The sequence below is a fragment of the Streptomyces sp. NPDC001617 genome (assembly GCF_053596855.1).
This window is the reverse complement of the sequence record NZ_JBSFHA010000079.1, coordinates 1-52,907: the sequence shown is the minus strand read 5'-3', so window position 1 is coordinate 52,907 and position 52,907 is coordinate 1. Positions and strand designations below refer to the sequence as shown.

The following is a 52,907-nucleotide window of genomic DNA, read 5'->3' as shown; positions in this document are numbered from 1 at the left end:
GCCGGGTGGCGGGGGCGGCCGCGACGGCGCGCAGGGTGTCGCCGAGCGCCGCCTCGGCCAGGGCCGCGGCCTCGGCGGGGCTGAACGGCGGGGTGAGCCGGGTCTTGACCCGCCCCGGCAGCGGTTCCTTGGCGATGACGAGCAGCGTGGTCACCGTACGGCCCTCCCGACGGCCGGGGGCTCCGCCAGAACGCGGCTCATGTCCCGTACCGCCCGCCAGGTGCCGCGCCAGGTGCCCGTCACCTTGGAGGCGCCGGTCCGGGGCAGATACGGCACGTCGTGCTCGCCGATCCGCCAGCCCGCGTCGGCCGCGCGCACCACCATCTGGAGCGGGTAGCCGCTGCGCCGGTCGTCGAGGCCGAGGGAGAGCAGTGCCTCACGGCGGGCGGCGCGCAGCGGACCGAGGTCGTGCAGACGCAGTCCGGTACGGCGGCGCAGCAGTCGCGCGAGCGCCAGGTTGCCGGCCCGGGCGTGCGCGGGCCAGGCACCCCGGCCCTGGGCCCGACGCCGCCCGAGCACCAAGTCGGCCTCTCCGGCCCGGACTTCGCGCACGAAGGGCACGAGCAGCGCCGGGTCGAGGGAGGCGTCGCAGTCGCAGAAGCAGACGATGTCGGCGGTGGCGGCGGTCAGCCCGGCGTGGCAGGCGGCACCGAAACCGCGGCGCGGCTCGTGGACGACGGTCGCGCCGAGCGAGCGGGCGATGTCCGCCGACCCGTCGGAGGAGCCGTTGTCGACGACCAGGGCCCGCCAGCCCACCGGGATCCGTTCCAGTACCCAGGGGAGGGCCCCGGCCTCGTCGAGACAGGGAAGCACCACGTCCACGCCGGTCGGTGCTGAGGGTGATGAGGTGGTCACGAGGATCACCCTACGAACGGGAAGCGGGCATATCGGACGAGCGCTCCTTACGAAACACGGACGTCGGGGCCCGCGCGCGGTCTCGGGAGCGACGCCCGCGACGCCCCGGTGCGAGGCTGGGGACATGCAGCAGCCGTACGCACCCACGGGGGCGAAAGCCATGGACGGGACCGCCGGACCGCAGCGGCAGGGCACCGCCGAGGAGGCGCCGGCGGCGTCGGCCGCTCCCGGTGCCGCCCGTGTCCTGGTGGTCGACGACGACCCGACCGTCGCGGAGGTCGTCGCCGGCTACCTCGGCCGCGCCGGTTTCCTCGTCGACCGCGCCGACGACGGCCCCGCCGCCCTCACCCGGGCCGCCGCCCACTGGCCCGACCTGGTCGTCCTCGACCTGATGCTGCCCGGCATGGAGGGTCTGGAGGTCTGCCGGCGGCTGCGGGAACGCGCCCCCGTACCGGTCGTGATACTCACCGCCCGCGGCGACGAGGACGACCGCATCCTGGGTCTGGAGGTCGGCGCCGACGACTACGTGACCAAGCCCTTCAGCCCCCGCGAACTGGTCCTGCGGGTGGCGTCGGTGCTGCGCCGCACCCGCCCCGCCCCGGTCACCCGTCCGCTCGCCGCGGCCGGTCTCACCGTCGACCCCGCCGCTCGCCGCGCCACCAGGAACGGTACCGAACTCGCCCTCACCCTCCGGGAGTTCGACCTCCTCGCCTTCTTCCTGCGCAACCCGGGGCGGGCGTACAGCCGGGAGGACCTGATGCGTGAGGTGTGGGGCTGGGACTTCGGCGACCTGTCCACCGTGACCGTCCATGTCCGACGGCTGCGCGGCAAGGTCGAGGACGACCCGGCCCGGCCGCGTCTGATCCAGACCGTCTGGGGTGTGGGCTACCGCTTCGAACCGGAGGGGGAGTGACCGTGCGGGACACCGTTCTCATCGCCGGGTACGCCTTCGCCGGCGCCGCCGCCACGGGCCTCGCCGGAGCGGCCGCACTGCGCCTCGTCCGGCGCCGCTCGCTCACCCTGTCCGTCACGGTGGTCGCCGCGGTCGGCGTGGGCGGTGTGCTGGCCGGCACCCTAGCGGTCGCCTGGGCGATGTTCCTGTCCTCGCACGACCTCACGGTCGTGACCACGGTCGTCGCCATGGCGGCCGTCGTCTCCCTGGTGACCGCGCTGCTGCTGGGCCGCTGGGTGGTCGCCCGCAGCCACGAACTCGCCGTGGCCGCACGCTCGTTCGGCGAGGCCGGGGACTTCGCCGCACCCGGCGTGCCCGCGACCGCCGAACTGGTGGCGGTCAGCCGCGAGTTGGCCGCCACCAGCGCCCGGCTCGCCGAATCCCGGGACCGCGAACGCGCGTTGGAGTCCTCCCGGCGCGACCTCGTGGCCTGGATCTCCCACGACCTGCGTACCCCGCTCGCCGGACTGCGCGCCATGTCGGAGGCCCTGGAGGACGGGGTCGCCGCCGACCCCGACCGCTATCTCCGGCAGATCCGCACCGAGGTCGACCGCCTCAACGACATGGTCGGCGACCTCTTCGAACTCTCCCGCATCCACGCGGGGACGCTGCCGCTGAGCCGGAGCCGGGTCTCCCTGTACGACCTGGTGGGCGATGCGCTCGCGGGCGCCGATCCACTGGCGCGGGAGTACGGGGTACGGCTGGTCGGTGACGGCGTGGAGCCGGTGCCGGTCGAGGTGGACGGCAAGGAGATGAGCCGCGTCCTGGGCAACCTGCTGGTCAACGCCATCCGCCGGACACCCGCCGACGGCACGGTCGCGGTCGCCGCCGCGTCCGGCCCCGACGGGGTCGTCCTGTCCGTCACGGACGGCTGCGGGGGAATCCCCGAGGAGGATCTGCCGCGCGTCTTCGACACCGGCTGGCGCGGCACCCACGCCCGCACCCCGCCGGCCGGCGCGGGTCTGGGCCTCGCCATCGTGCGTGGGATCGTCGAGGCCCACCAGGGCCGGGCCACCGTACGCAACATCCCCGGCGGCTGCCGCTTCGAGGTCACGCTGCCCGTGGCACCGTGAGGTCGGGCCGCCGGGCCCGAGGCCGGCTCACCCGGCGGCCGCGAACTCCCGCATCCCCTCCGCGAACCCGACCTCCGGCTTCCAGCCCAGCTCGGCCCGCAGCCGGGCGGAGTCGGCCGTGACATGCCGTACGTCCCCCAGGCGGTACTCCCCGGTGACGACGGGCTCGGGCCCGCCGTGGGCGTCGGCCAGGGCACGCGCCATCTCGCCCACCGTGCGGGGCTCACCGCTGCCGGTGTTGTACGCGGTCAGTGTGCCCGGCGCCGAACTCGCCTCCAGCGCCACGACATTGGCCGTGGCCACATCCCGTACGTGCACGAAGTCCCGGCGCTGGCGGCCGTCCTCGAACACGCGGGGCGCCTCGCCCCGGGCCAGCGCGGACCGGAAGAAGGAGGCGACGCCGGCGTACGGGGTGTCGCGGGGCATCCGGGGCCCGTACACGTTGTGGTACCGCAGCGAGACCGCCGACCCGCCCGTCGACCGGGCCCAGGCGGCCGTCAGATGCTCCTGGGCCAGCTTCGTCGTGGCGTACACGTTGCGCGGATCGACGGGCGCGTCCTCACCGACCAGCCCCGGCCGCACCTCGGCGCCGCACACCGGGCACCTCGGCTCGAACCGCCCCGCCGCCAGATCGGCGACGGCCCGCGGCCCCGGCCGTACGACCCCGTCGCGCGGGCACGTGTACCGCCCTTCCCCGTACACGACCATCGACCCGGCCAGCACGAGGTGCCGTACGCCCGCCTCGGCCATGGCGGTGAGCAGCACGGCGGTGCCGAGATCGTTGCGGGAGACGTACTCCGCCGCGTCCCCGAACCCCACGCCCAGCCCCACCATCGCGGCCTGATGGCACACGGCGTCCACCCCCGCCAGCGCCCGCCCGACCGCCGCCGGATTCCGCACGTCGGCGCCAGGACCCTCCCGCACGTCGAACACGACGGGCTCGTGCCCGCGCCCCTCCAACGCCTCCACGACATGGGACCCGATGAACCCGGCACCGCCGGTGACCAGTACACGCATACGCCCACGCTAGGCCGGAGAGCCCGCCCACCCGGACGCCAGCGCAGGCACGTCACGACTCCGTAAGACACGTGGTGGGATCACACTCTGTGAATTGAGTGGGGGCACCTGTGGATTTCCGTACCCCCGCATGACGACCGGTGGCCGGATGCCAGGATGGGGCGCCATGACAGCAGGGTGGTGTTCTCGCACGGTTCGGGCCGCGGTGTTCGCGGTCGTCTGTGTGCTGCTCGCCGCTCTGGGGCACGTGCTGATGTCCGGTGGTCATGTGCCCGCCTGGGCGTTGGTCGCCGGTGTGGTCGGGACGGGTGGCGTCGGCTGGGGGCTGGCGGGGCGGGAGCGTGGAGCGGCGCTGATCGTAACCGGCGTGGTCGTCGTCCAGGCCGTGCTGCACGAGGTCTTCTCGCTCGCGCAGCCGTCGTCGGGCGCGTCGGCCGCCATGGACATGGGCTCGATGGACATGGGCTCCATGCCGATGGGTTCCGTGGAACACGGTCCCAGGGATCACATGGGACACGTCGGGGAAGCGACGGTCGGCGATGGTTCGTCGTCCGGCATGCTCGCCGCCCATCTGCTCGCCGCGCTCCTGACCGGTCTGTGGCTGGCGTACGGCGAGAGGGCCGCCTTCCGGATCCTGCGGGCCGTGGCCGGGTGGCTGGCCGCGCCGCTGCGGCTGCTGCTGGCGCTGCCCGTCCCCCCGGACCGCCCGCGCGTCCGCCCGCGCCGCCCCCGCTCGGACCGGGCGCCGCGCCTTCGTCATCTCGTTCATGCGATCACCTCTCGGGGACCCCCTGCGGCGACGGCTGTCGTCTGAGGACAGCCGGCTTCCCGGGGCCGCCCCTGCGCGCCTCGGGCCCCGGCCGTACGCCCGCCCCCGCGCCGTAGCGTCAGCACGCCGCCGCGCCCGAGCGTCGTAGGGCCGTCTCCCCTTCACCGGACCGCCCGCGCCCTCGCGCGCCCCGGTCCGGATCACGGATCCCGAGAAGGACACCAGGTGATCACCTCCGCATCCGCCGACGAGTCGACAACCTCCTGGGCGCTGGCCGCCCGGGGCGGCGACACGGACGCCGTCGAGCACTTCGTCACCGCTCTGCACCGCGACGTCCGGCGTTACGTCGCCCATCTGTGCGGCGACCCGCAGGCCGTCGACGACCTCGCCCAGGACACCTTCCTGCGCGCGCTCGGCAGCCTGCACCGCTTCGAGGGCCGTTCCTCGGCGCGCGCCTGGCTGCTGGCCATCGCCCGGCGGGCGGTCGTCGACAGCTATCGGTACGCCGCCGCCCGCCCCCGCCTGTCCGACGTACCGGACTGGCAGCTGGCCGTGGAGCTGTCCCAGCCGTGCGACCTGCCCGGCTTCGACGACGGCATCGCGCTGTTGGACCTGCTGGCCGCACTCCCCGACGAGCGTCGGCAGGCGTTCGTCCTGACCCAGCTGGTCGGCCTCCCGTACGAGGAGGCGGCCGAGGTCAGCGACTGCCCGATCGGCACGGTCCGCTCCCGCGTGGCCCGCGCCCGGGCGACCCTGCTGGATCTGCTGGCCGACACGGAGGAGCCGGTCGTAGTGGCGGCGGTCTGAGCCGTGTGCGGGCATGCTGGTGTCCGTACACACGGGCGACCGGGAGGTGCCGGGATGCGGCGGTGGGCCGGAGTCTGGACGGTCGCCGGGGCGGCGGTCCTGGTGGCGTGCGGTACGTCGGCGGGAGGGCCGTCGGGGAGGAGCGGCAGTCCGGCGGTGCCGTCCGGCGGGGCGCCGACCCGGACGTCCGCCGTCCCGTCACCGTCCACGAGCCCGTCCGGATCGGCCACCGCACCGCCCCCTTCGGCGGCGAGCTGTGTCTCCGGGCATGCGGAGGTCACCGTCGGCCCGGGTGGCGCGGTCGTGCGGCGGCTGTGCGTGCGGCCGGGGACCGTGGTGTCCCTCGTCCTGGAGCCCCGCGTCGACGACAAGCGCTGGACGGCCGTACTGAGCTCCGCACCGGCCCTCGTCGTGGCCTCCGGATGGCGGCTGGACACGGACGGCACCGCCCACGCCTCACTGCGGTGCGCCGGTACCCGGGGCGGTACGGCCGTGGTCACGGCGCAGGCGAAGGCACTGGACGTGGCGGGTGCGGCGCGGACCGCCTTCACGCTGCACGTGGACGTGGTCTCGTACACGACACAGGGGTGACCCCGGCCCAGCAGCGGGCCGGAGTCACCCCTGTCGTGCCGCCGCGTCAGCCGCAGTCGCGCACCTTGATCGTGTAGATGCCGCGGCCGTGGGTGGCCGCGTACAGGGTGCTGCCGTCGGGGCTCAGCTTCAGCTGGAGCACGGCGACGGCCGGGAGGCTGCCGACGCGCTGCCAGGTCGTGCGGCCCGGCGCCCGGTAGACGACACCGAGGTCGGTGGCGACGGCGAGGCCGCCGTTCGGCGTGACGACGGCGGAGTTCGTCGGCACGTCGGGGAGGTTCTTGGAGATGTCCTTCCAGGTGGTGCCGCCGTCGGTGGACTCGAAGACATGGCCGACGCCGGCGCCGGGACCCTCGGTCCAGTGCCGGGAGAAGCCGTTGACCGCGAGGTAGACGTGGTCGGCGTTCTTCGGGTCGACGGCGAAACCGCTCAGGTAGCGGTTGGGTACGGTGCCGTCCGCGCCGGTGGCGGGGAGGGTGATGTCGTGCCAGCCGGTGCCGTCCGCGTTGCCGACGGAGATGCCGCGGGCGAAGCCCTGGTTGTTGCAGGGGCCGCACCAGGCCGCGTACACCTTGCCGCCCGAGGCCGCGACGGCGGTCGCGGTATGGCCCGCGCCGAGGTCGTAGACGCTCTTCCACTCGTCGCCGCTGCGGATGGCGTACCCGTGGGTCTGCACCCACACATGCCGGCCGCCCGCGATCCACGTCGAGCTGCTCTTCAGGTCGGCCGCGAGCGGGGCGATGAAGCGGGCCTCGCCGGTGGCGTTGTCGGCCGGGGCGACGTTGTAGGAGGTGGCCTTGCTGGAGTCGGTGATCCAACTGCCGTCGTTCACGGCGCAGTTCTGCGTCACCTGGATCGCGAGGTACACGTACTCCTCGGCGATGTCGCACCCGTTGGCCGGGTCGGTGAGCGTGTCACCGCCGTCGCCGCCGAAGTTGGAGCCCATCACCTTGTCGTTGCTGCGCAGGACGGACTGGCCGTTGTCCTGCAGACCGCCGGTGACCGAAACCCCGCCGTACGTCAGGTCCTTGCCGACGCCCACCGAGTAGTACTGCAGGGTGTCGATCGTGCCGTCGTTCAGTGAGGTCCAGTCGGTGGCATGGCCGGAGGCGTCCTGGGAGCCGTTGACCGGGCGCTTGTAGACACCGCCGTCGTTGCCGACGTACACGAAGCTCTTGCCGTGGTAGCTGCCGATCGCGACGCCGTGCTGGTCGGAGTGGGTGGTCGGGTTGCAGTCGCCGGTCTGCTTGGCCGGGTCGATGGACCAGCAGGGGAAGGAGAAGTTCCAGTACGGGCCCACGGCGGACCAGGTGGAGCCGCCGTCCTTGGTCTCGTAGACCTCCTCCAGGCCCGCGTAGACGTGGTCCGCGTTCTTCGGGTCGACGGTGAGGAACTGGTTGTACCAGGCCTGTACGCCCGGCATGTAGCCGCTGGTGGTCAGCGCCGAACCGTCGGCCGCCAGGCCCTGGTAGTCGGCGATCTTCGTCCAGGGGCCGGTGGGGGAGCCGGACTTGGAGACGTAGACGCCCTCCAGGCCGCTGTCCGGGTTGGTGTTCAGCTGCTCGGGCGACTGGTCGATGGCGTAGTAGCGGGAGCCGTCGGCGGAGCGGGCGAAGGTGACGTTGCCGACGTTGTCCGCGTCGGCCGGCAGGTCACCCAGGCCGCTGGTGATCCGCGTCCAGGTGCCGTCCGTGCTCTTGGTGTAGAAGCCGTTGTAGTCGTCACCGCTGCGCCAGCCGACCGCGAGGACGACCTTGCTCGGGTCCTTGGGGTCGATGGCGATGTCGTTGGCGATGTTCTTGTACGCGGCCGACGGGTCGCTCGCGAGTGAACCGCCCGGCAGATAGTCGGGGTTGGGCGCGAACTCCAGCTTCCAGGCGCCCTTCAGCGTCTTGACGGAGTGGCTCCACACACCTTCGCTGGTCGCCGCCCACACCTTGCCGCCGCCGAAGCGCAGTTCATGGATGGTGGTGGACTCCAGCTGGTCGCCGCCGACCCGGCTGCGGGCGGAGAAGGTGCCGTGGTGCGGGTGGGACAGGACGTAGACGCCGCTGCCGAGGTAGGCGTCGGCGTTGGTGGTCGCCTCGCCGGTGCCCAGCCACAGCCGTCCGCCGCCGTCCAGCGCGAGCGCGCCGGTGGACTGCGAGGACAGCTTGTCGCTGATCGGCTGCCAGTGCCCGCCGCCCGACCGGGACCGCCACACACCGCCGCCCGCGCTGCCCGCGTAGACGTAGCCGTCGTCGTCGGCGGCGATCGCGGCCATCCGGCCGGTCACGTTGCCCGAGCCGCCGCTGGAGTTGGAGTCGATGTCGCGGTAGCGCGCGTCGTCGGAGTTGTACGGCAGATCGGTGACGTTGCGCCAACTGCCGCCGGTGCTGGGCAGGTTGGTGAGGTCGCCCCAGGCGGCACCGTAGGCGCCGGGTGCGACGATGCCGGGCGAGGTGCGGGCCTCGGCGTACTGGTCGGCGCCCTCGGCTATCTCGTCGGCCTCGTTGCCGTCGTCACCGTCCTCGCCCTTCAGGCTGGGGCTCATGGCGCCCACCGACTGCTCGCGCTGGGCGGCGAGTCGAGCCAGTGCGCGGGCGCCGAAGGGGCTGTTGTGGCCGCCGGGCGCGGCGCTTGCGGGTACCGCGACGAGTGCGGCGGTTGCGGCGATGGCGCAGGTCGTGAGCCAACGTCTTCTTCGGGTTGATACTGACACCGGGTCCTCCCAAACGGGCTTGCGTACGGCCGTCGCTGGGACCTGATCACAGGCGGAAAGGGGTGTCCGGAACTTGGACAGTCTTTGACTGGAACCTGTCACTTCATGTGCCGGGTGTCGGCGTCGACAAGGAAGGTGCGACCCTATGCGCCCCTGGCGGTTCGTGGTGTGGTTCGGCACGGTGAGTCTGCTCGCGGACTTCGTCTACGAGGGCGCTCGCTCGATCACCGGGCCGCTGCTGGCCTCGCTCGGTGCGTCGGCTCTCGTGGTGGGCGTGGTGACCGGGGCGGGCGAGGCGGCGGCGCTCGGACTGCGCCTGGTCTCGGGCCCGCTGGCGGACCGCACAGGCCGCTTCTGGGGCCTGGCGATCGCCGGTTACGCGCTGACGGTGGTCTCCGTGCCGCTGCTGGGGGTCGTGGGAGTGCTGTGGGCGGCCTGCGCGCTGGTGATCGCCGAACGTGTGGGCAAGGCGGTGCGCTCACCGGCCAAGGACACCCTGCTGTCGCACGCCACCGCCGCCACCGGGCGCGGGCGCGGATTCGCCGTCCACGAGGCGATGGACCAGGTCGGCGCGCTGATCGGGCCCCTGGTCGTGGCCGGCGTGCTCGCCCTCACCGGCGGCGACTACGGACCGGCGCTCGGTGTGCTCGCCGTCCCGGGAGTCGCCGTGCTGGGCCTGCTGGTGTGGCTGCGGGCGCGGGTGCCCGACCCGGCGGCGTACGAACGGGAGGCCGCGCCCACCTCCGAGCCCACGCCGACGGGTCGCCTGCCGCGCGCGTTCTGGACGTACGCGGCCTTCACCGCGGCCACCACCGCCGGCTTCACCACGTTCGGTGTGCTCTCCTACCACCTCGTCGAGCGGCACCTGATGACGACCGCGTGGGTGCCGGTGCTGTATGCCGCCGCCATGGCCGTCGACGCCCTCGCGGCCCTGGCGACGGGCTGGCTGTACGACCGTTTCGGGGCGCGGGTGCTGGCGGCCCTGCCGGCACTGACCGCCGCCGTCCCGATGCTGGCGTTCACGAACACGGTGACGGTGGCCGTGCTCGGCTCCCTGGTGTGGGGCGCGGCCATGGGCATCCAGGAGTCCACGCTGCGGGCCACGGTCGCCGACCTGGTGCCACCGGGGCGACGGGCGACGGCCTACGGCGTCTTCGCGGGGGTGGTCGGCGGGGCGAGCCTGGTGGGCGGGGCGCTGACCGGCGCCCTGTACGGGGTGTCGATCCCGGCCCTGATCGCGGTGGTCGTGGTCGTGCAGGTACTGGCCCTCGTTCTGCTGGTGACCGGCGCTGCGGGGCCTGAGCCGCGCGGAGGTCACTGAGGGCGGCGACCCCTGGCTTACCAGAGCGGGCTCGTCAAACCCCGTCCCCCAGAGGGGATTTCAACCGGGCGGCTGGGACGGGGACGCCGGAACTCGGCCGTTCGGAGGCTTAAGTTGTGCATCTTATTGACGGCTGCAAGAAAATAGCCCTAAGTTCGCTGGCGCTCGTTCAGTGCACTGAGCCTCCGCTCCCCCCTCCCCACAGGAGCCGCCCCCATGCCTGCCAGCACCCGCACCCGCACCCGCCGCACCCGTCTGCGCATCGCCCTGGCCGCCCTGGCCACGCTGACGTCCGCGGCCCTCACCACCCTCCCCTCGGCCGCCCGGACGGACACGGCCGTTTCCGGTCAGCTCACCGGTACCCTCACCGACGGCGCCACCTGGGTCGCGGACGTCCCGGAGCACTGGAACGGCACCCTGCTGATCTTCAGCCACGGCTTCGGCCCCACCGTCGCCAGGGACGCCCCCACCGACGCCGTACGCACACAGCTGCTGGCCGAGGGCTACGCGATGGCCGGGTCGTCCTACGACCCCCATGGCTCGATGTGGGCCCTGAACAGCGCCGAACGCGACCAGTTCGCCACCCTCGACGCCGTCACCGCGAAGATCGGCAGGCCGCACCGCACCCTCGCCATCGGCCAGTCCATGGGCGGACTCGTCAACGCCCAGCTCGCCCGTGACGGCGCCGGCCGCATCGACGGCGCGCTCGGTGTGTGCGGCCTGGTCGCGGGCGGCACCGACCTGGACAACTACCAGCTGGACGCCGAGTACACGATCGCCCGGCTGTTCCTGTCCGAGCAGGACGTCAAGCTGGTCCGCTTCGGCTCCTCCGACGAGGCGGCCGGCACCGCCAAGAAGCTCACCGACGCCGTCACGGCCGCGCAGGCCACCCCGCAGGGCCGCGCCCGGGTCGCGCTCGCCGCGGCCTTCCTCAACCTGCCCGGCTGGTCGCCCGGCAGGACCAAGCCCGCGCCGACCGACTGGGCGGGTCAGGAGGCACAGCAGTACGACTGGTTCGCGCAGGGCATCCTGTCGTTCGTCGAGGGCGGCCGGTACGCGATCGAGCAGTCCGTCGGCGGCAACAACTCCTGGAACAAGGGCATCGACTACGGCCGTCTGCTCGCCGGTTCCGCACACGCACCCCAGGTCCGTGCCCTCTACCAGGCAGCCGGTCTCGACCTGCGAGCCGACCTGAAGTCCCTGACCAAGGGCGCGTCGGTCACCGCCGACCCCGCCGCGGTCCGTACCGCCCAGCGCACCTCCTCCGCCGGTCAGGGCCTCGGTGTACCGCTGCTGGACATCCACACCACCGCCGACAACCTGGTTCCGGTGCAGCAGGAGAACCGCTTCGCCGCCCGGGTACGTGCCTCGGGCGACGGAGCACTGCTCCGCCAGGCCTTCGTCGAGCGGCAGGGCCACTGCGCCTTCACCACCGCCGAGACCGTCGCCGCCCTCCACGCCCTGGAACACCGCGTCGACACCGGCCGCTGGGACGACGTGGCGACGCCGACCGCGCTCCAGAAGTCCGCCACCGCACTCGGCCTGGATGGCGCGGCGTATGTCCCGTACTACCCGGCCCGTCTCACGGTCGGCCGCGAGGATCGGTGAAGGGTCCGGGCGGGGCGGTCTTGAGGCGGCCTCGTCTCCACCGCGTACACCCTGAGAACAGAACGAACCGGCCGACCTGGCCGATATGCCGTCTTTCCGGCCGCCCGGTCCCTGTTCACACTGCCCATGAGGGGATCGGGGGGTGGTACGGATGGCCGCGCAGCGCAGAGGACGGAAGCAGCGCAGAGGGCGGAAGAGGCAGCGGTCGGCGGGACGGGACGCGCTCTCGCGCCGGGCCGGTGCCGGGCTCGCGGGCTTGCTGGCGCTGGCCGTGTTCTGGTCGGCGATCTGGATGTACGTCGTCGGGGCCGTCGTAGCGGCTGCTGTCGGTGGGGCGGTCTGGTGGCTCTGGCGTACCGACCGGATTCTGCGCGGGCGGGATCGGGACTGGCGGGAGCAGGACGCGGTCGCGGCCGGGCGTCGGTCGCTGGCCGAGGTGGACGCCATGACCGGCACGGAGTTCGAGGAGTTGGTGGCCGCGCTGTGCCGGCGGGACGGGTGCCGTGAGGTGCGGCGCGTCGGCGGGTCCGGGGACCAGGGGGCCGATGTCGTCGGGCGGTTGCCGGACGGGCGGGCGATGGTCGTGCAGTGCAAGCGGTATGCGCCGAGTGCGGTCATCGCCAGCCGGGAGGTGCGGGATCTGCTCGGGTCCAAGGTGCACTTCGGGGCGGATGTCGCGGTGTTCGTGACGACGACCCGGTTCAGCCGTCAGGCCATGGACGTCGTGCTGAAGAACGGCATCATCGCCGTCAACCGCGACCTGTTGGGACTGTGGAACAGCGGCGCCTCGCTGCCGTCCCTTTTCGGCGTCAACGGTTCCGGGCAGGGCGACGCCCGTCACCAGGCGCGCTGGCGGACGACGTACGGGCGCAAATGGCGACGTCCGGGCCGCCCCCTGCGGGACGGCCCGGACGTCAGCGGTCTGGCTCAGTGACCGTGGCCCTGCTCAGTGACCTCGCGGATCAGGCGATGTCGAAGCGGTCCGCGTTCGAGACCTTGACCCAGGCCGCGACGAACTCCTTGACGAACTTCTCCTTGGCGTCGTCGGAGGCGTAGACCTCGGCGAGCGCGCGCAGCTCGGAGTTGGAGCCGAAGACCAGGTCGGCACGGGTGCCGGTCCACTTGACCTCGCCGGTCGCGTCGTCGCGGCCCTCGAAGGTCGTCTGGTCCTCGGACGTCGACTTCCAGGTCGTGCCCAGGTCGAGCAGGTTGACGAAGAAGTCGTTCGTGAGCTTGCCCGGGGTCTCGGTGAAGACGCCGTACGCGGTGTCCTGGTAGTTGGCGCCCAGGACACGCAGGCCGCCGACCAGGACGGTCAGCTCGGGGGCGCTCAGGCCGAGCAGGTTCGCCTTGTCGAGCAGCAGGTACTCGGCCGGCAGGCGGTTGCCCTTGCCCTGGAAGTTGCGGAAGCCGTCGGCGGTGGGCTCGAGGGCTGCGAAGGACTCCGCGTCCGTGTGCTCCTCCGTGGCGTCCACGCGGCCCGGCGTGAAGGGCACCTCGACGTCGAAGCCGGCGTCCTTGGCGGCCTTCTCCACGGCGGCCGCGCCACCGAGGATGATCAGGTCGGCCAGGGAGACCTTCTTGGCGCCGGTGTTGAAGCCGGCCTGGATGCCCTCCAGGACACGCAGGACCTGGGCGAGCTTGTCGGGCTCGTTGACCTCCCAGCCGGCCTGCGGCTGGAGGCGGATACGGGCGCCGTTGGCACCGCCGCGCTTGTCACTGGTGCGGTGGGTCGACGCGGACGCCCAGGCGGTGGAGACCAGCTGGGAGACCGTCAGGCCCGAGTCGAGCAGCTGGGCCTTCAGGGCCGCCACGTCGGCTGCGTCGATGGCCTCGCCCTCGGCCGCCGGCAGCGGGTCCTGCCACAGCAGCGTCTCCTCCGGGACCTCCGGGCCGAGGTACAGGGACTTCGGGCCCAGGTCACGGTGGGTCAGCTTGTACCAGGCGCGGGCGAAGGCGTCCGCGAACTGGTCGGGGTTCTCGTAGAAGCGCTGCGAGATCTCCTTGTAGACCGGGTCGAACTTCAGCGACAGGTCGGTCGTGAGCATCGTCGGGAGCTTCTTCTTCGACGCGTCGTGCGCGTCCGGGATGATCGCCTCGGCGTTCTTCGCGACCCACTGGTGGGCGCCGGCCGGGCTGGCGCTCAGCTCGTACTCGTACTCGAAGAGGTTCTTGAAGAAGCCGTTGCTCCACTGGGTCGGCGTGGCGGTCCAGGTGACCTCCAGGCCGGAGGTGATCGCGTCGCCGCCCTTGCCGGAGGCGTAGGTGGACGCCCAGCCCAGGCCCTGCGCCTCGATCGGGGCGGCCTCGGGCTCGGGGCCGACGTTCTCCGCGGGGCCGGCGCCGTGGGTCTTGCCGAAGGTGTGGCCACCGGCGATGAGGGCGACGGTCTCCTCGTCGTTCATCGCCATCCGGCGGAAGGTCTCACGGATGTCGCGGGCCGCGGCGATCGGGTCCGGGTTGCCGTTCGGGCCCTCCGGGTTGACGTAGATCAGACCCATCTGGACCGCGCCGAGCGGGCTCTCCAGGTCACGGTCGCCCGTGTAGCGCTGGTCGTCCAGCCAGACCTTCTCGGGGCCCCAGTAGACGTCCTCCTCCGACTCCCAGACGTCCTCACGGCCGCCGCCGAAGCCGAAGGTCGTGAAGCCCATGGTCTCCAGCGCCACGTTGCCGGCGAGGATCATCAGGTCGGCCCAGGACAGCGCCTGGCCGTACTTCTTCTTGACCGGCCACAGCAGCCGGCGGGCCTTGTCCAGGTTGCCGTTGTCCGGCCAGCTGTTCAGCGGGGCGAAGCGCTGCTGACCGGCGCCGGCGCCGCCGCGGCCGTCGCTGATGCGGTAGGTGCCCGCGCTGTGCCAGGCCATACGGATCATCAGCGGGCCGTAGTTGCCGAAGTCGGCCGGCCACCAGTCCTTGGAGTCCGTCAGCACCTCGGCGATGTCCTGTTTCACCGTCGGGAGGTCGAGGCCGTTGAACGCCTCGGCGTAGTCGAACTCCTCACCCAGCGGGTTCGCCACGGCCGGGTTCTTGGCAAGGATCTTCAGGTTGAGCCGCTCCGGCCACCACTGGCGGTTGCCGCCGCCCTGGGTCGGGTGCAGGGCGCGCGCGTCGTGTGCCACCGGGCACTTCGCCTCTACGGCGTCGTTGTTCTCAGTCATGGGAATCCTTCCGGGGGTTGGTGCTCAGGCCGTGCGTGCGGAGGAACAGTCGGGGCACAGGCCCCAGTAGATGACCTCGGCCTCGTCGATCGCGAAGCCTCGGTCGTCCGAAGCGGTGAGACAGGGGGCATGACCGACCGCGCAGTCGACGTCGAAGACGGCGCCGCACGACCGGCACACGAGGTGGTGGTGGTTGTCACCGACCCTTCCCTCGAACCGGGCCGGGCTGCCGGGCGGCTCGATGCGCCGTACCAGGCCCGCGCCGGTCAGGGCGTGGAGCGCCTCGTACACCGCTTGAAGGGATATGTGGCCGACCCGGCCGCGCACGCCCGTGGCGATCGCGTCGACGTCGAGGTGGTCACCCTCGCGGACGGTCTCGAGCAGTGCGACGCGGGCGGCGGTCACCCGCAGGCCGGCACCGCGCAGCTCATCGGCGGTGGTCGGGGGCTGGGGTGCAGTCATGGCGCCCAACCTACATCCATAAACACGAACGATTCAAGAAAACGAACCGTACAGGTTTGGTGTCCGGCCGATTGCCTCACGGTGGATCCCCGCAGATCAAGGGGTTCGCACCACTGTTCACGCATACGGGCGAACCCGTGGAGGGATGTCCGACATGTCCCTTCCTCCTGCGCTCTGCCGGAGAGCGTGGGTGTCCCCCTGACAGCGGTCGTCGCCCACGGCAGGTGTGCCGGGGCGACGGTGCTGTTGGTCGTGCTGGTGGTGCTGGGGCAGACGTGATGTCAGTCGCCGCTCCGGGACGCGGCGGCCGACCGTGAGCCGACCAGCAGCAGACACAGGACCGCGACGCCCGCGACCACGCCGGTCAGGAGCAGCAGTGGCTCCAGGGGGCGGGTGTCGGAGGCCGCGCCGGTGGTGTCGAGGGCGGGCTGGGCCGCGCCGGCAGCGGCGGAAGGGGTGGGGGACGGCGCGTCCGACGCGGGGGCGGCGGCCGACTTCGTGGCCTTCCCGGGGCTTGCTGTGCCCATGCCCGGCATGTCCGCCATGGCGGTCGACGCGGACCGTGTGGCGGGTACGGCGGCGGGTGCCGAGGTGTGGTGCTCGTGGACCGGCGCCCGCGTGGTCGGGGCGGCGGCGGGCCTGACCACCAGCTGGGCCGTCATACCCGGGTGGACGGTACAGACGTAGCCGTACGTCCCCGCCGCGGTGAAGGTGTGGCTCCAGCTGCCGCCCTTGTTCAGCATCGAGGAGTGGACCGACGCGGGGCCGGAGGTGGTCTTCACGTCATGGGGTGCCTGGTCCTGGTTGGTCCAGGTGACCGTGTCCCCGGCCGTGATGGTGAGGGCGCGGGGGCTGAACGCGTAGCCGGACATGACGACTTGGTGCGCGGTGGCGGCCTGCGCCGGGGAGGCGGGCAGCACGGTGACGGGTGCGGCCACGAGGAACGCGGCGAGCAGGGTGCGCGGGACGGTCAGGCGGGGCATGTGAACTCCGCGGCGACGAGCAGCCGGACACGGGCTGCGGGGCGGGTGCGGGGGAGGGTGAGGCCGGTCCTGCTGCGCAGCGGGCGGTACGGCATCCCGAGCGTGCCGAGGACCAGAAGCCGCTCGGCGGTGCGCTCGACGACGCGGAAGCCGAAGACGGCCTCGGCCGGGTCGCCGGACAGGGCGAGCTCGCCGGGGACATGCAGCCGGGTGGCCTCGTCCGTGGGCGTGAGGCTCGTACTGACGAACGTCAGCACCCTGCCGCCCAGCGGCCGGCCCGCGAGCTCCAGGCTCAGCACACAGTCGTCGGAGTCGGGCGCCACGGTGAGGGTCGCGTCCAGGGCGGTGAGCCGGCGGCGCAGGGTGGTCAACGGGCCGAAACGCGCGGTCAGTTCGACGATGCAGCGGTCCGGGGCGGCGGTGTAGGTGCCGGGGTCGGGCAGCCAGTCCGGTCCGGGGACGGGCGGCGGAAGGGGTGCTGTGGGAAGGGTCTCGGTGGTCATCTCGGCACCTCGGTGGGCGAGCGGAGTGACGGGCGGGGAGAATGAGGAGTGCGGCGGGCCGGCCGACTGCGACTCGGCCGGCCCGCCGCGTCCTGCTGAAGCGGGGGAAGGTCAGCAGGACTTGGTGAGGTAGTTCTGGGTCGGGGCGAGCAGGTGCTCGGCCCAGACGGTGTGCATCTTGACGTAGGCGTCCGGGTTCAGAAGGTCCGAGACCTGCTGGCCGAGGGACTCCTCCAGATGCGCCGAGTTGATGTGCTGCAGCAGCACGCTGAGGGTGTCGTCGGAGACGCTGCCGGCGCCGTTGACGGCGGGCGTGAGGATCGACTCGATCCAGACGGTGTGCATCTTGATGTAGCTGTCGAGCTTCAGCGCGTCCTGGACCTGCTGGCCCGGGGACTCCTCCAGGTGCGCCTTGTCGATGTGCTGGAGGATCGGCAGCAGCACCTGCTGGACGCTGACGCACTGCTCGTCACCGCCGTCGCCCCCGCCGCTCGTACCGCCGGAACTGCTGCCCCCGCCGGTCGAACCGCCCGTGGAGCCACCGGTGGAACCGCCGGTGCCGCCGCCGGTCGAGCCACCCGTGGAGCCACCGGTCGAACCTCCCGTCGAACCACCCGTGCTGCCCCCGGTGCTACCGCCGGAGGAGCCCGAGTCGTCGGCGACCACGGTGATCGAGGCCGTCATGTCCGGGTGGACCGCGCAGTAGTAGTCGTACGTCCCCGCCTTGGTGAAGGTGTACGACCAGCTGTCGCCCTTCTGCAGGGACCCGGAGTCGAACTTGGCCGGGCCGCTGGTGGTGGTGACGGTGTGCGGAGCGCTGTCCTCGTTGATCCACTTCACCGTGTCGCCGACCTTCACCGTCAGCTTCGGCTGGGCGAACTTGTAGTTCGTGATCTTGATGGTGTAGTCGGCGGCCGAGGTATCGGAGGCCGAGTGGTCCATGTCCGTCATCGACTGGGCGGCGGCGGCCGGCGCGGCCTGCTGCGGGGTCGCGGCCCCGGCGGACGCCTGCAGCAGACCCAGCCCGGCGACGGCCGCGATGCCCGCGCCCACGCCGGTGGCCAGCAGCACCCGGTTGCCCACCCGGGAGCGCCGGGGGCGCGGGGGAGCGGTGGTTTCTTCAGTGTGCATGGTGGTGCGTCTCCCTTGTGAGATTCCCCTGACCCTTGTGCGGGGAGGGGATGGGGCGGATGCCGGTCAGCGGCCGGGGGCGGACGTGACCAGCAGACTCGTCGCGGCGAGCACGACGAGGACGAGCCCCGTCTCCGCCGCGACCGAGTGGACGAAGGGCCGTACGGTGGCGCGGTCGCCGCGCAGCAGTACGGCGATGTCGAGCCGGGTCCTCACCCAGCCGCGGCTGCGCTGCGCGATCACCAACACCAGGGCCAGTACGGCGAGTTTGAGCAGGAGCAGCCGCCCGTAGCCGGTGTGGAAGAGGGCGTCGAAGGAGCCGACGATCTGCCAGGTCAGCACGGTTCCGGCGGCCGCGATCGCGGTGACGGAGACCGCGGCCAGGGTGGAGTAGCCGGACACGACGGCCGACAGCTCCTCGGGCCGGCGCCGGGGCAGCACCCCCAGCAGGAGGAGTGTCAGCCCGCCGAGCCACAGCGAGACGCCGAGCAGATGCACCAGGTCGGCCACCGCGCCCCAACCCGGGTGCGTGCCCTCGGAGTTGTGCCCGGTCATGCTCGTCGTCCGCAGCAGCCCGAGGGCCACCGCCAGGGCACCGACGCGCCAGCCGGGAGAGCGGGCCGCCCGGTCACCGCCCTGCAGGACGGCGGCCAGGACGATGGCCGCGAGCACCCACATCAGCACCCGGCAGGCGGCGACGATGCCGACCTCGGTGTTCAACAGGTCGGTGTAGGTGGCCCGTTGGAACACGTCACCGAGGGGGCCCATCGCGCCGTACGCGCCCTGGAGGCCCGGCGCGAGCAGGCTCGCGGCGAGACCGGCGGTCCAGGAGAGGGTGAGGATGCGGCGGGAACGGCGGTCTCGGGCGCCGTCCGGCCAGAGCAGCGCGACGAAGGCGAGGCCGCCGACGTAGAGGGCGAGCGAGAGGTAGCCGATCCAGCGGACGGCGGCCCAGGCCTTGCGGACCGTCTCGCTGGGCTGGGGGGCGGCTTGGGCCGGGGACTCGGATGCGGCGGCACCGGCGGACGCGGCCTTCGCTGCCAGGCGGAAGGCGAGCGTGCCGGAGGTGGGATGCCCGTCCTCCATGTCAAGTACCTGCCAGACCAGGGTGAGGCGGTCCTCGCCGGTGGTCCTCGGGACGGTGACCTGGACGGAGTTGCCGCCCTGCCCGGTCCTCGACAGCTTCAGCTGCTTGCCGGCCGCCCTGATGTGGACGTCGTCGAGTTCGACCGGCTCGCTGAACGTCAGACGGACGGTGGCCGGGGTGTGGGTGAGGCGGGCGCCGGCCTTGGGGCTGGAGGAGTCCAGCTCCGTGTGGGCCGAGGCCGGGGGCGCGGCGAGGAGGAGGGCGGTGAGGGCGGCGAGGAGGACGAACAGCAGGGACGGGGTGCGGGGCCTCATGGGAGGAGCTCCGGCAGGACGGAGGGGGAGGCCACGCCGACACAGAGGGAGGAGAGGGTGTCGGTGCCGGCCGAGGCGGAGGGCGAGGGGGACGGGGAGGCCGATGGGGCCAGGAGGCCGTCGAGGAGGCCGGTGACCGGGGTGGCCACGCCGTTCAACAGGGGCTTCACAAGGCTGACTTCGCCTTCCTGGCAGCTGTCCGAAGGGGTGGGAGACGGGGGCGGGGTGGGTGCCGGCGAGGGGGAGGTCGATCCGGTCCCGCCGCCCTCGCCGCCGGTGCCGTGATCGTGGCCGCCTGCTCCGCCCGTGGGTGACGTACCGCCGGCCACGGGGATTCCGGCGTCGCCGCCTCCCGCCCAGTAACCGCCTGCCGTGCCCGACCCCGTGGTTCCGGCGGAGGTGTCGGGCGGGCCGGTCTCGGAGCGGGCCGTGGGCTGGTGGGTCGCGGACGGGGCGGGGGAGGCCGGCGGGGCCGCGGTGTCGACGGTCGGTGGCGTGGAGACACCGATGCCCGAGGCGTATCCGAGGACGACGACGACGGCCGCGACGAGCGCGCCCGCGACGACCTCGTCGCGATGGTCTCCTGGCCAGGAAGCCCTGGCGAAGAAGGACATGGTCCCTCCTGACGCTGTGCGTGAACGGCGGTGACCAGGAGTGCACAGCTGGGACGATTCCCACCCGCTACGCGTCCGTTAATCGATCGTTTCGTTGCCTCTTAATCGACCTGGGGTGCTCTGTGAGAACGGACCTCACCGCCCCAATGGGCGTATTGCATTTCGTGAAGAAATCGGAGGGAACGTGAATTCGAACGCGCAGGGTATTTCTTTCTTCACCGAATCACCGTGAATGCATATGCCTTATGTGTCGGTGTGCAACTCGACGCAGCACGCGCCTTGTCGAGGCGTCAGTACCGCGGTGGTCTCGCGATGGCCGGAGGCGGCGAGGCAGCCGGAGAGGAACGCGTGGTTCATGCCGCAGATCAGATCCGGGGCCTGTGCGGCGACCGGATGGAAAGGGCAGTTGCGCAGCACCGTGCGGCCGGCGCCCGCGTCCTCCGGCTCGAATCCGAGGGATTCCAGGACGGCCTTGACATCCCCGGCACCGGCCCCGGCGCCGAGCGCTTCGCCCTGTTCCCCGGCGACCCGGAAAGCGGCCTCCTGTGCGCCCTCGCCGGGCTGCTGCGCGGTCAGGGCCTCGGTGAGGAGGGAGGCCAGCAGATCGTGGCGGCGTGGGGGGAGGCTCAGGGAGAGGGTGTGCGGACTGGGCTCGTAGACCTTGGGGGCACGGCCGACGCGGCGGGGGGCGCGACCGCCGTGCCGTGCTTCCAGCAGCCCGGACGCGACGAGTTTGTCCAGGTGGAACGCGGCGAGCTTCCGGGAGATCCCGACGGCCGCGGAGGCCTCTTCCCGGGTCACCGGGCGGTTGGCCCGCCGTACGAAGTCGAGCAGCCGCCGACGTGACTCGTCGCCGAGAACGGCGAGTGCGGCGAACGGTTCCGAGCCGGAGGACACGGAGCCAAGGTAACTCCGGACGAGCCCGATGGGCTCCCCCTCTCCTCGCCCCGACCCTTGACCCCGACCCGAATAAGACCAACACTTGTTGGTGAAATGCCTCGCAGGTGAGGTGATCCCATGACCGTCGACAGTGGTCTGCGTCAGGCGAAGCGACCGGTCAGCGGTGCGCTGGCCGGGCCGTACGGGCATCCCTTCCATCCGATCCTCGTCACCGTGCCGATCGGGGCCTGGGTGTCCAGCCTGGTCTTCGACATCGCGTCCAAGATCGTCGGCCGGCCGGGGTTCCTGACCCACGGGTCGGCCTGGCTGATCGCCATCGGTGTGGTCGGTGCCCTCGTCGCGGCCTGCGTCGGGTTTCTCGATCTGTTCGGGATTCCCGGCGGGACGCCGGCCTTCCGCACCGCGCTGGTGCACATGTCCCTCAACCTCACCGTGACCGCCGCGTACGCGGTCGGTTTCCTCTGGCGGCAGGGCGGCGGCTATGCGGGAGGGCAGAGCGTCGGCAACGGGCAGCTGACGCTCTCCGCCGCCGCCCTCGCCCTCCTCGCCGTCTCCGGCTACCTCGGCGGCAAGCTCGCCTACCACTACGGCGTCCGCGTCGCCGCCGAGTCCGTGCAGGCGGAGGGGTTCCGCCGCGGCCGTACGCCCGCCTGAGCCGCACTCCCGACCACGGGAACCGGCCCCGAGGCGGTCCGCGCCGGCAGCAGGGTGGGTCCCCCAGTTCGAGCGCGGCCGAGAGTGGGGAGGGCGGCCTTGCTTCCCTTTTCCGCTCCCCTCGCCGCCAGTAAGGGCGCCCCGGCGTGGACCGGCTTCGGCCTGCTCGTCGCCGTCGCCGTCGCCCTGCTCGGCTTCACCCTGCTCGCCCGCTGGATTCCCGTGTACCGCACGGTCCCCGCCGGCGGCGAGGAGAGCACCTTCGCCGAACGGCACCTCCCCGTCCCCGTCGTGGCCGCCAACGGGCTCCTCGGCGCCACCACCCTCGTCCTCGTGCCGCTCGCGGCCCTCGGTGTCGGCGGCAGCCGAACAGCGGCTGACATCCGGCCCGTTCCCCGTCGCAAGATCTCTCACAGCGCCCTCCCCGCCCCTGTGCGCCCGGTGTAACCCCTGATGACCGGCTCAGGAGACACCCGTGTAATGGGCATTTCGTACCGTCACGGAAGCTCCACCCGTACGGGACGATCATGAGAGGCAGGGGTGCCCGTGGCCGCGCCGGACTCGCGGAACGCCGACACGAGGAAGGTGCGGACGGTCTGCTCCTACTGCGGTGTGGGCTGCGGCATCGTCCTCGACGTCGGGATGGGGCCCGACGGGCGTCGTACGGTCCTCAAGGCCACCGGCGACAAGGAGCACCCCGCGAACTTCGGCCGTCTGTGCACCAAGGGCGCGACCACCGCCGACATGCTCTCCGCACCGGGACGGCTGGCCACCGCGCTCGTCCGCCCCGACCGGGGTGAGGAGCCGGTGCCGAGCGGGGTGGGGGCGGCGATCAGCGAGACGGCTCGGCGGCTGCGAGCCATCCTCGACCGGCACGGGCCGGACGCCCTCGCCTTCTATGTCTCCGGGCAGATGAGCCTGGAGGCCCAGTACCTGGCGAACAAGCTCGCCAAGGGGTTCGTGCGGACCAACCAGATCGAGTCCAACTCGCGGTTGTGCATGGCCAGCGCGGGCACGGGTTACAAGCTGTCCCTCGGCGCGGACGGGCCTCCGGGCTCGTACCAGGACTTCGACCGCGCCGATCTCTTCCTCGTCATCGGCTCCAACATGGCCGACTGCCACCCCATCCTCTTCCTGCGGATGATGGAGCGGGTGAAGTCGGCGGGCGCCAAGGTCGTCGTCGTCGACCCCCGGCGCACCGCGACCGCCGAGAAGGCCGATCTGTTCCTGCAGATCAAGCCGGGAACCGATCTCGCCCTGCTGAACGGGTTGTTGCACCTCCTTCACGAGAACGGGCACACCGACCCCGAGTTCATCGCGCGCCACACGGACGGCTGGGACGACATGCCCGCCTTCCTCGCCGACTACCCGCCCGCCGCCGTCGCCGAGATCACCGGTCTCGCCGAGGACGACATCCGCGCGGCGGCCCGGCTGATCGGCGAGGCGGGGGAGTGGACGAGCTGCTGGACCATGGGGCTCAACCAGTCCACGCACGGCACCTGGAACACCAACGCGCTGGTCAATCTGCATCTGGCGACGGGGGCCATCTGCCGCCCCGGCAGCGGTCCCTTCTCCCTCACCGGGCAGCCCAACGCCATGGGCGGGCGGGAGATGGGGTACATGGGGCCCGGACTGCCCGGCCAGCGGTCCGTGCTCGTCGCCGAAGAGCGGGCGTTCGTCGAGGAGTTGTGGGGCCTTACGCCGGGGAGCATGCGGGCCGACGGGGTCGGCAAGGGCACCGTCGAGATGTTCCAGAAGATGGCCGACGGGGAGATCAAGGCCTGTTGGATCATCTGCACCAACCCCGTCGCCTCCGTCGGCAACCGCAAGACCGTCATCGAAGGCCTGGAGGCCGCCGAATTCGTCGTCACCCAGGACGTGTTCGCCGAGACCGAGACCAACGCCTACGCCGACGTCGTCCTGCCCGGCGCCCTGTGGACCGAGACCGAGGGCGTTCTCATCAACAGCGAGCGCAACCTCACCCTCGCCCGGCCCGCCGCCGACGCGCCCGGCGAGGCGATGGCCGACTGGCGGATCATCGCGGGTGTCGCACGGGAGATGGGCTTCGAGGACGGCTTCTCGTACGACAGCGCCGAGGAGGTCTTCGAGGAGATCAAGCGGTGCCGGAACCCGAGGACGGGGTGGGACCTGCGCGGGGTGACCTACGAGCGGTTGCGGGAGACGCCCGTGCAGTGGCCGGCGGCGAGCGAGGAGGGGAGCGACCGCAATCCCATCCGGTACGTCGACGGCGAGGACGGCTCGCTCACCTTCCCCACCGCGAGCGGACGCGCCGCGTTCTTCGCCCGGCCGCACATTCCGGCCGCCGAAATGCCGGACGACGACTATCCGTTCGTCCTCAACACCGGGCGGTTGCAGCACCAGTGGCACACGCTCACCAAGACCGCGAAGGTGGCCAAGCTCAACAAGCTCAACCCCGGGCCGTTCGTGGAGCTGCATCCGGAGGACGCCGCCGACCTCGGTGTCACCGACGGTGATTCGGTGGAGGTCGCGTCGAGGCGCGGGCGAGCTGTGCTGCCGGCGGTGGTCACTGACCGCGTACGGGCCGGGAGTTGCTTCGCCCCCTTCCACTGGAACGACCTGTTCGGCGAGTACCTCAGCGTCAACGCCGTGACCAGCGACGCCGTCGATCCGCTGTCCTTCCAGCCCGAGTTGAAGGTGTGCGCGGTGTCGCTGACCAAGGTCTCGACGCCGGTGACGGTCCGAACTCCGGGGCAGGAAACGGAAGTCGAGATCGTGCGGGCAGCGGCCGTGGTGCCCACCCCCTCCGACCCCTTCGGGCTCGAACCCGCACCGCCGCCGGTCCTGTCCGCGCAGGAACGGCAGTACCTGGTCGGCTTCCTCGCCGGCATCCCCTCCGGCGCGCCCGGCGTGCCGGTGCTCCCGCCGGACGCGCCCTTCAGCCCCGAGCACGCCCTGTGGGTGAACGGCGTGCTCGCCGGGATGTACTCCCGGACGGCCCCGGTCCCGGCGGTACCGGTACAGACCCTGCCCGCCGCCTCCGAGACCGTCGTCCGCCGCGAGGTCGTCATCCTGTGGGCCTCGCAGACCGGTAACGCCGAGGACTTCGCCGCCGCCACCGCCGAACGGCTCAAGACGGTCGGGCACGCGGCGTCCCTGCGCGGCATGGACGAGGTCGACCCGGCCACGCTCCCGGCCGAGGCCGATCTGCTGCTGATCACCAGCACCTTCGGCGACGGCGACGCCCCCGACAACGGCAGCGGCTTCTGGGAGACCCTGGTCGACCCGGACACCCCGCGTCTGGACGGCCGACGCTATGCCGTTCTCGCCTTCGGCGACTCCTCGTACGACGACTTCTGCGGTCACGGCCGCCGCCTCGACCAACGCCTCGACGAACTCGGCGCGCTACGACTGACCCCGCGCACGGACTGCGAACCGGACTACGAGGACGCGGCGCACGGGTGGCTGGACCAGGTCCTCACGGCACTCACGGGCGCGCCGGAGGGGCCTGGTGGCGGCCCGGGGACTTCGGCGGGCGGCCCGCAGGCCCTCTCCGACCGCCCGAACGGCTTCTCCCGCACACCGGAGCCGGGCCCCGCGGCGGCCCCCTCCACCGCCCCGACCGCCGTCAGCGCCCCGCCCCGCGCCAGGAAACCCGCCCCCGTCCTTGCCCGCCTCACCGGCAACCGTCTCCTCAGCCTCCCCGGCGCGGGCAAGGAAGTCCGGCGGTTCACCTTCGACACCCGTGACAGCGAGACACCCCTCCTCTACGACGCCGGTGACGCGCTCGGCGTGCGGCCGCTCAACTCCCGTGAGCTGGTGGGGGAGTGGCTCGCGGTCACCGGCCTCGACGCGGACACCGCCGTGGAGCTCAACGCCGTGGGCGAAGTCCCGCTCCACGAAGCCCTGTTGCGGCATCTCGACATCACCCGGATCACCCCCGGCCTGCTCCGCTTCGTCACCGAACGGGCCCGTGACCCACGGGAGTTGAAGAAGCTGATGCGTCCCGACAACAAGGGCGAGCTGGCCAAGTGGTCGTGGGGCCGGCAGGCCGTGGACGTCGTCGCCGAGCACGGTGTGCGGGCCGACGCGCAGGAGTGGGCCGACACGCTGGGGCGGCTGCAGCCGCGGCTGTACTCCATATCGTCCAGCCCGCTGACCGACCCGCACCTGGTCTCGCTCACCGTCTCCGTCGTCCGCTACGAGAACCTGGCCGGCCGCCCGCGCCAGGGCGTCTGCTCCCCGTTCCTGGCCGACGCCGAACCCGACACCCCGGTGCCGGTCCACGTCCAGCGCTCCGCCCACTTCCGCCCGCCCGCCGACCCGGCCACACCGATGGTGATGGTCGGGCCCGGTACCGGGGTCGCGCCCTTCATGGGCTTCCTCGAGCAGCGCCGCGCCCTCGGCCACCGCGGCCCCAACTGGCTCTTCTTCGGCGAGCAGCACAAGGCGACCGACTTCTACTACGAGGAGGAGCTCGCCGGCCTCCTCGCCGACGGCACCCTCGACCGCCTGGACACCGCGTTCTCCCGCGACCAGCGGGCCAAGGTCTACGTCCAGGACCGTATGCGCGAACACGGCACCCAGCTGTGGTCCTGGCTCCAGGACGGCGCCCACTTCTATGTGTGCGGCGACGCGTCCCGTATGGCCAAGGACGTCGACCAGGCGCTGAAGGACATCGCCGTGGTGCACGGCGGGCTGGACGAGACGGGCGCGGCGGCGTACGTGAAGCAGCTGGCGACCGACAAGCGATATGTCAGGGACGTCTACTGAAACTAGGCTTTCCTCCATGAGGGAACTTGCGGACACAGCACGGCAGTGGGCGGCCCAGCACCGTACGGCGGTCCTCGCGCGGCCCCTCACCGAGCGTGGCTTCGGGCCACGGCATCCCGCCGACGCGATCTTGATCGACGCCGAGGGGAACTGTCACGGCACGCTCTACCGCGGCGCCTTCGACCGGCAGCTGGTCGACGAGGCCGCCTCGCTGCTGCCCGGGCACACCTCTCGGGTGGTCCCGGTGGCCGTGCACGACGACGGGGTGCGGGACGCCGGGCTGACCTGCGGAGGCCAGGCCGAGATCCTGCTCCAGCCGCTGCCCTCCCTGCCCGCCCGCTGGTGGGAGCTGCTCGGTTCGGGCACCGACGCGGCGCTCGTCACCTGGCTCGACGAGCGGCGCACGCACGCCGTCAGCGCCGTCGTGACCCGGGACGGACGGGCCGACGGCCCGGACGTGCCGCCGCAGGCCGCCGAGCGCGCCCGTGAGCTGCTGGTCCGGCACCGTGCGGGACGCGAGGTGCACGCCACCGACGCCGGGCTGTGCCTCGTCGAGACCTGCCCCGCCGTCCCGCATCTGGTCGTCGTCGGCGGCGGCGAACTCGCCGAACTCCTCGTCGCCCAGGCCGGATTGCTCGGCTGGCAGGCCACCGTCACCTCGACCGCGCAGGACGCCGGCAAGCTGCTCGCCGAACGCCCCGCATGCGTGTGTCTGGTCATGCTGAGCCATGAGCCCGACGTGGACGTCCCGACCCTGCACACCGCGCTCACCTCCGGCATTCCGTACGTCGGTGCCCTCGGCTCCCGTCACACCCAGGAGCGCCGAGCCGCCGGGCTGACGGAGGCGGGCCTCGGCGACCGACACCTCGGGCGCATCCACGGGCCCATCGGCCTCGACATCGGCGCCCGTACCCCGGCCGAGACGGCCATGGCCATCTGCGCGGAGGTACTGGCGGCGCTCGGCAAGTAGCTCCCTTGCGCAGCAGCCGACGCGGCCGGCGCGGCCGGTGACGGTCGCCTTCGAGTGCCGGACCAGCGGGGTGCAGGGCGCTGCGCTTCCTGATCGTCGTCACCGGCACCGACGGCCACCGTCGACGACACCCCGTTCGGGCGCAGCACCGCCTCCTCCGGCCGAGGTCCGCACCGCCTGCGGCAGCACGGTCCTCGGCCCGTTGCTCCGGCCCGGCAACGCCTCCGCACCGTCCACCACCGCATCGGGCGCGTCGAGCACTTCACCGGCCGCGACCTGTCCCGTCTGCGCGAGCGGCTCGGACTGCGGGCGGCGTTGTGGTGCCGGGCGGGTGCTACTTCTTTCCGAGAAGCTTGTTCATCTCGGTGATCTCGGCGGTCTGGCCGCTGATGATGTCGCCGGCCATGGAGACGGCCGGGGCGTAGGAACCCTTGGCCTTCTCGGTCCTGGCCATCTCGATGGCACCGTTGTGGTGCTCGATCATCATGGTCAGGAACATGGTGTCGAACTCCTTGCCGGACATGTTCTTCAGTTCCGTCATGTCCTTGCCGCTCATCATTCCGGCCATCGCGGACATCGACGGCATCGGCGAGGACATGTCCATGCCCATGTTCCAGGACTTCATCCAGCCGTTCATCATCTGGATCTCCGGGTCCTGAGCCTTCTCGATACGCGCCGCGAGGTCCTTCACCTTGGGCGACGAGGCCCGGTCGGCGGCGAGCTTCGCCATCTCCAGGGCCTGCTGGTGGTGCGGGACCATGCCCTGCGCGAAGGTCAGGTCCTGGTCGTTGTGCGCGGCGGCGCTCGACGAGGCCGAGGACGACGAGGCGGCATCGTGATGGCTGCTGCCGCTTCCGCTGCTGCTGTCGCTGCCGCTGTCGTTGCCGCAGGCGGTGAGGGCGAGGGAGGCGACGACCGCTGCCGCGATCAGGAACGTACGGGTGTTGCGCATGCTGGAACTCCTGCTGTGCGAAGGGGATTTCAGACGTGCCGGAGCGCACCGCGACGCCGTGTCACGGTCGTGGTGCGGGGTGCGTCTAGATCCGCAGGAGTTGGAGTTCCGCCAGATCGGGCGGCGCGCGGGCGCCGTCCGGGGCCGTACCCGCGTACGGGCACACGGTGTCGGGGCGGACGGGGACGGCCACCGGGTCGGCGACGAGTGCGGGCAGGCTGGGCCCGCCGCTCACCGCCCCCGACGCACAGGTCTGGTCGGCGTGCTGGACATGGCCGCCGCCGCAGTGCCCGTCGCCCGGGCAGTCGTCATGGACGCCGGACGCCACCGTCATGTACCGGGACGGGGTGGAGTGCGCCTCCACGGCGCCGCCGGGAGCCAGGGCGTGCATGCCGAGCAGCCCGGCCAGCAGCGCGAGCACCAGAAACGCCCGCCACCGCACGGGGTGCGGCGGCGCGGGTCGTTGCTGTGCGCGGGCTGTCACGGCGCTCATGTTACGCATGTGGCGCGGCCCGCGCGGACGATCACCCGACGCTGTGCGAACCGGCGGTCCATGTGATACGCGGCGGCACCACCCGCGCGCACAACGGGTTGCCGTTCGCGTCGGTCAGTCCCAGCCGCCCGACCAGCAGCCCTTCGCGCACGGCCGCGTCGAGCACGTCCCCCGGCACGGCGTCGAGCATCAGCTTGGCCCGCCGGAACACGGTGAACACGCCGGAGCCACAGGCCGTACCCCAGGAGAGATACACGAACCGACCTCCGGAACGCCCTTGCACATAAGGTCCCTTGACGTCCGTCCCCGCCGCCGAGGCGACGGCGGTGCACTCCAGCGTCCAGCTCACGGACCCGGCGTCGCCCGGCTGCGGATCCAGCAGCTCGGCCGGCCGGTCCCGTCGCTGCACGGCGACATGGATGTTCCGGTACGACGCCTCGCCCCCGTCGGGCCCGCAGCTGAGGCCGGGCAGGTCCACGCCGTCGACGCGGATACGCAGGTCGGCCGTCACGTCGTCACCGCCTCGGTCCGTTCCTTCCTGTGGGTTTCCAGTCTGCACCTGTGCGCCGCGGCATCCGCCGGGCGGGCCCGCCCCCGTGCGTGGCAGGATCGGGCGCCATGACGGCGTCTGCTTCGGTACGCGGGCTGCGCGCGGCGGTGTTCGCCGCGCTGTGTGTGCTGCTCGCGGCCGGGGGACACGCGCTGGCGACCGGGATGACCCCGGCCGTGTGGGTGCAGGCCGTCGGGTTCGTGCCGGTCTTCGGGGCCGGATATCTGCTGGGCGGCCGGGAGCGGTCACTGGGCGCCATCGGTGCCGGCACGCTCAGCGCCCAGGCCGGGCTGCACCTCACCTTCGACGCGGTACGACCGCACTCGGCGATGGTCATGCATGGCATGCGCATGTCGTCCCACGGCCACGCGGTCACCCCGCACGCCACCGTCGCCCACGTCGCGGCGGCCCTGGTGCTGACCTGGTGGCTGCGCCGCGGCGAGGCCGCCCTGTGGTCGCTGCTGCGCCGGACCGCCGCACTGGTACCGGGTCTGGTGGCCTGGTGGCGGGTGAGCGGCGGGTCGCGTCCGGTGCTGGACGCGCGAGATGTCGTACGACGCCTGTGTGCCGAGGGTTCGCGGCCGCCGAGGTCGCTCCTGCTGCGGCACGCGGTGCAGCGGCGTGGGCCGCCACCGGGGACTCCGTACCCGATCTGACCCCAACACACCTTTCCAGTACGGAGATTCACCCACCCATGTCCTCGGTACGCACCACCCTGCGCCGCGCCGGAGCCGTCACCGCCCTGGCCGCCACCGCCGTCCTCGCCGCGGCCGGCATCGCCTCCGCGCATGTCACCGTCCACCCCGACAGCTACGCCAAGGGCGCCACCGACGGCCTCCTGACCTTCCGCGTCCCCAACGAGGAGGACAGCGCGAGCACCACCAAGGTGCAGGTCTACCTGCCCACCGACCACCCCGTGCTCGGCGTCCTGGTCACCCCGCAGGACGGCTGGACCGCCAAGGTCACCACCACCAAGCTCAAGACGCCGGTGAAGACCGACGACGGCAGCATCACGGACGCCGTGTCCGAGATCACCTGGACCGGCGGGAAGATCGGGGCCGGGCAGTTCGAGGACTTCAACGTGGCCTTCGGGCAACTCCCCGACGACACGGACCAGTTGGCCTTCAAGACCCTGCAGACGTACTCCGACGGCAAGGTCGTCCGCTGGATCGAGGAGACCGAGCCGGGCGCGGACGAGCCGGAGAGCCCGGCACCGGTCCTCAAGCTGACGGCCAAGGGCGCGTCGGACGAGAGCGGCGCGCCGACCGCCTCCGCCTCGACGACGAAGACCACGGTCGCCTCCTCGAAGAGCAGCGACTCCACCGCGCGCGGACTCGGCATCGCCGGGCTGGTCGTCGGCGTGCTGGGGCTGGCGGCGGCCGGGCTCGCCGTCGCACGGGGTCGTCACAGCGGGGCGCGGCCCGAGTAGCCGACGCGTTTCGATGTCCTCGTGGCCCGGATCGCCGGCGGTGGGGTGAGTGCGGTCCCTGTGGGACTTCCCGTGCACTCCTCCGACGACGGGGATCCGGCCGCGAGCATGAGGCACGCCCGGTCCGCGACGACGAGTCGACCCGCCGAGATCCACGTCAGCCCACGACACGGCGGCTCCTGAGGCACTCGAGCATCTCGAACAGGTGCCGGCATTTCCCCGCGCCCACGCACCGGATCGCGGCCTCGGCGAAGTTCCCGCCGTCGTCCGGGAAGCGGAAGCGCAGCTCGTGCCCGGTGTACGGGGCCACCACCCGGGAGAAGGCGTGGCCCGGCCGGAGGCGGCGCTGCGCGAGCGGGGCGACGGTGAGGCGGCCGGCCTAGGGGGCCTGCGCCTCCGACTCCTCGAAGAGGTCCGGCAGCAGCCCGCACAGCGCGTCCCGCTGGGCCGGTCCCACGAAGCGGGCGAGGGCCGCGGTGACCGTCTCGGCGAGGGTGCCGGAGGCATCCGTCAGCAGGCCGCGGGCCTTCTCGGTGAGGGCGACCTCGACGCCCCGCCGGTCGCCGGAGACCGACTTGCGGGTGACGAGCCCGGCGTGCTGGAGACAGGCGATCTGGTACGTGAGCCGGGTCTTGGGGCGGCCCAGGAGCTCCGCGACCTGGGTCATGCGCAGGCCCGCGGGCTGCTCGGCGAGCAGGCACAGGATCAGGAACTCGTCGTGCGAGACGTCGAGCCGCTCCTTCACGACGGACCGCAACTGCTGCTCCACCGCCCCGGTGGCCGCCAGCAGCAACATCCATCCGCGCAGCTCCTTGGGCAGCAGTCCGCCCCCCTGCATGGACGGACATTCGAGCAGGTCGGCGGGGTTCTCGTCGGAGCGGGCCATGGTTGCAGTCTACCTGTTGTCCAATTTTGTACGAGCGGTTGTCCGGATTTGGATAATGGGCTAGCGTGCAGTCATCCAAATTTGAAGCAACCAAATTTGAATCACATCACTGGAGAAGATCATGACCGTCGCCGTGGAAACCGGTCTGTGGCAGCTCGACGCCGCCGCCACCACCGTCGCCCTGCGCCACAAGACGATGTGGGGCCTGGTGACCGTGAAGGGCACCTTCGGCGTCGTCGGCGGGCAGGGCGAGGTGAACTCCGGCGGCTCCGCCACCGGCACGATCACCCTGGACGCCGCCTCCCTCGACACGAAGAACAAGAAGCGGGACGAGCACCTGCGCTCCGCCGACTTCTTCGACGTCGAGAACCACCCCGAGATCACCTTCGCCGTCCGCAGCGCGGAGGTCCGCGCCGGTGACTCCGTCGAGGTGTCCGGTCAGCTGACCGTGCGCGGCATCAGCCGCCCGCAGACCGTCACCGCGCGCCTGGTCGGCGCCGACGCCGACGCCCTCACCCTGGAGACGGAATTCACCGTGGACCGCGGTGAGTTCGGCCTCGGCTGGAACCAGATGGGCATGATCCGCGGCCTGACGACCGTCGCCGCCTCGCTCCGCTTCGTGCGTACGGCGGGCTGACGACCGTCAGTGGGACCGGTGGGCCCGCCCGCCGGTGCCGTGGGACCGTGAGGTCCGGGCGCCGGCGCCGTGGGACGGTGTGGTCCGCGCACCGGTGCCGTCCACCCGCAGATGGACGTCCATGCTGGACAGCGTCTGCGGGGTCGGAGTGAAGACGCGCAGCCGCAGTTGCGCGTGCGGCCCCGGCAGGGTGAACCTCCCCTTGGCCGGCCGGATCACATAACTGGCCGTGGTGTGCCCGGGCAGGCTGGCCGGTCCCTTCAGGGTCGTCCAGTACTGGCGCAGGCCCTGGCCGACGGTGAGCATGAAGTGCGGTTCGAGGGCGCTGTCGTCCGTGTTGGTGACCCGCAGGGTCAGCCGGGTGACGACGTCCGCGTTCTTCGCGGCCCGGCGCACGGAGGCGATCTCCATCCGCAGCGGCGGCTTCCCGGTGACCGCGACGACGGCGCTCACCAGCGCCGGGGCGACCATCAGCGCGGCCGTCGCGACCAGTGCCGGACGCCGGTACCGGCCGGTCAGCAGGCGCGGGCGCGGCTGCCAGGCCCGCGTGAACTCGGACGGAGGTGCGGTGATCGCGCCCGCCAGCCACAGCGGGGTCATCATCAGGTAGTAGCCGTCCTGGGACCGGGTCGCCAGATAGAACGCGCACCAGGGCAGGATGGTCGCCGCCGGTCCCAGCCGGCGCATGAACAGGATCAGCAGCCCGAGCAGGGCCGCGGCCAGCAGCATGCTCGCGTGCCCGTACCAGTCGAGCCGGTCGCTGCCGTGCGTGTAGTACAGGGACACGCCCACCAGGCCCTGCCCGTGCAGCGTCGCCCCCTGGATCAGCGGCAGCGCGATACCGGTGGCCCAGGTGCCCGGCTCGCTCACGATGAAGTACGTGTTGATCAGCAGCCACACGGTCCCGGCGATACCGGCGATCCGCGCCACCACCAGCGCCGCGGCCCGTCCGCCCAGCTCGCCGCGGCGCACCGCGTAGATCCCGGCCAGCAGGAACGGCGCCAGGAACCACGGCAGCTGCTGCGCGGCACACGCGGCGCCCAGACAGGCGGCCCGCGCGATACCGGCCGCCCCGAGCCGGCCGCCCTGACCGATCCGCGGCCAGCGCACCACCACCGGGATCAGCAGGGCCAGCGCGGTGATCGCCGGGTAGCCCTCGCGGGCGTACGTCGGCAGGAACCCGAACCCGAGGCAGGCCATGGTGGCCGCCGACCGCCACTGCACGGGCAGCATCCGCCACAGCACGGCCGTGCCGACGATCAGCGCGCCCGTGCTCACGGCCGTCGCCGGGGCGCCGCCGTGGCCGATCCACAGCAGGGGTGCGGTGAGCAGCGGGGCGAGCGGGGGATAGCCGTACGTGAAGTCGTAGCCGCCGTTGAAGGTCGTGGTGAGGGCGATGCCCTTGGTGAAGAGCCAGGGCCAGGCCTGCCCGTAGACGGGGTGGCCGGCGGCCAGCTCCTTGGCGGCCTGGGTGGTCAGCACCGCCTCGTCGGAGCCGCCGTGGTTCATGGCCCACGCGCACAGGGCGAGGACCACGGCGATCACCAGGACGACGGCGTCGAGCCGGACGAGCGACCTGGCGCGGCGCACGACGAGCGCCAGCACGCCGCTGACCAGGATCGCGGCGTAACACACCGAGATGGCCACGGCGACCATCGGCCGGTGGCTCTCCGCCTGGGTCCAGATCGTGCGGGTGCCGATGAAGAGACTGATGTCGGCGAGCAAGGTCAGGACTCGGTGCCACTGCGCGGGCTGTTCCGGGAGGGCGGACACCGCCGACTGCGTCCGCCGACCGGGTGTCACCTGCTGTGTTTCTGCCAAGTGCACGGCATCGGACGGTAGTCGCGCCCGGTGAGCGGGGTGTCGCCGGAGGTGAAGAGTCCGGTGTGAGCCGGGTAAGACCTGTTTGCGTGGCTCGATGGTGCCCCAGAGTCGGTGGCGGACCGTGTCGCTGTTGGGCCGAACGGGTGACTTGGCGTAAGAATTGGCCGGTGCAGGCATTGAAGGCGAGTCAGGTCGGGGGGAGCCGGTGAACAGGTACGACGTCACCGATGAGCAGTGGGAAGGGCTCGCCCAGGTCGTGCCGTTGCGCGGACGCGACGCGTGGCCATCGGCGGTGGACCATCGTTCACTCCCCGAAGCGGCCACCGAACCCCGCCGCCGCTTCGTGGTCCTCCGCGTCAACGTCTTCGGCGACGCCCGTGAGGTCGCCGAGACCCTGATGGCCGGCATCCCGGTTCTCCTGGACCTCAGCGGCGCCGAGACAGACGTCGCCAGACGCGTCCTCGACTTCAGCACGGGCGTCGTCTTCGGCCTGGCCAGCGGCATGCACCGGGTCGACCGCAACGTCTTCCTGCTGACCCCGGCGGGCACCGAGGTGACGGGGCTGATGGAGGGGGCGGGGGTCTCGGGGTCATGAGGCGAGGCGGCGTCGGGCAGGCGCCGCATCCCTCGATCGTAGGAAGGCGGCAAGGACGGAACGGTTCGCCTTCCGGCGGAGGCCTACGGTCCGGATATGACCTTGTCCTCTGTGCCGTTGGAGCCGGACGGGGGTGTCTCGCGGGAGCGGGCCGCCCGGGAGGGTTCCGAGTCGGACCGTCGTGTGATGGACCGTCAGACTCCTTCCGCGGTGGACCCCCGTCCGACGTGCGGGTCGGAGCCCGCCGTTCCACCGCCTCCTGCCCGCCCCTTTGTCGCCGAGTTGCGGCTGTCCGCCTTCGGGCGGCATCGCGGTGCCCGGTTCGGGCTCGGGCCCGTCACGCTCTTCGCCGGCGCCAGCGGAAGCGGCAAGACGACCGCGTTACGGGCGTACGAGGCGCTCGCCCGGCTCGGTGGCGGGGCCGCCGTCGGTGAGGCGTTCCCCGACCTGTCCGGCTGTGTGCCCGACCGGGCCCGGCCCGATGCACAGGGGCGCCGGGGCTTCCGTATCGGCTGTACGGCCGACGGGCCCGAAGGACCGGTCCGGCTCGACGTCGCCGTACAGGCCGAGCCCGAACTGCGCATCGTGGGCGAGCGGTTGACGTCCGACGGCCAGGTCCTCCTGGAGACCGCCCTGCGCGACCCCGCCCGACGCGTCGTCCAGGCCGCCTGGCACACCGCCGGCTCGACCCCCGTCACCCGCGCCCCACTGCCCGACGACCGACTCGGCACGGCGCTGCTGCCGCTGCGCGTCGCAGGCAAGACCGAGGGGCAGCGCCTGGTGCTCGCCGCCGCCGAACAGATGGTGGTCGCCCTGCGCTCCGTCTTCGCCTGCGACCCACGCCCCGGCAGGATGCGTTCGCCGGTGCCGATGGGCTCTGGCCGGCTCCTGCCCGGCTGCGACAACCTCGCCGACGTCCTGTGGCGCACCCGGACCGAATGCGGACGCCGGCATGCCCAACTGGTCGCCGCGGTACAGGCCGGCTGCGCGGGGAGGGTGACGGACGTGCGCGCCGAGCCGCTCGGTGACGGCACCGTGCACGGCCTGCTCGACCGGGGCGACGGTTTCCGGACGGTTCTCGGGCGGCTGGGCGACGGCGAGCTGCGGTACGCCGCCCTCGCCCTGGTTCTGCTGACCGGCCCGGGCGTGCTGGAGGTCGACCCGGTCCTCGAGGTACCCGCCGCGATGCAGTCCCTCACCGTCCTCAGTGACGCCTTCGAACGCTCACTGGACCCCCACCAGCGCCGCGAGCTCCTCAGGCTCGCCCTGCGCATGGCGGACCGCGGCCACATCCGCGTCGCCGCCGCCGTGAGCGACGCCTCCTGGGCCGCCGGGACCCACGGCGTCACAGTGGTACACCTGGACCCGTGACCGATCCTCTGCGTGAACCCCTCGACGTGGCGAAACTGCAGCGCAGGCTGGCCGACTTCGCCGCCGCCCGCAACTGGCAGCCGTACCACACCCCCAAGAACCTGGTGGCCGCCCTCAGCGTCGAGGCCTCCGAACTGGTCGAGATCTTCCAGTGGTTGACCCCCGAGGAGTCGGCACGGGTGATGGACGACCCCGACACCGCACACCGCGTGACCGACGAAGTCGCCGACGTACTCGCCTACTTGCTCCAGCTGTGCCAGGTCCTGGACATCGACCCCCTCGCGGCACTCGACGCCAAGATCGACCGCAATGAACGCCGCTTCCCCGCGCCGTAAGGAGCCGTACGATCCGTTTTCACTCTCCGGAGTCAAAACTCGGCCCGAAACCGATTCGTTGTCCGCAGATTTCCGCCTTCCTCTGGCTTTTCGTCCCGCAGCCCTTCACTCTGGGTAGTGGACAACGGAGTTCGGGCGACGGACGCGTGGGCAGCGCGTCGAGACGGACGGGGGCAGCGCATGGACGCTGTGCGGCTCATCGTGACGAGCAGGCGCGCCCTGGCGGTGGGCGGCGGCGCGCCGGAGATCCTGACGGAGGTGTGGCAGGCGCAGGCCCTGGCACAGGCGATAGGCAGCCGCCTCGCCGTCTCCGGCCCACCCGAACTGCGCGGCGAGGCACTGGGGTTGACGGAGCTCGCGGGCCGCGGCTGCGGTGTCCTGGACGCCCCGGACCTCGCCACCGAGGACCTGCGCGCGGCCCAGCTCACCGACCTGGGCGACGCCCGCCAGGCCCTCCTCTGCCTCGGCGGCCTCCTCGGCGAGGTCGGCATAGCCCTGGTCGGCCTCGCCTGCGCGGTGGCCGACGAGGCCACGTACTGGCAGTGCATGGAAGCCATCGACGCGGCGGACGAATCCAGAGACCGAGTGAGAGACATGCTGCGCAAACTGGCAGAGGGGGACCAGCGGTTACCCGAGAGGGAGGCGGGCTAGGCACAACCAGCCCGTCCGTCCTGCATTGGCGAGACCAGGTCAGCCATATCCCGCCTGCCCGGCGTTCGAGGACGAGGCCGTTCAGGCCGACCGAGGGTTCGGGGCCGGAGCCCCCGGAGAGGCGTCGGCCCGCCCGCGCCCGGCGGACTGCAGGTCCGCGTCCAACGCCGACAGGTTCGCGTTCAGTACCGCCATCAGCTCCTCCATCTGCTGCAGCAAGCCGTTCGGCCAGCCAGCGCTTCCGCCCTGCTGCGACACGGTGAACTCTTCGGACATGACGGCCTCCTCGGCCCCCGGCCCCGGACCCTGGAGAGGCCGGTGCGGGTGACGCCCCGGCGAAGACCGACCGGCGCGGGCGCCGGGCGGTCCGGCTCCGCACGAGCAACGATCACCGTCGGACCTGGTCACTGGCGCGAGCACCCCCCGTGCGCGGCGTTGACGCGATTTCACCCGACCGGGGACAGCCGTGCCCTCAGGGACCGGTGGGGTTGACCGGCCGAGCGCCGTGCAGGATGGACGTATGGATCTGCGCATCTTCACCGAGCCCCAGCAAGGGGCCACCTACGACACCTTGCTCACCGTCGCCAAGGCCACCGAAGACCTCGGTTTCGACGCATTCTTCCGCTCCGACCACTATATGAAGATGGGTTCCGTGGACGGCCTCCCCGGCCCCACCGACGCCTGGATCACCCTCGCCGGCCTGGCCCGCGAGACCCGGCGCATCCGCCTCGGCACCCTGATGACCGCCGGCACCTTCCGCCTCCCCGGCGTCCTCGCCATCCAGGTCGCCCAGGTCGACCAGATGTCCGGCGGCCGCGTCGAACTCGGCCTGGGCGCAGGCTGGTTCGAGGAGGAGCACAAGGCGTACGGCATCCCGTTCCCCAAGGAGAAGTTCGCCCGCCTGGAAGAGCAGCTGGCGATCGTCACCGGCCTCTGGGAGACCAAGCTCGGCGACACCTTCGACTTCCACGGCACCTACTACGACCTCACCGACTCGCCCGCCCTCCCCAAGCCCGCCCAGGACAGGATCCCGGTCCTGATCGGCGGCCACGGCGCGACCCGCACCCCGAGCCTCGCCGCCCGGTATGCCGGCGAGTTCAACATGCCCTTCGGCTCGATCGAGGACAGTGAGCGCCAGTTCGCCCGCGTCCGCGCCGCCGCGGAGGAGGCCGGCCGCAAGGGCGACGACCTCACGTACTCCAATGCCCTCGTGGTCTGCGTCGGCAAGGACGACCAGGAAGTCGCCCGCCGCGCCGCCGCCATCGGCCGCACGGTCGACGAGCTCAAGGCCAACGGTCTCGCAGGCACCCCCTCCGAGGTCGTCGACCGGATCGGCCACTACGCCGCGGTGGGCGCCCAGCGCCTCTACCTCCAGATCCTCGACCTCGACGACCTGGACCACCTGGAGCTGATCTCCTCGCAGGTGCAGTCGCAACTGTCGTAGCCGCCGCGGGAAACGACAGTCGCCATCACCGTGGAAACCGTGGAAAGAGACAAAGAAATAAACGAAGGCGTCGGTCGGCACCGTGTGCGAAGGTGAGAGCGTCGTCCTGCCGAGCCCCCAGGATCACCATCCCTGGGGGCTTTCGTGCGTACGGCGCCCTGAACCGTCCACGCGTCGGAGAGTCTCCGCATGTTCCTGACCATCACCACCACCGGCACACCCGAACGCCCCGCCACCGACCTCGGCTTCCTGCTCCACAAGCACCCCGACAAGGCGCAGGCGTTCTCCACCTCCTACGGCACGGCGCACGTCCTCTACCCCGAGGCCGACGCCCGGCGCTGCACGGCGGCGCTGCTGCTGGAGGTCGATGCCGTGGCGCTGGTCAGGAAGGGCAAGGGCAAGGGACGCGGCGGGGCCCCCGACGCGGCGCTCGCGCAGTACGTCAACGACCGCCCGTACGCGGCCTCCTCGCTGCTCGCGGTGGCGCTGAGCAGCGTGTTCTCCAGCGCGATGAAGGGCGTGTGCAACGCCCGGCCGGAGCGCGCCGCACAGCCGCTGCCGCTGCGCATCGAGGTACCCGCGCTGCCCGCCCGCGGCGGCCCGGAGCTCGTACGACGGCTCTTCGAGCCGCTGGGATGGGCGCCGACCGTGGAGCCGGTCGCGCTGGACACCGAGTTCCCGGAGTGGGGCGACTCGCGCTACGTCCGTCTCGTCCTGGAGTCCGCACAGCTCACCCTGGCCGAAGCCCTCCGCCACCTCTACGTCCTGCTCCCGGTCCTCGACGACGCCAAGCACTACTGGGTCGCCTCCGACGAGGTCGACAAGCTGCTGCGGGCCGGTGAGGGCTGGCTGCCCGAGCACCCGGAGCAGAAGCTGATCACCAGCCGTTACCTCTCCCGCCGCTGGTCGCTGACCCGCGAGGCCATGGAGCGCCTCGAGCTGGTGCGGCTCGCGGAGGCCGACGACAGCGAGGTCGAGGACATCGACAACGCCGTCGAGTCGGAGACCGAGACGGAGGAGAAGCCGACCCCGCTCGCCGTGCAGCGACGGGACGCGATCATCGAGGCGCTGCACGCGTCCGGTGCGGCCCGCGTCCTCGACCTGGGCTGCGGACAGGGGCAGTTGGTGCAGGCGCTGCTCAAGGACGTGCGGTTCACCGAGATCGTCGGCGTCGACGTGTCGATGCGCGCCCTCACCATCGCCTCCCGGCGGCTCAAGCTGGACCGCATGGGCGAGCGTCAGGCCTCGCGCGTCAAGCTCTTCCAGGGCTCGCTGGCGTACACCGACAAGCGGCTCAAGGGGTACGACGCCGCAGTGCTGAGCGAGGTCGTCGAGCACCTCGACCTGCCGCGGCTGCCGGCGCTGGAGTACGCGGTGTTCGGCGCGGCCCGTCCGAGGACCGTCCTTGTGACGACCCCGAACGTCGAGTACAACGTCCGCTGGGAGAGCCTCCCGGCCGGGCATGTCCGGCACGGCGACCACCGTTTCGAGTGGACCCGCGAGGAGTTCCGGACCTGGGCGCACGCGGTGGCCGAACGGCACGGCTACGGCGTGGAGTTCGTGCCCGTGGGACTCGACGACCCGGAGGTCGGGCCGCCCACGCAGATGGCCATTTTTGAAGTGAACACAGCCACTGGGAAGACGCCCCACGAGAAGGAGGCGAAGGCAGCATGACCGAGACGCAGAAGAAGGGACGGGTCCTCCCCGTCACCGATCTCTCCCTCGTCGTCCTCGTCGGCGCCTCCGGCTCCGGCAAGTCGACCTTCGCCCGACGGCACTTCAAGCCGACCGAGGTGATCTCCTCCGACTTCTGTCGTGGCCTGGTCTCCGACGACGAGAACGACCAGAACGCGACCAAGGACGCCTTCGACGTCCTGCACTACATCGCCGGCAAGCGGCTGGCGGCGGGCCGTCGTACGGTCGTCGACGCGACCAGCGTGCAGTCGGACGCCCGGCGGCAGTTGATCGACCTGGCCAAGCGGTACGACGTGCTGCCCATCGCCATCGTGCTGGACGTCCCGGAGGAGGTGTGCGCCGAGCGCAACGCGGGCCGCACCGACCGGGCCGACATGCCGCGCCGGGTCATCCAGCGCCACATCCGCGAACTCCGCCGTTCCGTCAGGCACCTGGAGCGCGAGGGCTTCCGCAAGGTGCACATCCTGCGCGGGGTCGAGGACATCGAGAACGCGGGTGTCGTCACCGAGAAGCGCTTCAACGACCTGACCCACCTCACCGGCCCCTTCGACATCATCGGCGACATCCACGGCTGCGCCTCCGAACTGGAGTCGCTGCTGGGCAAGTTGGGCTACACCGACGGCGTCCACCCGGAGGGCCGTACGGCCGTCTTCGTCGGTGACCTCGTCGACCGCGGGCCGGACAGCCCGGGCGTGCTGCGCCGGGTGATGTCGATGGTCGGCTCGGGCAACGCGCTGTGCGTCCCCGGCAACCACGAGAACAAGTACGGCCGATACCTCAAGGGCCGCAAGGTCCAGCACACCCACGGACTCGCCGAGACCATCGAGCAGATGGCGGGCGAGGACGACGAATTCCGTGCGCAGGTACGGGAGTTCATCGACGGACTCGTCAGCCACTACGTCCTCGACGGCGGTCGGCTGGTCGTCTGTCACGCCGGTCTGCCCGAGAGGTACCACGGACGCACCTCCGGCCGGGTCCGCTCGCACGCGCTCTACGGCGACACGACCGGCGAGACCGACGAGTTCGGGCTGCCGGTGCGCTATCCGTGGGCCGAGGACTACCGGGGCCGGGCGGCGGTCGTCTACGGCCACACGCCCGTCCCGGAGGCCACCTGGCTCAACAACACCCTCTGCCTGGACACCGGCGCGGTCTTCGGCGGCAAGCTCACCGCGCTGCGCTGGCCGGAGCGTGAACTGGTCGACGTACCGGCCGAGCGGGTCTGGTACGAGCCGACGAGGCCGCTGCTGACCGAGGCTCCCGGCGGGCACGACGGACGGCCGCTCGACCTGAACGACGTGCACGGGCGACGGGTCGTGGAGACACGGCACTCGGGCCGGGTCGCCGTCCGCGAGGAGAACGCGGCGGCCGCTCTGGAGGTCATGAGCCGGTTCGCCGTGGACCCGCGCCTGCTGCCGTACCTGCCGCCGACCATGGCGCCGACGGCCACTTCGCACCAGGAGGGCTACTTGGAGCACCCGGCCGAGGCCTTCGCGCAGTACGCGGCCGACGGAGTCGCCCGGGTCGTGTGCGAGGAGAAGCACATGGGCTCGCGGGCGGTGGCGCTGGTGTGCCGGGACGCGGAGGCGGCGCGCAAGCGGTTCGGGGTCGACGGTCCGACGGGCTCGCTCTACACCCGTACCGGACGGCCCTTCTTCGACGACGAGTCGGTGACCGAGGAGATCCTCCGCCGCGTCCGGGCAGCCGTCACCGAGGCCGGCCTCTGGGACGAACTCGCCACCGACTGGCTCCTGTTGGACGCGGAGCTGATGCCGTGGTCGCTGAAGGCGTCCGGGCTGCTGCGCTCGCAGTACGCGGCCGTCGGTGCCGCGTCGGGCGCGGTGTTCCCGGGTGCGCTCGCCGCACTGGAGGGCGCCGCGGGGCGGGGCGTCGAGGTGGCCGACCTGCTGGCCCGCCAGCACGAACGGGCCTCGAACGCCGCCGCGTTCACGGAGGCGTACCGCCGCTACTGCTGGACCACGGACGGCCTGGACGGCGTGCGCCTGGCGCCGTTCCAGGTCCTGGCGGTCCAGGGCCGCAGCCTCGCCGGGCTCCCGCACGACGAGCAGCTCGCCCTGCTGGACCGGCTGGTGGAGCACGACGGAAGCGGTCTGCTGCAGACCACCCGACGGCTCTACGTCGACACCGGCGACCCGGAGTCGGTGCGGGCCGGTGTCGACTGGTGGCTGGAGATGACCGGTCGCGGCGGCGAGGGCATGGTCGTCAAGCCGAGCGGCGCACTGGTGCGCAGCCCGGAGGGGCGGCTGGTGCAGCCCGGGATCAAGTGCCGGGGCCGTGAGTATCTGCGGATCATCTACGGTCCGGAGTACACGCGCCCCGACAACCTGACCCGGCTGCGCTCCCGCTTCCTCAACCACAAGCGCTCCCTCGCGATCCGCGAGTACGCCCTGGGCCTGGAGGCCCTGGACCGGCTGGCGGAGGGGGAGCCGCTGTGGCGGGTGCACGAGGCCGTGTTCGGGGTGCTGGCGCTGGAGTCGGAGCCGGTGGACCCGCGGCTTTGAGCCATTCGTGAGGCGTGCTCACAGATCGACTTGTGTCCCACACATGGCCCCGCCTGACGTGAACAACCTTATGAATCCGGGGAGTTCGAGGAGGGCGGGGCGCCCGTGGAGATCAAGAAGGTAGTCGTCCCCGAGGAAGAAGACCAACCGTCAGCCGCGCATTCTGGAGAAACGGCCGACGCGCTGAAGGGGTTGCGCGTCCGCCTGGTGACGATGCCCTGGCATCCGATCGATCTGCCGTCACTCCGGGTGGGCCTGTTGCACGCCTGGGTCTCGCGCACCCGCCCGCCGGACGAGGTGCGCGAGGTCCACGGCTCCCTGCGCTGGGCGGAGTTCCTGCTGAGGCACTCCGGCGGGCGGCTGCGGCCGGGCGACCACCGGTGCTGGTGGCGTCCGCGGCCGTGGCGCTGGGTCCGCCGCGACGCTGTGGGCGCCGGTGCGGGCGGAGCGGCCGGCCGGGGAGAAGCGCCCGCCAGGGCCCTAGCCGACCAGGCGCAGTGACGTCCCGGCCACCCCGACCCGCACCGACTGCCCCCACGTCAGCTCCAGTGCGTCCGCCTCCATGCCGTCCCCGAAGGCGACGAGCCGCTCCGACTCGACGGTGAGGTGCAGGGACGCGGCGGCCGAGAGCTCGCCCGAGACGAGGGAGGTGCCGGTGGCCGGGGACGGCCAGGCCTCCCGGACGAACCACAGCAGGCGGGTGTCGGTGGGGTGTGGCAGGGGGAGGGCGGCGCCCCGCTCCTGCCACACCGACCGGAGCCAGCCCGTCGCCCCGGTCCCCGTCCCCACCAGCACCCCGGAGGATGCCTGGGCCTCGACGACACCCCCGTCGCCCTCCAGGCCCAGGCGGTATCTGGCCGTCTGATGTCCGACGGCTCCGAGATAGATCTCGTTGAGCGCGACCAGCCGCTGGGTGTCGTCGGCGACCGCCTCGACCATGGTCAGCTCGTCCGCGTCACAGGTGAGGGCCGCCGCCAGCAGCGAGGCCGCCCGCGCGGGGCGGTGCCGCACCAGCACGCCCGGGTTGCGGCCGGGGTCCGTGTCGATGCCGATCACCGGCTGACCGTCCAGGTACTTGGCGACGTTCGCCACCAGTCCGTCCTGCCCGACCACCACCACGACGTCCTCCGGCGCGAACAGGAAACGGTCCAAGTCGGCCCGCTCCACCTGACTCTGACGCCATGTCAGCGGAATGGCCGAGGCCACGTCCGCCAGCGCCCGCCTGGCCCGCCGGTGCCGCTCGGCGACCTCGTCGATGTCCCGGCCCCGGGAGGCCAGGAAGAACGCGGCCTGTCCGTGGGTGCCGTGGTGGGCCACCAACTCCTCGTACTCGGTGGTGCGATGGACGAGGACGACCCGGGGTGCGAGGCTCATTCCGGTGCCTGTCCCAGCCTGGCGAGCAGTCCCGTGAGCACGTCCGGCGAGATGGTCACGCTGTCGATGTTCGGCAGGTTCTCCGCGAGCCGGCTCCCGGTGAGGGCGTGCAGGATCGTGACGTCGACATCGGCGTGCACCTGAAGCCAGGCGGCCTGGGCCTGGGCCCGGGCTTCACCGACTTCACGCGCACCCTCGGCCTCGGCGCGGGCCAGCCGTACGGACCGCTTGGCCTCGGCCTCCGCCCGCACCGCGTCCGCCGCCGCGTGCTCCTGCGCCTCCCGTCGGGCGTTGGTCCCCCGCTGCTCGACCAACTGCTCCTCGCGGCGGGCGAGTTCGATCTGGCTGGCGAGTTCGTTCTCGGCGATGGCGCGCTCCCGCTCCACCGCCACCGCCCGCCGCTCGTACGTCGCCCGGTCGGCCTCCTGCTGGATCTGCTCGCGGGCCGGCGTCCGCAGCGCCCGCTCCACCTCCGGCTCCGGCCTGAGCGCCACCACCCGCACCGCGACCACCTCGATGCCGGTCGCCGGCAGCCGGGGCTCCGCGCCCAGCCCCGCCGCGACCCGCTCCCGCACCGCCGCCACACCGTCCACCAGCGCCGACGACAACGACGTACGGGCCAGCACGTCCAGCGCGTGCTGCTGGGCCGTCTCGGTCAGCAGCGTGCCGAGCTGCTCCAGCGGGGCGCCCCGCCACACCCCCGTGTCCGGGTCGACGGAGAAGTCCAGCCGGGCCGCGGCCAGCGCCGGGTCGCTGATCCGGTAGGTCACCGTCGCCTGCACCGCCACGTCCTGGAAGTCGGACGTACGGGCATGGAAGGTCATCGCCAACTCCCGGTCGTCGACCGGCACTTCGGACAGCGTTGCGGTCAGCGCACGGAACCAGAAGCTGAGCCCGGGCCCGTCGTGGAGCAGCTTTCCGCCCCGGTGGTGCCGGATGTGTGCTGTCGGCGCGCCGCGCAGGTGTCTCCACCCCAGGCGTCGGGTGATGTCGGCCATCGGACCCCCTTGTTCTCGTCTTATGGACGATAAGCGCCACGCCTGATTATCGTCAAGAGGACGAGAACAAGAAGTCGAAGAAACCGGCGAGCGGCGGGTCAACCGGCCCCCCGATGGTCAGGATGGAGACATGGGATTCCATGTCGACTCCGAGGCCGGGCGGCTGCGCCGCGTCATACTGCACCGGCCCGATCTCGAGCTCAAAAGGCTCACGCCCAGCAACAAGGACGCCCTGCTCTTCGACGACGTGCTGTGGGTGCGCCGGGCACGTGCCGAGCACGACGGCTTCGCCGACGTCCTGCGCGACCGCGGAGTCACCGTCCACCTCTTCGGCGACCTGCTCACCGAGGCCCTGGAGATCCCGGCGGCCAGAAAGCTCGTCCTGGACCGGGTCTTCGACGAGAAGGAGTACGGCGTCCTCGCCACCGACCACCTCAGAGCCGCCTTCGAGACCCTGCCCGCACCCGAACTGGTCGAGGCGCTGGTCGGCGGCATGACCAAGCGCGAGTTCCTGGAGGCGCACGCGGAGCCCACTTCCGTCCGCTTCCATGTCATGGACCTCGACGACTTCCTCCTCGCCCCCCTTCCCAATCACCTCTTCACCCGCGACACCTCCGCCTGGATCTACGACGGCGTCGCCGTCAACGCGATGCGCTGGCCGGCCCGCCAGCGCGAGACGATCCACTTCGAGGCGATCTACCGCCACCACCCGCTCTTCCGCGACGAAACGTTCCGTGTCTGGTCGGAGGGGCAGGCCGACTACCCGTCGACCATCGAGGGCGGCGACGTCCTGGTCATCGGCAACGGCGCGGTCCTGATCGGTATGAGCGAGCGGACGACTCCCCAGGCGGTCGAGATGCTCGCGCACAAGCTCTTCGCGGCCGGCTCGGCCCAGGCCATCGTGGCCCTGGACATGCCGAAGCGGCGCGCCTTCATGCACCTCGACACCGTGATGACGATGGTCGACGGCGACACCTTCACCCAGTACGCGGGCCTCGGCATGCTCCGCTCGTACACCATCGAACCGGGCGTCGGTGAGGAGCTGAAGGTCACCGACCATCCCCCGGAGCACATGCACCGCGCGATCGCCGCCGCGCTCGGCCTGAGCGAGATCCGCGTCCTGACCGCCACGCAGGACGTGCATGCGGCCGAGCGCGAGCAGTGGGACGACGGCTGCAACGTCCTGGCGGTCGAGCCGGGCGTCGTGGTCGCGTACGAGCGCAACGCCACCACCAACACCCACCTGCGCAAGCAGGGCATCGAGGTGATCGAGATCCCGGGCAGTGAGCTGGGGCGGGGGAGGGGAGGACCGCGCTGTATGAGCTGTCCGGTCGAACGGGCGGCCGTATAGGTGCACATGTGACCGCATAGAAATGCCGAACGTCGTATAGACTTCCAGAGTCAGTCGTTCTCGTACGTTTCTGGAGCGCCCCATGGCGACAGTCCCGACCGCCCTCGCCGGCCGCCATTTCCTCAAGGAGCTCGACTTCTCCAAGGACGAGTTCCTCGGCCTGGTCGCGCTGGCCGCCGAGCTGAAGGCCGCCAAGAAGGCCGGGACCGAGACGCGGTACCTGAGCGGCCGGAACATCGCGCTGATCTTCGAGAAGACCTCGACGCGCACGCGCTGCGCGTTCGAGGTCGCCGCGGCGGACCAGGGCGCCTCGACGACGTACCTCGACCCGTCGGGCTCGCAGATCGGGCACAAGGAGTCGGTGAAGGACACCGCGCGGGTGCTGGGCCGTATGTACGACGGGATCGAGTACCGGGGCGACAGCCAGCGGAAGGTGGAGGAGCTGGCCGCGTACGCGGGCGTCCCCGTCTACAACGGCCTCACCGACGACTGGCACCCCACCCAGATGCTGGCCGACGTCCTGACGATGACCGAGCACACCACCAAGCCGGTCCACGAGATCGCCTTCGCCTACCTCGGCGACGCCCGCTTCAACATGGGCAACTCCTACCTGATCACCGGCGCGCTGCTCGGCATGGACGTCCGGATCGTCGCCCCGAAGCACTACTGGCCGGCCCAGGAGATCGTCGACCGCGCCCATGAGCTCGCCGAGGCGAGCGGCGCCCGTATCACCCTCATCGAGTCCGTCGAGGACGGCGTCCGCGGTGCCGACTTCGTCGCGACCGACGTCTGGGTCTCCATGGGCGAGCCCAAGGAGGTCTGGGGCGAGCGCATCACCGCTCTCGCCCCCTACGCCGTGACGATGGACGTCCTGCGCGCGACGGGCAACAGCGAGGTCAGGTTCCTGCACTGTCTGCCGGCCTTCCACGACCTGGGCACCAAGGTCGGCCAGGAGATATACGAGACCCACGGCCTCGACTCCCTGGAGGTGACCGACGAGGTCTTCGAGTCGGCCCACTCGGTGGTCTTCGACGAGGCGGAGAACCGCCTGCACACGATCAAGGCGGTGCTGGTGGCGACGCTGGCCTGATGCCCCCCGGGGCTACCAGGCGCTGCGCTGCTGCGGCACCACGGGGAGCCGGAACCACACCGCCTTGCCGGACCCCGTGGGCCGATGCCCGCAGGACGAACTCAGCGCGCGGATCAGCAGCAGCCCCCGACCGTGCTCCTGCCAGGGGTCGGGAGCCGTCCCCGGCGCCGTCAGATCACCCGGCGGCGCGGGGTCGGGGTCGTGCACCTCGACCTGGCAGCCGGACGGCAGCAGCTCCACCACCAGCTCTATCGGCGAGTCCCCGGCGGTGTGCTCCACGGCGTTCGCCACCAGCTCGGCCGTGAGCAGCTCCGCGGTGTCACTGTCCGCCCCGTGCTCCAGCTCGGCCAACGCCGTGCGCACCAGCGCGCGGGCCACGGGCACGGCCGCGGCGGAGTGCGGCAGCGCGATGCGCCAGGAGGCGGAGGAGACGGGGCGTTCTTGCAAGGCGGGTCCGTTCATGAGCAGGCTGTCCTGCTTTCAACCTGATGAATCCTACGGCGCCGCCCGGCAGAGGCGTCCGACGGGCACCGTACGGGACCTTCGGCCCCGTTAGCGGGCGGCTTACCCGTAGCAACGGCTTGCCTCGCACGGCTGCTCCCCTCGTTGCCTCCCTGTAGACGAGCCGTGACGGATGTGACGGGCTCGGGTCACATCCGGACAGCCGTACCGCGGCCACTCGCAGCCATATCGCGCACTCGTGACGACAGTCACGGATGAGTGATAGCGTCAAAGGGAAGAACCGAACTCGGCACGGCAGCGCCCCACCCGCGAGGAGGCCGCACGTCATGAGTCCCTTCACCGGCTCCGCCGCCCGCACGCCCCGATGGCAGCACCTCCGCGTCGAGCTCACCGCCGGTGTCGCCACCGTCACCCTGGCCCGCCCCGACAAGCTCAACGCGCTCACCTTCGGCGCCTACGCCGACCTGCGCGACCTGCTCGCCGAGCTGTCCCGGGAGCGGACCGTGCGGGCCCTGGTGCTGGCCGGCGAGGGCCGCGGCTTCTGCTCCGGCGGTGACGTCGACGAGATCATCGGCGCGACCCTCGCCATGGACACGGCCCAGCTCCTGGACTTCAACCGCATGACGGGCCAGGTGGTCCGGGCGGTACGGGAGTGCCCGTTCCCGGTGATCGCGGCGGTGCACGGGGTGGCGGCGGGCGCGGGGGCGGTCCTGGCCCTGGCGGCGGACTTCCGGGTGGCCGACCCGACGGCTCGCTTCGCGTTCCTGTTCACCCGGGTGGGGCTGTCGGGCGGGGACATGGGAGCGGCGTACTTGCTGCCCCGCGTGGTCGGCCTCGGCCATGCGACCCGCCTCCTGATGCTGGGCGAGCCGGTCCGTGCTCCCGAGGCCGAGCGCATCGGCCTGATCAGCGAACTGACGGACGAGGGGCGGGTGGGCGAGTCGGCCCAGGCGCTGGCCCGCCGCTTGGCCGAGGGGCCGGCACTGGCGTACGCCCAGACGAAGGCGCTGCTGACCGCGGAGTTGGACATGCCCCTGGCGGCCGCGGTGGAACTGGACGCCTCGACCCAGGCCCTGTTGATGAACGGCGAGGACTACGCGGAGTTCCATGCGGCGTTCACGGAAAAGCGCCCTCCGAAGTGGCAGGGACGGTGAGTTCGCGATGCGTGTGGCGATCATCGGCGGTGGTCCTGGTGGCCTGTACGCCGCTGCCCTGCTGAAACGTCTCGACCCTTTCCGCGAGATCAGCGTCTGGGAACGCAACGCCCCCGACGACACCTTCGGATTCGGGGTCGTCCTCTCCGACGAGACCCTGGGGGGCATCGAGCATGCCGACCCGGTCGTCTACGCCGCTCTCCAACGGGAGTTCGTCCGCTGGGACGACATAGACATCGTCCACCGGAACACCCGCCACACCTCAGGCGGCCACGGTTTCGCCGCCCTCGGAAGAAAACGCCTCCTGGAGATCCTGCACGAGCGCTGCCGCGACCTGGGCGTGGAGCTCCGCTTCCGCTCGGAGGCCCCGCACCCCGACCGGCTGGCCGACGCATACGACCTCGTCATCGCCGCAGACGGAGTCAACAGCACCACCCGCGAGGCCTACACCCATGTGTTCCGCCCCCATGTGGCCACACACCACTGCCGCTACATCTGGCTCGCCACCGACTTCGCCTTCGACGCCTTCCGCTTCGAGATCGCCGAGACCGAACACGGTGTGATGCAGCTGCACGGCTATCCCTACGCGGCCGACGCCTCGACAGTGATCGTCGAAATGCGCGAAGAGGTAGGGCGGTCCGCCGGTTTCGACGAGCTGGACGCGCACGAATCCATCGAGCGCTGCGCCAAGATCTTCGCGGAGGCGCTCGGCGGTCACCCCCTCCGCTCCAACAAGTCGGCCTGGACGACCTTCCGCACCGTCACCAACGCCCACTGGTCCCACGGCAACACCGTCCTCCTCGGCGACGCCGCCCACACCGCCCACTTCTCCATCGGCTCCGGCACCAAACTGGCCGTCGAGGACGCCCTCGCCCTCGCCGCCTGCCTGGAGGAACAGCCGTCCCTGGAAAGGGCGTTGGCGGCATACGAGGAGGAACGCAAACCCGTCGTCGCCTCCACCCAGCGCGCCGCCCGCGCCAGCCTGGAGTGGTTCGAGAACCTCGGCCTCTACCTCGACCAGCCGCCCCGCCAGTTCGCCTTCAACCTCCTCACCCGCAGCCGCCGCGTCACCCACGACAACCTCCGTCTGCGCGACACCCGCTTCACCGGCGCCGTGGAGCAGGAGTTCGGCTGCCCGCCCGGTACGCCCCCGATGTTCACCCCGTTCCGCCTGCGCGGCCTGACCCTGCGCAACCGGGTCGTCGTGTCCCCCATGGACATGTACTCGGCGGTCGACGGCATCCCCGGCGACTTCCACCTCGTCCACCTCGGCGCCCGCGCCCTCGGCGGCGCCGGACTCGTCATGACCGAGATGGTCTGCGTCAGCGAGGAGGGCCGTATCACCCCCGGCTGCACCGGCCTCTACACGGGCAGACAGGCCGAGTCCTGGAAACGGGTCACCGACTTCGTGCACAGCCAGGCCCCCGGCACCGCGATCGGCGTGCAGCTCGGCCACTCCGGCCGCAAGGGCTCGACCAGGCTGATGTGGGAGGGAATGGACGAGCCGCTCCCCGACGGCAACTGGCCGCTCGTGGCCGCCTCCCCGCTGCCGTACAAGCCCGGCAGCCAGACCCCGCGTGAGCTGACCCGTGCCCAACTCACCGACATCCGCGAGCAGTTCGCGGCCGCCGCGGGCCGTGCCGTCCGGGCCGGGTTCGACCTCCTCGAACTCCACTGTGCCCACGGCTACTTGCTCTCCGGCTTCCTCTCCCCGCTCACCAACCGTCGCACCGACGCCTACGGCGGCTCCCTCGACGGGCGCCTTCGCTTCCCCCTCGAAGTCTTCGACGCGATCCGGGGCGTCTGGCCTCAGGAGAAGCCGATGACGGTCCGTATCTCCGCCACCGACTGGGCCGAGGGCGGCAACGCGGCCGAGGACGCCGTCGCGATCGCCCGCGCCTTCGCCGCGCACGGCGCCGACGCGATCGACGTCTCGACCGGGCAGGTCGTCGCCGACGAGCGACCGGAGTTCGGGCGGTCGTACCAGACGCCGTTCGCGGACCGCATCCGGCACCAGGTGGGCATCCCGGTGATCGCGGTCGGCGCGATCTCCTCCTGGGACGACGTCAACTCCCTGATCCTGGCCGGACGTACGGATCTGTGCGCCCTGGCCCGTCCCCACCTCTACGACCCGCACTGGACGCTCCACGCGGCGGCCGAGCAGGGCTACCAGGGTCCGGGCGTCGTCTGGCCCGCGCCCTACCGCGCGGGCAGCCGGCGCCCGCAGACCGGACGCACGGACGCCCCCAAGCCCCGTCTGACACTGGGGAGTTGAGGGCGTCCAGGAGACCCGCTGGAAACTCTTCTACGACAGCTCGACCATCCCCGCGGTCAGCGTGGCGCCGTCCGCCGGGTCGATCAGGATGAAGGCGCCCGTGCGGCGCGAGACCGCGTAGTCGTCGAGGGCGAGCGGCTCGGCCGTGCGCAGGGTGACGCGGCCGAGGTCGTTCGCGGTCAGCTCGGCGGCCTCGCCCAGGTCCTTGACGATGGCCTTCACCGTCCGGGTCGTGTGCCGCAGCAGCACCCGGTCGCCGACCTTCAGTGGCCGGTCGGCCAGATGGCACACGGCCGCCCGGACGTTCCGGGTGAGGACCGGGGGCTCGGCCACCGCCGTGATCATGTCGCCACGGGAGATGTCCCGCTGGTCCGCGAGCCGCACACCGATCGACTGCGGCGCGTGGGCCACCTCCTCGGCGACACCGAGCACGTCGATGCCGGCGATCTCGGAGGTCTCACCGGAGGGATGGACGGTGACCCGGTCGCCGACCCGCAGCGATCCCGACACCAACTGGCCCGCGTAGTGGCGGACTTCGCCGTGCCGGATGACGTACTGCACCGGGAAGCGGGCCGGTGCGTCCGTGGCCGCCTCGGTGCCCACGGGGACGTTCTCCAGGAACTCCAGCAGCGCCGGGCCGTCGTACCAGTCCATGTGCGCCGAGCGGTCCACCACGTTGTCGCCGACCAGCGCCGAGACCGGGATCGGCGTGAAGCCGGGCAGCCCCGACTCCGCGGCGTGGCCCGCGAAGTCCTCGACGATCCGCTCGAACTCCTCCTGCTCGTAGCCGACCAGGTCCATCTTGTTGACGGCGAGGACCACATGCGGGACGCGGAGGAGTCCGGCCACGGCGGCGTGCCGGCGGGTCTGCTCGACGACGCCGTTGCGGGCGTCGACCAGGACGATCGCCAGCTCGGCGGTCGAGGCGCCGGTGACCATGTTCCGGGTGTACTGCACATGGCCCGGGGTGTCCGCGAGGATGAACCGCCGCTTGGGCGTGGCGAAGTAGCGGTAGGCGACGTCGATCGTGATGCCCTGCTCGCGCTCGGCGCGCAGCCCGTCGGTCAGCAGCGCCAGGTCGGGGGCGCTCTGGCCACGTGAGGCCGATGCCCGCTCCACGGCCTCCAGCTGGTCGCTCAGCACCGACTTGGAGTCGTGCAGCAGCCGCCCGACCAGCGTGGACTTGCCGTCGTCGACCGAACCGGCCGTCGCGAACCGCAGCGTGTCAATGGTCGTCACTAGAAGTACCCCTCGCGCTTACGGTCTTCCATCGCGGCCTCGGACATCTTGTCGTCGGCGCGGGTCGCTCCGCGCTCGGTCAGCCGGGAGGCGGCGATCTCGGCGATCACTTTCTCGATGGTGTCGGCGTCGGAGTCCACCGCGCCGGTGCAGGACATGTCGCCGACCGTGCGGTAGCGCACCTGCCGCTTCTCGACGGTCTCGCCATGCTTGGGCCCGCCCCATTCGCCGGCCGTCAGCCACATGCCGCCGCGCCGGAACACCTCACGCTGGTGGGCGTAGTAGATCTCGGGCAGCTCGATGCGCTCGCGGGCGATGTACTGCCAGACGTCCAGCTCGGTCCAGTTGGAGAGCGGGAAGA

50 protein-coding genes and 1 pseudogene are annotated in these 52,907 nt (G+C 71.8%); 27 read left to right on the top strand and 24 right to left on the bottom strand.

The genetic code is table 11. The features are described from left to right. A pseudogene (locus ACWC09_RS40450) lies at positions 1-154 on the bottom strand (glycosyltransferase); the annotation flags it as partial. Continuing rightward, on the bottom strand, positions 151-864 hold the full coding sequence (locus ACWC09_RS40445; protein WP_450856060.1) for a glycosyltransferase family 2 protein: 714 nt from the start codon (positions 862-864) through the stop codon (positions 151-153). The pseudogene ACWC09_RS40450 and the gene ACWC09_RS40445, both read right to left, overlap by 4 nt. A gap of 115 nt (positions 865-979) precedes the next feature. On the opposite strand from ACWC09_RS40445, the gene ACWC09_RS40440 reads away from it, so the two are divergent. Together ACWC09_RS40440 and ACWC09_RS40435 are read left to right on the top strand one after the other, a co-directional pair. Beyond that, the gene (locus ACWC09_RS40440) at positions 980-1,768 is read left to right on the top strand and encodes a response regulator transcription factor (protein ID WP_450856059.1); all 789 of its coding nucleotides are present in this window, start codon (positions 980-982) and stop codon (positions 1,766-1,768) included. Between the two features lie 2 nt (positions 1,769-1,770). Continuing rightward, entirely contained in the window at positions 1,771-2,880 is a 1,110-nt protein-coding gene (locus ACWC09_RS40435; protein WP_450856058.1) for a sensor histidine kinase, read from the top strand. Between the two features lie 27 nt (positions 2,881-2,907). On the opposite strand, the gene ACWC09_RS40430 is transcribed toward ACWC09_RS40435, so the two are convergent. Then, positions 2,908-3,897: an NAD-dependent epimerase/dehydratase family protein gene (locus ACWC09_RS40430; protein ID WP_450856057.1), complete on the bottom strand. Its 990-nt coding sequence runs from the start codon at positions 3,895-3,897 to the stop codon at positions 2,908-2,910. A gap of 166 nt (positions 3,898-4,063) precedes the next feature. On the opposite strand from ACWC09_RS40430, the gene ACWC09_RS40425 reads away from it, so the two are divergent. From ACWC09_RS40425 to ACWC09_RS40415, 3 genes are all read left to right on the top strand, one after another. Further along, the gene (locus ACWC09_RS40425) at positions 4,064-4,711 is read left to right on the top strand and encodes a hypothetical protein (RefSeq protein WP_450856056.1); all 648 of its coding nucleotides are present in this window, start codon (positions 4,064-4,066) and stop codon (positions 4,709-4,711) included. Positions 4,712-4,891: 180 nt separating this feature from the next. Further along, on the top strand, positions 4,892-5,473 hold the full coding sequence (locus ACWC09_RS40420; protein ID WP_450856055.1) for a sigma-70 family RNA polymerase sigma factor: 582 nt from the start codon (positions 4,892-4,894) through the stop codon (positions 5,471-5,473). A 54-nt stretch (positions 5,474-5,527) separates the two neighbouring features. Continuing rightward, a complete protein-coding gene (locus tag ACWC09_RS40415; protein ID WP_450856054.1) occupies positions 5,528-6,064 on the top strand; it encodes a hypothetical protein in 537 nt (178 codons plus the stop codon). A gap of 46 nt (positions 6,065-6,110) precedes the next feature. Here ACWC09_RS40415 and ACWC09_RS40410 read toward each other — a convergent pair whose 3' ends face one another. Then, positions 6,111-8,765 (bottom strand): glycosyl hydrolase, encoded by a 2,655-nt coding sequence (locus ACWC09_RS40410; protein WP_450856053.1) that lies wholly within the window; start codon positions 8,763-8,765, stop codon positions 6,111-6,113. Positions 8,766-8,910: 145 nt separating this feature from the next. Between ACWC09_RS40410 and ACWC09_RS40405 the strand changes: the two genes are divergently transcribed. From ACWC09_RS40405 to ACWC09_RS40395, 3 genes are all read left to right on the top strand, one after another. Next, positions 8,911-10,086: an MFS transporter gene (locus tag ACWC09_RS40405; protein WP_450856052.1), complete on the top strand. Its 1,176-nt coding sequence runs from the start codon at positions 8,911-8,913 to the stop codon at positions 10,084-10,086. Positions 10,087-10,302: 216 nt separating this feature from the next. Next, positions 10,303-11,694 carry an alpha/beta hydrolase gene (locus ACWC09_RS40400; protein ID WP_450856051.1) on the top strand — a complete coding sequence of 464 codons (1,392 nt, stop codon included), beginning with the start codon at positions 10,303-10,305 and terminating at the stop codon, positions 11,692-11,694. 151 nt (positions 11,695-11,845) lie between these two features. Further along, positions 11,846-12,628 carry a restriction endonuclease gene (locus ACWC09_RS40395; protein WP_450856050.1) on the top strand — a complete coding sequence of 261 codons (783 nt, stop codon included), beginning with the start codon at positions 11,846-11,848 and terminating at the stop codon, positions 12,626-12,628. 28 nt (positions 12,629-12,656) lie between these two features. Here the strand turns inward: ACWC09_RS40395 and katG are convergent, their stop codons facing one another. The 8 genes from katG to ACWC09_RS40355 form a co-directional block, all read right to left on the bottom strand. Then, positions 12,657-14,852: a catalase/peroxidase HPI gene (gene katG / locus ACWC09_RS40390; RefSeq protein ID WP_450856049.1), complete on the bottom strand. Its 2,196-nt coding sequence runs from the start codon at positions 14,850-14,852 to the stop codon at positions 12,657-12,659. A 24-nt stretch (positions 14,853-14,876) separates the two neighbouring features. Continuing rightward, the gene (locus tag ACWC09_RS40385) at positions 14,877-15,314 is read right to left on the bottom strand and encodes a Fur family transcriptional regulator (RefSeq protein ID WP_356355441.1); all 438 of its coding nucleotides are present in this window, start codon (positions 15,312-15,314) and stop codon (positions 14,877-14,879) included. 281 nt (positions 15,315-15,595) lie between these two features. Beyond that, complete coding sequence (locus tag ACWC09_RS40380) at positions 15,596-16,297, bottom strand: cupredoxin domain-containing protein (RefSeq protein WP_450856048.1); 702 nt, start codon at positions 16,295-16,297, stop codon at positions 15,596-15,598. Then, a complete protein-coding gene (locus tag ACWC09_RS40375; RefSeq protein ID WP_450856047.1) occupies positions 16,285-16,800 on the bottom strand; it encodes a hypothetical protein in 516 nt (171 codons plus the stop codon). The genes ACWC09_RS40380 and ACWC09_RS40375 overlap by 13 nt, the downstream gene beginning before the upstream one ends. Before the next feature lie 111 nt (positions 16,801-16,911). Then, positions 16,912-17,931 carry a cupredoxin domain-containing protein gene (locus ACWC09_RS40370; protein WP_450856046.1) on the bottom strand — a complete coding sequence of 340 codons (1,020 nt, stop codon included), beginning with the start codon at positions 17,929-17,931 and terminating at the stop codon, positions 16,912-16,914. 66 nt (positions 17,932-17,997) lie between these two features. After that, positions 17,998-19,332 (bottom strand): copper resistance CopC/CopD family protein, encoded by a 1,335-nt coding sequence (locus ACWC09_RS40365; protein ID WP_450856045.1) that lies wholly within the window; start codon positions 19,330-19,332, stop codon positions 17,998-18,000. Further along, positions 19,329-19,946: a hypothetical protein gene (locus ACWC09_RS40360; RefSeq protein ID WP_450856044.1), complete on the bottom strand. Its 618-nt coding sequence runs from the start codon at positions 19,944-19,946 to the stop codon at positions 19,329-19,331. The genes ACWC09_RS40365 and ACWC09_RS40360 overlap by 4 nt, the downstream gene beginning before the upstream one ends. Positions 19,947-20,189: 243 nt before the next feature. Beyond that, positions 20,190-20,843, bottom strand: a complete 654-nt coding sequence (locus ACWC09_RS40355; RefSeq protein ID WP_450856043.1) for a helix-turn-helix transcriptional regulator — start codon at positions 20,841-20,843, stop codon at positions 20,190-20,192. Between the two features lie 120 nt (positions 20,844-20,963). Here ACWC09_RS40355 and ACWC09_RS40350 point away from each other — a divergent pair, with 120 nt between their 5' ends. The 4 genes from ACWC09_RS40350 to ACWC09_RS40335 all read left to right on the top strand — a co-directional run bounded on the left by ACWC09_RS40350 (position 20,964) and on the right by ACWC09_RS40335 (position 27,222). Next, complete coding sequence (locus ACWC09_RS40350) at positions 20,964-21,500, top strand: DUF2231 domain-containing protein (protein ID WP_450856042.1); 537 nt, start codon at positions 20,964-20,966, stop codon at positions 21,498-21,500. 99 nt (positions 21,501-21,599) lie between these two features. After that, a complete protein-coding gene (locus tag ACWC09_RS40345; RefSeq protein WP_450856041.1) occupies positions 21,600-21,947 on the top strand; it encodes a hypothetical protein in 348 nt (115 codons plus the stop codon). A 99-nt stretch (positions 21,948-22,046) separates the two neighbouring features. After that, positions 22,047-26,252: a molybdopterin-dependent oxidoreductase gene (locus ACWC09_RS40340; protein ID WP_450856040.1), complete on the top strand. Its 4,206-nt coding sequence runs from the start codon at positions 22,047-22,049 to the stop codon at positions 26,250-26,252. A gap of 16 nt (positions 26,253-26,268) precedes the next feature. Continuing rightward, positions 26,269-27,222 (top strand): XdhC family protein, encoded by a 954-nt coding sequence (locus tag ACWC09_RS40335; RefSeq protein WP_450856039.1) that lies wholly within the window; start codon positions 26,269-26,271, stop codon positions 27,220-27,222. A 334-nt stretch (positions 27,223-27,556) separates the two neighbouring features. Here ACWC09_RS40335 and ACWC09_RS40330 read toward each other — a convergent pair whose 3' ends face one another. The 3 genes from ACWC09_RS40330 to ACWC09_RS40320 all read right to left on the bottom strand — a co-directional run bounded on the left by ACWC09_RS40330 (position 27,557) and on the right by ACWC09_RS40320 (position 29,178). Continuing rightward, a complete protein-coding gene (locus ACWC09_RS40330) occupies positions 27,557-28,174 on the bottom strand; it encodes a DUF305 domain-containing protein (RefSeq protein ID WP_450856038.1) in 618 nt (205 codons plus the stop codon). Positions 28,175-28,259: 85 nt separating this feature from the next. Continuing rightward, positions 28,260-28,658, bottom strand: a complete 399-nt coding sequence (locus ACWC09_RS40325; protein ID WP_450856037.1) for a DUF6153 family protein — start codon at positions 28,656-28,658, stop codon at positions 28,260-28,262. Between the two features lie 40 nt (positions 28,659-28,698). After that, positions 28,699-29,178 carry a DUF5990 family protein gene (locus ACWC09_RS40320; RefSeq protein WP_450856036.1) on the bottom strand — a complete coding sequence of 160 codons (480 nt, stop codon included), beginning with the start codon at positions 29,176-29,178 and terminating at the stop codon, positions 28,699-28,701. Positions 29,179-29,285: 107 nt separating this feature from the next. Between ACWC09_RS40320 and ACWC09_RS40315 the strand changes: the two genes are divergently transcribed. Both ACWC09_RS40315 and ACWC09_RS40310 read left to right on the top strand, forming a co-directional pair. Further along, a complete protein-coding gene (locus tag ACWC09_RS40315; RefSeq protein ID WP_450856035.1) occupies positions 29,286-29,873 on the top strand; it encodes a hypothetical protein in 588 nt (195 codons plus the stop codon). A 38-nt stretch (positions 29,874-29,911) separates the two neighbouring features. Further along, a complete protein-coding gene (locus ACWC09_RS40310) occupies positions 29,912-30,646 on the top strand; it encodes a YcnI family copper-binding membrane protein (RefSeq protein WP_450856034.1) in 735 nt (244 codons plus the stop codon). Between the two features lie 157 nt (positions 30,647-30,803). On the opposite strand, the gene ACWC09_RS40305 is transcribed toward ACWC09_RS40310, so the two are convergent. Together ACWC09_RS40305 and ACWC09_RS40300 are read right to left on the bottom strand one after the other, a co-directional pair. Then, complete coding sequence (locus ACWC09_RS40305) at positions 30,804-30,959, bottom strand: hypothetical protein (RefSeq protein WP_450856033.1); 156 nt, start codon at positions 30,957-30,959, stop codon at positions 30,804-30,806. A 66-nt stretch (positions 30,960-31,025) separates the two neighbouring features. Next, on the bottom strand, positions 31,026-31,532 hold the full coding sequence (locus tag ACWC09_RS40300; protein WP_450856032.1) for a MarR family winged helix-turn-helix transcriptional regulator: 507 nt from the start codon (positions 31,530-31,532) through the stop codon (positions 31,026-31,028). A 121-nt stretch (positions 31,533-31,653) separates the two neighbouring features. Here ACWC09_RS40300 and ACWC09_RS40295 point away from each other — a divergent pair, with 121 nt between their 5' ends. Next, complete coding sequence (locus ACWC09_RS40295; protein WP_450856031.1) at positions 31,654-32,169, top strand: YceI family protein; 516 nt, start codon at positions 31,654-31,656, stop codon at positions 32,167-32,169. Between the two features lie 6 nt (positions 32,170-32,175). Here ACWC09_RS40295 and ACWC09_RS40290 read toward each other — a convergent pair whose 3' ends face one another. Beyond that, entirely contained in the window at positions 32,176-33,996 is a 1,821-nt protein-coding gene (locus tag ACWC09_RS40290; RefSeq protein ID WP_450856030.1) for a hypothetical protein, read from the bottom strand. A gap of 202 nt (positions 33,997-34,198) precedes the next feature. Between ACWC09_RS40290 and ACWC09_RS40285 the strand changes: the two genes are divergently transcribed. The 4 genes from ACWC09_RS40285 to ACWC09_RS40270 all read left to right on the top strand — a co-directional run bounded on the left by ACWC09_RS40285 (position 34,199) and on the right by ACWC09_RS40270 (position 36,945). Then, positions 34,199-34,588 (top strand): cell division protein SepF, encoded by a 390-nt coding sequence (locus ACWC09_RS40285; RefSeq protein ID WP_450856029.1) that lies wholly within the window; start codon positions 34,199-34,201, stop codon positions 34,586-34,588. A gap of 96 nt (positions 34,589-34,684) precedes the next feature. Further along, a complete protein-coding gene (locus ACWC09_RS40280; RefSeq protein WP_450856028.1) occupies positions 34,685-35,959 on the top strand; it encodes an AAA family ATPase in 1,275 nt (424 codons plus the stop codon). A gap of 8 nt (positions 35,960-35,967) precedes the next feature. Beyond that, entirely contained in the window at positions 35,968-36,294 is a 327-nt protein-coding gene (locus tag ACWC09_RS40275) for a nucleotide pyrophosphohydrolase (protein ID WP_450856061.1), read from the top strand. Positions 36,295-36,474: 180 nt separating this feature from the next. After that, complete coding sequence (locus ACWC09_RS40270) at positions 36,475-36,945, top strand: DUF6099 family protein (protein WP_450856027.1); 471 nt, start codon at positions 36,475-36,477, stop codon at positions 36,943-36,945. Between the two features lie 81 nt (positions 36,946-37,026). On the opposite strand, the gene ACWC09_RS40265 is transcribed toward ACWC09_RS40270, so the two are convergent. Continuing rightward, on the bottom strand, positions 37,027-37,221 hold the full coding sequence (locus ACWC09_RS40265; RefSeq protein ID WP_450856026.1) for a hypothetical protein: 195 nt from the start codon (positions 37,219-37,221) through the stop codon (positions 37,027-37,029). Between the two features lie 244 nt (positions 37,222-37,465). Between ACWC09_RS40265 and ACWC09_RS40260 the strand changes: the two genes are divergently transcribed. The 4 genes from ACWC09_RS40260 (at position 37,466) to ACWC09_RS40245 (ending at position 43,104) form a co-directional block, all read left to right on the top strand. Next, a complete protein-coding gene (locus ACWC09_RS40260; protein WP_450856025.1) occupies positions 37,466-38,389 on the top strand; it encodes an LLM class F420-dependent oxidoreductase in 924 nt (307 codons plus the stop codon). A gap of 189 nt (positions 38,390-38,578) precedes the next feature. After that, positions 38,579-40,063 (top strand): 3' terminal RNA ribose 2'-O-methyltransferase Hen1, encoded by a 1,485-nt coding sequence (locus tag ACWC09_RS40255; protein ID WP_450856024.1) that lies wholly within the window; start codon positions 38,579-38,581, stop codon positions 40,061-40,063. After that, positions 40,060-42,603 (top strand): polynucleotide kinase-phosphatase, encoded by a 2,544-nt coding sequence (locus tag ACWC09_RS40250; RefSeq protein ID WP_450856023.1) that lies wholly within the window; start codon positions 40,060-40,062, stop codon positions 42,601-42,603. Before ACWC09_RS40255 ends, ACWC09_RS40250 begins: the two co-directional genes overlap by 4 nt. A 105-nt stretch (positions 42,604-42,708) precedes the next feature. Then, positions 42,709-43,104 carry a hypothetical protein gene (locus ACWC09_RS40245; RefSeq protein ID WP_450856022.1) on the top strand — a complete coding sequence of 132 codons (396 nt, stop codon included), beginning with the start codon at positions 42,709-42,711 and terminating at the stop codon, positions 43,102-43,104. Here the strand turns inward: ACWC09_RS40245 and ACWC09_RS40240 are convergent. Both ACWC09_RS40240 and ACWC09_RS40235 read right to left on the bottom strand, forming a co-directional pair. Further along, positions 43,084-43,977, bottom strand: coding sequence for a hypothetical protein (locus tag ACWC09_RS40240; RefSeq protein ID WP_450856021.1), 894 nt, complete (start codon positions 43,975-43,977; stop codon positions 43,084-43,086). The genes ACWC09_RS40245 and ACWC09_RS40240 overlap by 21 nt on opposite strands. Continuing rightward, positions 43,974-44,975, bottom strand: coding sequence for an SPFH domain-containing protein (locus ACWC09_RS40235; protein WP_450856020.1), 1,002 nt, complete (start codon positions 44,973-44,975; stop codon positions 43,974-43,976). The genes ACWC09_RS40240 and ACWC09_RS40235 overlap by 4 nt, the downstream gene beginning before the upstream one ends. A gap of 130 nt (positions 44,976-45,105) precedes the next feature. On the opposite strand from ACWC09_RS40235, the gene ACWC09_RS40230 reads away from it, so the two are divergent. Further along, positions 45,106-46,326, top strand: a complete 1,221-nt coding sequence (locus ACWC09_RS40230; RefSeq protein ID WP_450856019.1) for an arginine deiminase — start codon at positions 45,106-45,108, stop codon at positions 46,324-46,326. A gap of 82 nt (positions 46,327-46,408) precedes the next feature. Beyond that, positions 46,409-47,416, top strand: a complete 1,008-nt coding sequence (gene argF, locus ACWC09_RS40225; RefSeq protein WP_450856018.1) for an ornithine carbamoyltransferase — start codon at positions 46,409-46,411, stop codon at positions 47,414-47,416. A gap of 12 nt (positions 47,417-47,428) precedes the next feature. Here argF and ACWC09_RS40220 read toward each other — a convergent pair whose 3' ends face one another. Then, a complete protein-coding gene (locus ACWC09_RS40220) occupies positions 47,429-47,878 on the bottom strand; it encodes an ATP-binding protein (RefSeq protein ID WP_450856017.1) in 450 nt (149 codons plus the stop codon). Positions 47,879-48,204: 326 nt separating this feature from the next. On the opposite strand from ACWC09_RS40220, the gene ACWC09_RS40215 reads away from it, so the two are divergent. Both ACWC09_RS40215 and ACWC09_RS40210 read left to right on the top strand, forming a co-directional pair. Next, positions 48,205-49,032, top strand: coding sequence for an enoyl-CoA hydratase family protein (locus tag ACWC09_RS40215; RefSeq protein WP_450856016.1), 828 nt, complete (start codon positions 48,205-48,207; stop codon positions 49,030-49,032). Positions 49,033-49,039: 7 nt separating this feature from the next. Continuing rightward, the gene (locus tag ACWC09_RS40210) at positions 49,040-51,307 is read left to right on the top strand and encodes a bifunctional salicylyl-CoA 5-hydroxylase/oxidoreductase (RefSeq protein WP_450856015.1); all 2,268 of its coding nucleotides are present in this window, start codon (positions 49,040-49,042) and stop codon (positions 51,305-51,307) included. 30 nt (positions 51,308-51,337) lie between these two features. Here the strand turns inward: ACWC09_RS40210 and ACWC09_RS40205 are convergent, their stop codons facing one another. Together ACWC09_RS40205 and ACWC09_RS40200 are read right to left on the bottom strand one after the other, a co-directional pair. Next, positions 51,338-52,546, bottom strand: a complete 1,209-nt coding sequence (locus ACWC09_RS40205) for a sulfate adenylyltransferase subunit 1 (RefSeq protein WP_450856014.1) — start codon at positions 52,544-52,546, stop codon at positions 51,338-51,340. After that, positions 52,546-52,907 (bottom strand): phosphoadenosine phosphosulfate reductase domain-containing protein (locus ACWC09_RS40200; RefSeq protein WP_450856013.1); only part of this gene is annotated, 362 nt, incomplete at its 5' end. The genes ACWC09_RS40200 and ACWC09_RS40205, both read right to left, overlap by 1 nt.

Bases quoted from the DNA above. Each gene is read 5' to 3' on its own strand.
- ACWC09_RS40440 (WP_450856059.1), top strand. From the start codon at position 980: ATGCAGCAGCCGTACGCACCCACGGGGGCGAAAGCCATGGACGGGACC.
- ACWC09_RS40430 (WP_450856057.1), bottom strand. From the start codon at position 3,897: ATGCGTGTACTGGTCACCGGCGGTGCCGGGTTCATCGGGTCCCATGTC.
- ACWC09_RS40425 (WP_450856056.1), top strand. From the start codon at position 4,064: ATGACAGCAGGGTGGTGTTCTCGCACGGTTCGGGCCGCGGTGTTCGCG.
- ACWC09_RS40415 (WP_450856054.1), top strand. From the start codon at position 5,528: ATGCGGCGGTGGGCCGGAGTCTGGACGGTCGCCGGGGCGGCGGTCCTG.
- ACWC09_RS40405 (WP_450856052.1), top strand. From the start codon at position 8,911: ATGCGCCCCTGGCGGTTCGTGGTGTGGTTCGGCACGGTGAGTCTGCTC.
- ACWC09_RS40400 (WP_450856051.1), top strand. From the start codon at position 10,303: ATGCCTGCCAGCACCCGCACCCGCACCCGCCGCACCCGTCTGCGCATC.
- ACWC09_RS40395 (WP_450856050.1), top strand. From the start codon at position 11,846: ATGGCCGCGCAGCGCAGAGGACGGAAGCAGCGCAGAGGGCGGAAGAGG.
- katG (WP_450856049.1), bottom strand. From the start codon at position 14,852: ATGACTGAGAACAACGACGCCGTAGAGGCGAAGTGCCCGGTGGCACAC.
- ACWC09_RS40385 (WP_356355441.1), bottom strand. From the start codon at position 15,314: ATGACTGCACCCCAGCCCCCGACCACCGCCGATGAGCTGCGCGGTGCC.
- ACWC09_RS40380 (WP_450856048.1), bottom strand. From the start codon at position 16,297: ATGCCCCGCCTGACCGTCCCGCGCACCCTGCTCGCCGCGTTCCTCGTG.
- ACWC09_RS40375 (WP_450856047.1), bottom strand. From the start codon at position 16,800: ATGACCACCGAGACCCTTCCCACAGCACCCCTTCCGCCGCCCGTCCCC.
- ACWC09_RS40370 (WP_450856046.1), bottom strand. From the start codon at position 17,931: ATGCACACTGAAGAAACCACCGCTCCCCCGCGCCCCCGGCGCTCCCGG.
- ACWC09_RS40365 (WP_450856045.1), bottom strand. From the start codon at position 19,332: ATGAGGCCCCGCACCCCGTCCCTGCTGTTCGTCCTCCTCGCCGCCCTC.
- ACWC09_RS40360 (WP_450856044.1), bottom strand. From the start codon at position 19,946: ATGTCCTTCTTCGCCAGGGCTTCCTGGCCAGGAGACCATCGCGACGAG.
- ACWC09_RS40350 (WP_450856042.1), top strand. From the start codon at position 20,964: ATGACCGTCGACAGTGGTCTGCGTCAGGCGAAGCGACCGGTCAGCGGT.
- ACWC09_RS40335 (WP_450856039.1), top strand. From the start codon at position 26,269: ATGAGGGAACTTGCGGACACAGCACGGCAGTGGGCGGCCCAGCACCGT.
- ACWC09_RS40330 (WP_450856038.1), bottom strand. From the start codon at position 28,174: ATGCGCAACACCCGTACGTTCCTGATCGCGGCAGCGGTCGTCGCCTCC.
- ACWC09_RS40315 (WP_450856035.1), top strand. From the start codon at position 29,286: ATGACGGCGTCTGCTTCGGTACGCGGGCTGCGCGCGGCGGTGTTCGCC.
- ACWC09_RS40310 (WP_450856034.1), top strand. From the start codon at position 29,912: ATGTCCTCGGTACGCACCACCCTGCGCCGCGCCGGAGCCGTCACCGCC.
- ACWC09_RS40300 (WP_450856032.1), bottom strand. From the start codon at position 31,532: ATGGCCCGCTCCGACGAGAACCCCGCCGACCTGCTCGAATGTCCGTCC.
- ACWC09_RS40295 (WP_450856031.1), top strand. From the start codon at position 31,654: ATGACCGTCGCCGTGGAAACCGGTCTGTGGCAGCTCGACGCCGCCGCC.
- ACWC09_RS40280 (WP_450856028.1), top strand. From the start codon at position 34,685: ATGACCTTGTCCTCTGTGCCGTTGGAGCCGGACGGGGGTGTCTCGCGG.
- ACWC09_RS40270 (WP_450856027.1), top strand. From the start codon at position 36,475: ATGGACGCTGTGCGGCTCATCGTGACGAGCAGGCGCGCCCTGGCGGTG.
- ACWC09_RS40265 (WP_450856026.1), bottom strand. From the start codon at position 37,221: ATGTCCGAAGAGTTCACCGTGTCGCAGCAGGGCGGAAGCGCTGGCTGG.
- ACWC09_RS40260 (WP_450856025.1), top strand. From the start codon at position 37,466: ATGGATCTGCGCATCTTCACCGAGCCCCAGCAAGGGGCCACCTACGAC.
- ACWC09_RS40255 (WP_450856024.1), top strand. From the start codon at position 38,579: ATGTTCCTGACCATCACCACCACCGGCACACCCGAACGCCCCGCCACC.
- ACWC09_RS40250 (WP_450856023.1), top strand. From the start codon at position 40,060: ATGACCGAGACGCAGAAGAAGGGACGGGTCCTCCCCGTCACCGATCTC.
- ACWC09_RS40240 (WP_450856021.1), bottom strand. From the start codon at position 43,977: ATGAGCCTCGCACCCCGGGTCGTCCTCGTCCATCGCACCACCGAGTAC.
- ACWC09_RS40235 (WP_450856020.1), bottom strand. From the start codon at position 44,975: ATGGCCGACATCACCCGACGCCTGGGGTGGAGACACCTGCGCGGCGCG.
- ACWC09_RS40230 (WP_450856019.1), top strand. From the start codon at position 45,106: ATGGGATTCCATGTCGACTCCGAGGCCGGGCGGCTGCGCCGCGTCATA.
- argF (WP_450856018.1), top strand. From the start codon at position 46,409: ATGGCGACAGTCCCGACCGCCCTCGCCGGCCGCCATTTCCTCAAGGAG.
- ACWC09_RS40220 (WP_450856017.1), bottom strand. From the start codon at position 47,878: ATGAACGGACCCGCCTTGCAAGAACGCCCCGTCTCCTCCGCCTCCTGG.
- ACWC09_RS40215 (WP_450856016.1), top strand. From the start codon at position 48,205: ATGAGTCCCTTCACCGGCTCCGCCGCCCGCACGCCCCGATGGCAGCAC.
- ACWC09_RS40210 (WP_450856015.1), top strand. From the start codon at position 49,040: ATGCGTGTGGCGATCATCGGCGGTGGTCCTGGTGGCCTGTACGCCGCT.